Source organism: Pseudomonas fjordensis, assembly GCF_976987115.1.
Genome location: NZ_OZ336860.1, coordinates 3,868,946 through 3,918,922, shown reverse-complemented (window position 1 = coordinate 3,918,922; position 49,977 = coordinate 3,868,946). Strand labels below are relative to the sequence as shown.

General features: G+C 57.6%; 75 protein-coding genes and 1 tRNA gene (2 of these 76 only partly in view). 49 read left to right on the top strand and 27 right to left on the bottom strand.

Features of this window, described 5'->3' with window-relative positions:
- The 3 genes in view from kdsB to murB are tightly spaced (each overlapping or abutting the next) and all read left to right on the top strand, a layout consistent with a single transcriptional unit that may run on beyond the window.
- On the top strand, positions 1-706 hold the 3' portion of the coding sequence (gene kdsB / locus ACWHXD_RS17620; RefSeq protein WP_056783729.1) for a 3-deoxy-manno-octulosonate cytidylyltransferase. 59 nt of this gene lie to the left of the window's left edge; the window shows 706 of its 765 coding nt (coding positions 60-765); its start codon lies beyond the left edge, outside the window; the stop codon is at positions 704-706.
- Entirely contained in the window at positions 706-1,170 is a 465-nt protein-coding gene (locus ACWHXD_RS17615; protein WP_138761644.1) for a low molecular weight protein-tyrosine-phosphatase, read from the top strand. The genes kdsB and ACWHXD_RS17615 overlap by 1 nt, the downstream gene beginning before the upstream one ends.
- Positions 1,167-2,186 (top strand): UDP-N-acetylmuramate dehydrogenase, encoded by a 1,020-nt coding sequence (murB, locus tag ACWHXD_RS17610; protein ID WP_138761643.1) that lies wholly within the window; start codon positions 1,167-1,169, stop codon positions 2,184-2,186. Before ACWHXD_RS17615 ends, murB begins: the two co-directional genes overlap by 4 nt.
- A gap of 71 nt (positions 2,187-2,257) precedes the next feature.
- Here the strand turns inward: murB and ACWHXD_RS17605 are convergent, their stop codons facing one another.
- On the bottom strand, positions 2,258-2,929 hold the full coding sequence (locus ACWHXD_RS17605; RefSeq protein ID WP_003192030.1) for a Bax inhibitor-1/YccA family protein: 672 nt from the start codon (positions 2,927-2,929) through the stop codon (positions 2,258-2,260).
- Between the two features lie 152 nt (positions 2,930-3,081).
- On the opposite strand from ACWHXD_RS17605, the gene ACWHXD_RS17600 reads away from it, so the two are divergent.
- A tRNA-Ser gene (locus tag ACWHXD_RS17600) sits at positions 3,082-3,172 on the top strand.
- Between the two features lie 127 nt (positions 3,173-3,299).
- On the opposite strand, the gene ACWHXD_RS17595 is transcribed toward ACWHXD_RS17600, so the two are convergent.
- The 3 genes from ACWHXD_RS17595 to ACWHXD_RS17585 are packed head-to-tail and all read right to left on the bottom strand — an operon-like array spanning position 3,300 to position 4,847.
- Positions 3,300-4,364 (bottom strand): tyrosine-type recombinase/integrase, encoded by a 1,065-nt coding sequence (locus ACWHXD_RS17595; protein ID WP_499084363.1) that lies wholly within the window; start codon positions 4,362-4,364, stop codon positions 3,300-3,302.
- Positions 4,365-4,368: 4 nt separating this feature from the next.
- Positions 4,369-4,605: a DUF4224 domain-containing protein gene (locus tag ACWHXD_RS17590; protein WP_032872120.1), complete on the bottom strand. Its 237-nt coding sequence runs from the start codon at positions 4,603-4,605 to the stop codon at positions 4,369-4,371.
- Between the two features lie 11 nt (positions 4,606-4,616).
- Positions 4,617-4,847, bottom strand: a complete 231-nt coding sequence (locus tag ACWHXD_RS17585) for a hypothetical protein (protein ID WP_019816723.1) — start codon at positions 4,845-4,847, stop codon at positions 4,617-4,619.
- A 119-nt stretch (positions 4,848-4,966) separates the two neighbouring features.
- Between ACWHXD_RS17585 and ACWHXD_RS17580 the strand changes: the two genes are divergently transcribed.
- A complete protein-coding gene (locus ACWHXD_RS17580) occupies positions 4,967-5,215 on the top strand; it encodes a hypothetical protein (RefSeq protein ID WP_019816724.1) in 249 nt (82 codons plus the stop codon).
- Positions 5,216-5,250: 35 nt separating this feature from the next.
- Here the strand turns inward: ACWHXD_RS17580 and ACWHXD_RS17575 are convergent, their stop codons facing one another.
- On the bottom strand, positions 5,251-6,015 hold the full coding sequence (locus ACWHXD_RS17575) for a hypothetical protein (protein ID WP_019816725.1): 765 nt from the start codon (positions 6,013-6,015) through the stop codon (positions 5,251-5,253).
- Positions 6,016-6,067: 52 nt separating this feature from the next.
- A complete protein-coding gene (locus tag ACWHXD_RS17570; RefSeq protein WP_186931856.1) occupies positions 6,068-6,514 on the bottom strand; it encodes a hypothetical protein in 447 nt (148 codons plus the stop codon).
- A 612-nt stretch (positions 6,515-7,126) separates the two neighbouring features.
- Here ACWHXD_RS17570 and ACWHXD_RS17565 point away from each other — a divergent pair.
- On the top strand, positions 7,127-7,642 hold the full coding sequence (locus ACWHXD_RS17565) for a hypothetical protein (RefSeq protein WP_186931857.1): 516 nt from the start codon (positions 7,127-7,129) through the stop codon (positions 7,640-7,642).
- Between the two features lie 2 nt (positions 7,643-7,644).
- Here the strand turns inward: ACWHXD_RS17565 and ACWHXD_RS17560 are convergent, their stop codons facing one another.
- On the bottom strand, positions 7,645-8,508 hold the full coding sequence (locus ACWHXD_RS17560; RefSeq protein ID WP_186931858.1) for an adenine nucleotide alpha hydrolase family protein: 864 nt from the start codon (positions 8,506-8,508) through the stop codon (positions 7,645-7,647).
- A gap of 98 nt (positions 8,509-8,606) precedes the next feature.
- Between ACWHXD_RS17560 and ACWHXD_RS17555 the strand changes: the two genes are divergently transcribed.
- Positions 8,607-9,167, top strand: a complete 561-nt coding sequence (locus ACWHXD_RS17555; RefSeq protein WP_186931859.1) for a hypothetical protein — start codon at positions 8,607-8,609, stop codon at positions 9,165-9,167.
- A 68-nt stretch (positions 9,168-9,235) separates the two neighbouring features.
- Positions 9,236-9,505: a hypothetical protein gene (locus ACWHXD_RS17550; protein WP_222615147.1), complete on the top strand. Its 270-nt coding sequence runs from the start codon at positions 9,236-9,238 to the stop codon at positions 9,503-9,505.
- A 52-nt stretch (positions 9,506-9,557) separates the two neighbouring features.
- On the opposite strand, the gene yejK is transcribed toward ACWHXD_RS17550, so the two are convergent.
- A complete protein-coding gene (gene yejK / locus ACWHXD_RS17545) occupies positions 9,558-10,565 on the bottom strand; it encodes a nucleoid-associated protein YejK (RefSeq protein WP_186931860.1) in 1,008 nt (335 codons plus the stop codon).
- Positions 10,566-11,113: 548 nt separating this feature from the next.
- Here yejK and ACWHXD_RS17540 point away from each other — a divergent pair.
- A complete protein-coding gene (locus ACWHXD_RS17540) occupies positions 11,114-11,314 on the top strand; it encodes a hypothetical protein (RefSeq protein WP_186931861.1) in 201 nt (66 codons plus the stop codon).
- Positions 11,315-11,382: 68 nt separating this feature from the next.
- On the opposite strand, the gene ACWHXD_RS17535 is transcribed toward ACWHXD_RS17540, so the two are convergent.
- Positions 11,383-11,952 (bottom strand): hypothetical protein, encoded by a 570-nt coding sequence (locus ACWHXD_RS17535; RefSeq protein WP_186931862.1) that lies wholly within the window; start codon positions 11,950-11,952, stop codon positions 11,383-11,385.
- 156 nt (positions 11,953-12,108) lie between these two features.
- On the opposite strand from ACWHXD_RS17535, the gene ACWHXD_RS17530 reads away from it, so the two are divergent.
- Positions 12,109-12,888 (top strand): toll/interleukin-1 receptor domain-containing protein, encoded by a 780-nt coding sequence (locus ACWHXD_RS17530; protein ID WP_186931863.1) that lies wholly within the window; start codon positions 12,109-12,111, stop codon positions 12,886-12,888.
- 102 nt (positions 12,889-12,990) lie between these two features.
- Here the strand turns inward: ACWHXD_RS17530 and ACWHXD_RS17525 are convergent, their stop codons facing one another.
- The 5 genes from ACWHXD_RS17525 to bet all read right to left on the bottom strand — a co-directional run bounded on the left by ACWHXD_RS17525 (position 12,991) and on the right by bet (position 16,688).
- Positions 12,991-13,479, bottom strand: a complete 489-nt coding sequence (locus ACWHXD_RS17525) for a hypothetical protein (RefSeq protein ID WP_186931864.1) — start codon at positions 13,477-13,479, stop codon at positions 12,991-12,993.
- An 81-nt stretch (positions 13,480-13,560) separates the two neighbouring features.
- Positions 13,561-13,914, bottom strand: a complete 354-nt coding sequence (locus ACWHXD_RS17520; RefSeq protein WP_186931865.1) for a hypothetical protein — start codon at positions 13,912-13,914, stop codon at positions 13,561-13,563.
- On the bottom strand, positions 13,898-14,260 hold the full coding sequence (locus ACWHXD_RS17515) for a hypothetical protein (protein WP_186931866.1): 363 nt from the start codon (positions 14,258-14,260) through the stop codon (positions 13,898-13,900). Before ACWHXD_RS17515 ends, ACWHXD_RS17520 begins: the two co-directional genes overlap by 17 nt.
- Entirely contained in the window at positions 14,257-15,885 is a 1,629-nt protein-coding gene (locus tag ACWHXD_RS17510) for a YqaJ viral recombinase family protein (protein WP_499084359.1), read from the bottom strand. The genes ACWHXD_RS17515 and ACWHXD_RS17510 overlap by 4 nt, the downstream gene beginning before the upstream one ends.
- Positions 15,882-16,688 (bottom strand): phage recombination protein Bet, encoded by an 807-nt coding sequence (bet, locus tag ACWHXD_RS17505; protein WP_275623615.1) that lies wholly within the window; start codon positions 16,686-16,688, stop codon positions 15,882-15,884. The genes ACWHXD_RS17510 and bet overlap by 4 nt, the downstream gene beginning before the upstream one ends.
- Positions 16,689-16,823: 135 nt before the next feature.
- On the opposite strand from bet, the gene ykgO reads away from it, so the two are divergent.
- Positions 16,824-16,979, top strand: a complete 156-nt coding sequence (ykgO, locus tag ACWHXD_RS17500; protein WP_019816741.1) for a type B 50S ribosomal protein L36 — start codon at positions 16,824-16,826, stop codon at positions 16,977-16,979.
- Here ykgO and ACWHXD_RS17495 read toward each other — a convergent pair whose 3' ends face one another.
- From ACWHXD_RS17495 to ACWHXD_RS17460, 8 genes are all read right to left on the bottom strand, one after another.
- On the bottom strand, positions 16,980-17,183 hold the full coding sequence (locus ACWHXD_RS17495) for a hypothetical protein (protein WP_125970292.1): 204 nt from the start codon (positions 17,181-17,183) through the stop codon (positions 16,980-16,982).
- A complete protein-coding gene (locus ACWHXD_RS17490) occupies positions 17,180-17,371 on the bottom strand; it encodes a hypothetical protein (RefSeq protein ID WP_499084357.1) in 192 nt (63 codons plus the stop codon). Before ACWHXD_RS17490 ends, ACWHXD_RS17495 begins: the two co-directional genes overlap by 4 nt.
- The gene (locus ACWHXD_RS17485; RefSeq protein WP_499084356.1) at positions 17,368-17,790 is read right to left on the bottom strand and encodes a hypothetical protein; all 423 of its coding nucleotides are present in this window, start codon (positions 17,788-17,790) and stop codon (positions 17,368-17,370) included. Before ACWHXD_RS17485 ends, ACWHXD_RS17490 begins: the two co-directional genes overlap by 4 nt.
- 501 nt (positions 17,791-18,291) lie before the next feature.
- Complete coding sequence (locus ACWHXD_RS17480) at positions 18,292-18,465, bottom strand: hypothetical protein (RefSeq protein WP_499084355.1); 174 nt, start codon at positions 18,463-18,465, stop codon at positions 18,292-18,294.
- A 71-nt stretch (positions 18,466-18,536) separates the two neighbouring features.
- Positions 18,537-18,701, bottom strand: a complete 165-nt coding sequence (locus ACWHXD_RS17475) for a hypothetical protein (protein WP_499084354.1) — start codon at positions 18,699-18,701, stop codon at positions 18,537-18,539.
- 373 nt (positions 18,702-19,074) lie between these two features.
- Positions 19,075-19,962, bottom strand: coding sequence for a hypothetical protein (locus ACWHXD_RS17470; RefSeq protein WP_499084353.1), 888 nt, complete (start codon positions 19,960-19,962; stop codon positions 19,075-19,077).
- A 3-nt stretch (positions 19,963-19,965) separates the two neighbouring features.
- Positions 19,966-20,757 (bottom strand): HipA family kinase, encoded by a 792-nt coding sequence (locus tag ACWHXD_RS17465; RefSeq protein ID WP_498348605.1) that lies wholly within the window; start codon positions 20,755-20,757, stop codon positions 19,966-19,968.
- Positions 20,729-21,319 (bottom strand): helix-turn-helix domain-containing protein, encoded by a 591-nt coding sequence (locus ACWHXD_RS17460; protein ID WP_499084351.1) that lies wholly within the window; start codon positions 21,317-21,319, stop codon positions 20,729-20,731. Before ACWHXD_RS17460 ends, ACWHXD_RS17465 begins: the two co-directional genes overlap by 29 nt.
- Positions 21,320-21,425: 106 nt before the next feature.
- Here ACWHXD_RS17460 and ACWHXD_RS17455 point away from each other — a divergent pair, with 106 nt between their 5' ends.
- The 10 genes from ACWHXD_RS17455 (at position 21,426) to ACWHXD_RS17410 (ending at position 27,378) form a co-directional block, all read left to right on the top strand.
- On the top strand, positions 21,426-21,629 hold the full coding sequence (locus ACWHXD_RS17455) for a transcriptional regulator (RefSeq protein ID WP_082152922.1): 204 nt from the start codon (positions 21,426-21,428) through the stop codon (positions 21,627-21,629).
- A 118-nt stretch (positions 21,630-21,747) separates the two neighbouring features.
- Positions 21,748-22,215: a YmfL family putative regulatory protein gene (locus ACWHXD_RS17450; protein ID WP_032877428.1), complete on the top strand. Its 468-nt coding sequence runs from the start codon at positions 21,748-21,750 to the stop codon at positions 22,213-22,215.
- Positions 22,216-22,276: 61 nt separating this feature from the next.
- Positions 22,277-23,143: a BRO-N domain-containing protein gene (locus ACWHXD_RS17445; protein WP_499084349.1), complete on the top strand. Its 867-nt coding sequence runs from the start codon at positions 22,277-22,279 to the stop codon at positions 23,141-23,143.
- Positions 23,143-23,937 (top strand): LvrA C-terminal domain-related protein, encoded by a 795-nt coding sequence (locus ACWHXD_RS17440; RefSeq protein ID WP_499084347.1) that lies wholly within the window; start codon positions 23,143-23,145, stop codon positions 23,935-23,937. The genes ACWHXD_RS17445 and ACWHXD_RS17440 overlap by 1 nt, the downstream gene beginning before the upstream one ends.
- Positions 23,934-24,647 (top strand): replication protein P, encoded by a 714-nt coding sequence (locus ACWHXD_RS17435; RefSeq protein WP_499084346.1) that lies wholly within the window; start codon positions 23,934-23,936, stop codon positions 24,645-24,647. Before ACWHXD_RS17440 ends, ACWHXD_RS17435 begins: the two co-directional genes overlap by 4 nt.
- On the top strand, positions 24,644-25,087 hold the full coding sequence (locus tag ACWHXD_RS17430; RefSeq protein WP_499084344.1) for a hypothetical protein: 444 nt from the start codon (positions 24,644-24,646) through the stop codon (positions 25,085-25,087). Before ACWHXD_RS17435 ends, ACWHXD_RS17430 begins: the two co-directional genes overlap by 4 nt.
- The gene (locus ACWHXD_RS17425) at positions 25,084-25,560 is read left to right on the top strand and encodes a hypothetical protein (RefSeq protein ID WP_499084341.1); all 477 of its coding nucleotides are present in this window, start codon (positions 25,084-25,086) and stop codon (positions 25,558-25,560) included. Before ACWHXD_RS17430 ends, ACWHXD_RS17425 begins: the two co-directional genes overlap by 4 nt.
- Positions 25,557-26,072, top strand: coding sequence for a hypothetical protein (locus ACWHXD_RS17420; RefSeq protein WP_499084339.1), 516 nt, complete (start codon positions 25,557-25,559; stop codon positions 26,070-26,072). Before ACWHXD_RS17425 ends, ACWHXD_RS17420 begins: the two co-directional genes overlap by 4 nt.
- Positions 26,069-26,704, top strand: a complete 636-nt coding sequence (locus ACWHXD_RS17415; RefSeq protein ID WP_499084337.1) for a recombination protein NinG — start codon at positions 26,069-26,071, stop codon at positions 26,702-26,704. Before ACWHXD_RS17420 ends, ACWHXD_RS17415 begins: the two co-directional genes overlap by 4 nt.
- Positions 26,701-27,378, top strand: a complete 678-nt coding sequence (locus ACWHXD_RS17410) for a bacteriophage antitermination protein Q (RefSeq protein WP_499084335.1) — start codon at positions 26,701-26,703, stop codon at positions 27,376-27,378. The genes ACWHXD_RS17415 and ACWHXD_RS17410 overlap by 4 nt, the downstream gene beginning before the upstream one ends.
- Before the next feature lie 103 nt (positions 27,379-27,481).
- Here the strand turns inward: ACWHXD_RS17410 and ACWHXD_RS17405 are convergent, their stop codons facing one another.
- A complete protein-coding gene (locus ACWHXD_RS17405; protein ID WP_499084333.1) occupies positions 27,482-28,090 on the bottom strand; it encodes a hypothetical protein in 609 nt (202 codons plus the stop codon).
- A 234-nt stretch (positions 28,091-28,324) separates the two neighbouring features.
- Here ACWHXD_RS17405 and ACWHXD_RS17400 point away from each other — a divergent pair, with 234 nt between their 5' ends.
- Both ACWHXD_RS17400 and ACWHXD_RS17395 read left to right on the top strand, forming a co-directional pair.
- Positions 28,325-28,654: a hypothetical protein gene (locus tag ACWHXD_RS17400; RefSeq protein WP_028616733.1), complete on the top strand. Its 330-nt coding sequence runs from the start codon at positions 28,325-28,327 to the stop codon at positions 28,652-28,654.
- The gene (locus ACWHXD_RS17395) at positions 28,651-28,995 is read left to right on the top strand and encodes a hypothetical protein (RefSeq protein ID WP_499084332.1); all 345 of its coding nucleotides are present in this window, start codon (positions 28,651-28,653) and stop codon (positions 28,993-28,995) included. Before ACWHXD_RS17400 ends, ACWHXD_RS17395 begins: the two co-directional genes overlap by 4 nt.
- Before the next feature lie 63 nt (positions 28,996-29,058).
- Here ACWHXD_RS17395 and ACWHXD_RS17390 read toward each other — a convergent pair whose 3' ends face one another.
- On the bottom strand, positions 29,059-29,547 hold the full coding sequence (locus ACWHXD_RS17390; protein ID WP_330208852.1) for a DUF6530 family protein: 489 nt from the start codon (positions 29,545-29,547) through the stop codon (positions 29,059-29,061).
- A 317-nt stretch (positions 29,548-29,864) separates the two neighbouring features.
- Positions 29,865-30,062, bottom strand: a complete 198-nt coding sequence (locus ACWHXD_RS17385; RefSeq protein WP_212551604.1) for a hypothetical protein — start codon at positions 30,060-30,062, stop codon at positions 29,865-29,867.
- Between the two features lie 75 nt (positions 30,063-30,137).
- On the opposite strand from ACWHXD_RS17385, the gene ACWHXD_RS17380 reads away from it, so the two are divergent.
- The 21 genes from ACWHXD_RS17380 (at position 30,138) to ACWHXD_RS17280 (ending at position 46,138) form a co-directional block, all read left to right on the top strand.
- Positions 30,138-30,761, top strand: a complete 624-nt coding sequence (locus tag ACWHXD_RS17380; RefSeq protein WP_499084329.1) for a putative metallopeptidase — start codon at positions 30,138-30,140, stop codon at positions 30,759-30,761.
- Positions 30,762-30,792: 31 nt separating this feature from the next.
- Positions 30,793-31,269: a DUF2280 domain-containing protein gene (locus ACWHXD_RS17375; protein ID WP_499084328.1), complete on the top strand. Its 477-nt coding sequence runs from the start codon at positions 30,793-30,795 to the stop codon at positions 31,267-31,269.
- Positions 31,244-32,563 (top strand): phage terminase large subunit family protein, encoded by a 1,320-nt coding sequence (locus ACWHXD_RS17370; protein WP_499084327.1) that lies wholly within the window; start codon positions 31,244-31,246, stop codon positions 32,561-32,563. The genes ACWHXD_RS17375 and ACWHXD_RS17370 overlap by 26 nt, the downstream gene beginning before the upstream one ends.
- Positions 32,563-34,023, top strand: a complete 1,461-nt coding sequence (locus ACWHXD_RS17365) for a DUF4055 domain-containing protein (protein ID WP_499084324.1) — start codon at positions 32,563-32,565, stop codon at positions 34,021-34,023. Before ACWHXD_RS17370 ends, ACWHXD_RS17365 begins: the two co-directional genes overlap by 1 nt.
- Positions 33,941-35,053, top strand: coding sequence for a minor capsid protein (locus ACWHXD_RS17360; protein WP_499084323.1), 1,113 nt, complete (start codon positions 33,941-33,943; stop codon positions 35,051-35,053). The genes ACWHXD_RS17365 and ACWHXD_RS17360 overlap by 83 nt, the downstream gene beginning before the upstream one ends.
- 8 nt (positions 35,054-35,061) lie before the next feature.
- Positions 35,062-35,547: a DnaT-like ssDNA-binding protein gene (locus ACWHXD_RS17355; RefSeq protein WP_499084322.1), complete on the top strand. Its 486-nt coding sequence runs from the start codon at positions 35,062-35,064 to the stop codon at positions 35,545-35,547.
- Positions 35,548-35,631: 84 nt separating this feature from the next.
- The gene (locus ACWHXD_RS17350) at positions 35,632-36,369 is read left to right on the top strand and encodes a hypothetical protein (protein WP_499084321.1); all 738 of its coding nucleotides are present in this window, start codon (positions 35,632-35,634) and stop codon (positions 36,367-36,369) included.
- 3 nt (positions 36,370-36,372) lie between these two features.
- Positions 36,373-37,350: a major capsid protein gene (locus tag ACWHXD_RS17345; protein ID WP_057024398.1), complete on the top strand. Its 978-nt coding sequence runs from the start codon at positions 36,373-36,375 to the stop codon at positions 37,348-37,350.
- A gap of 56 nt (positions 37,351-37,406) precedes the next feature.
- Positions 37,407-37,712, top strand: a complete 306-nt coding sequence (locus tag ACWHXD_RS17340; protein ID WP_236325965.1) for a HeH/LEM domain-containing protein — start codon at positions 37,407-37,409, stop codon at positions 37,710-37,712.
- A 10-nt stretch (positions 37,713-37,722) separates the two neighbouring features.
- On the top strand, positions 37,723-38,100 hold the full coding sequence (locus tag ACWHXD_RS17335) for a hypothetical protein (protein ID WP_499084318.1): 378 nt from the start codon (positions 37,723-37,725) through the stop codon (positions 38,098-38,100).
- A 2-nt stretch (positions 38,101-38,102) separates the two neighbouring features.
- Complete coding sequence (locus tag ACWHXD_RS17330) at positions 38,103-38,495, top strand: hypothetical protein (RefSeq protein ID WP_499084317.1); 393 nt, start codon at positions 38,103-38,105, stop codon at positions 38,493-38,495.
- A 1-nt stretch (position 38,496) separates the two neighbouring features.
- Positions 38,497-39,081 carry a hypothetical protein gene (locus tag ACWHXD_RS17325; protein ID WP_499084315.1) on the top strand — a complete coding sequence of 195 codons (585 nt, stop codon included), beginning with the start codon at positions 38,497-38,499 and terminating at the stop codon, positions 39,079-39,081.
- Entirely contained in the window at positions 39,078-39,494 is a 417-nt protein-coding gene (locus ACWHXD_RS17320) for a phage tail terminator-like protein (protein ID WP_499084313.1), read from the top strand. The genes ACWHXD_RS17325 and ACWHXD_RS17320 overlap by 4 nt, the downstream gene beginning before the upstream one ends.
- A 73-nt stretch (positions 39,495-39,567) precedes the next feature.
- Positions 39,568-40,224 carry a phage tail protein gene (locus ACWHXD_RS17315; RefSeq protein WP_499084312.1) on the top strand — a complete coding sequence of 219 codons (657 nt, stop codon included), beginning with the start codon at positions 39,568-39,570 and terminating at the stop codon, positions 40,222-40,224.
- A 2-nt stretch (positions 40,225-40,226) separates the two neighbouring features.
- Positions 40,227-40,607, top strand: a complete 381-nt coding sequence (locus ACWHXD_RS17310; protein WP_499084310.1) for a phage tail assembly chaperone — start codon at positions 40,227-40,229, stop codon at positions 40,605-40,607.
- A gap of 17 nt (positions 40,608-40,624) precedes the next feature.
- Positions 40,625-40,927 carry a DUF1799 domain-containing protein gene (locus ACWHXD_RS17305; RefSeq protein ID WP_012724063.1) on the top strand — a complete coding sequence of 101 codons (303 nt, stop codon included), beginning with the start codon at positions 40,625-40,627 and terminating at the stop codon, positions 40,925-40,927.
- Positions 40,928-40,954: 27 nt separating this feature from the next.
- Complete coding sequence (locus ACWHXD_RS17300; protein ID WP_499084307.1) at positions 40,955-43,996, top strand: phage tail tape measure protein; 3,042 nt, start codon at positions 40,955-40,957, stop codon at positions 43,994-43,996.
- Entirely contained in the window at positions 43,996-44,334 is a 339-nt protein-coding gene (locus ACWHXD_RS17295) for a phage tail protein (RefSeq protein WP_499084306.1), read from the top strand. Before ACWHXD_RS17300 ends, ACWHXD_RS17295 begins: the two co-directional genes overlap by 1 nt.
- Before the next feature lie 9 nt (positions 44,335-44,343).
- Positions 44,344-45,096 (top strand): phage minor tail protein L, encoded by a 753-nt coding sequence (locus tag ACWHXD_RS17290; RefSeq protein WP_186558756.1) that lies wholly within the window; start codon positions 44,344-44,346, stop codon positions 45,094-45,096.
- Between the two features lie 2 nt (positions 45,097-45,098).
- The gene (locus ACWHXD_RS17285) at positions 45,099-45,917 is read left to right on the top strand and encodes a C40 family peptidase (RefSeq protein WP_499084304.1); all 819 of its coding nucleotides are present in this window, start codon (positions 45,099-45,101) and stop codon (positions 45,915-45,917) included.
- A complete protein-coding gene (locus ACWHXD_RS17280) occupies positions 45,890-46,138 on the top strand; it encodes a hypothetical protein (RefSeq protein WP_499084302.1) in 249 nt (82 codons plus the stop codon). The genes ACWHXD_RS17285 and ACWHXD_RS17280 overlap by 28 nt, the downstream gene beginning before the upstream one ends.
- 3 nt (positions 46,139-46,141) lie before the next feature.
- On the opposite strand, the gene ACWHXD_RS17275 is transcribed toward ACWHXD_RS17280, so the two are convergent.
- Positions 46,142-46,354, bottom strand: a complete 213-nt coding sequence (locus tag ACWHXD_RS17275; protein ID WP_499084301.1) for a hypothetical protein — start codon at positions 46,352-46,354, stop codon at positions 46,142-46,144.
- Between the two features lie 86 nt (positions 46,355-46,440).
- A complete protein-coding gene (locus ACWHXD_RS17270; protein ID WP_338508727.1) occupies positions 46,441-46,737 on the bottom strand; it encodes a hypothetical protein in 297 nt (98 codons plus the stop codon).
- Positions 46,738-46,957: 220 nt separating this feature from the next.
- Between ACWHXD_RS17270 and ACWHXD_RS17265 the strand changes: the two genes are divergently transcribed.
- From ACWHXD_RS17265 to ACWHXD_RS17245, 5 genes are all read left to right on the top strand, one after another.
- Positions 46,958-47,716 (top strand): hypothetical protein, encoded by a 759-nt coding sequence (locus tag ACWHXD_RS17265; RefSeq protein ID WP_499084299.1) that lies wholly within the window; start codon positions 46,958-46,960, stop codon positions 47,714-47,716.
- Between the two features lie 72 nt (positions 47,717-47,788).
- Complete coding sequence (locus tag ACWHXD_RS17260) at positions 47,789-48,133, top strand: hypothetical protein (protein ID WP_122300171.1); 345 nt, start codon at positions 47,789-47,791, stop codon at positions 48,131-48,133.
- A 54-nt stretch (positions 48,134-48,187) separates the two neighbouring features.
- Positions 48,188-48,775: a tail assembly protein gene (locus ACWHXD_RS17255; protein WP_122300174.1), complete on the top strand. Its 588-nt coding sequence runs from the start codon at positions 48,188-48,190 to the stop codon at positions 48,773-48,775.
- Positions 48,776-48,842: 67 nt separating this feature from the next.
- Positions 48,843-49,244 (top strand): hypothetical protein, encoded by a 402-nt coding sequence (locus ACWHXD_RS17250; protein ID WP_060765031.1) that lies wholly within the window; start codon positions 48,843-48,845, stop codon positions 49,242-49,244.
- A 53-nt stretch (positions 49,245-49,297) separates the two neighbouring features.
- On the top strand, positions 49,298-49,977 hold the beginning of the coding sequence (locus tag ACWHXD_RS17245) for a TipJ family phage tail tip protein (protein ID WP_499084297.1). The gene runs 3,190 nt beyond the window's last position; 680 of the gene's 3,870 nt are visible here — the first part of the coding sequence; the start codon lies at positions 49,298-49,300; its stop codon lies off the right edge, out of view.

Here is a 49,977-nt window from a genome sequence, read left to right as displayed (position 1 = left end):
CAAACCGTTGCAAATGATCGGCGACAAGCCGATGGTCCAGCTGGTGTGGGAGCAAGCGTGCAAAAGTAGCGCCGAGCGCGTGGTAGTGGCCACCGATGACCCTCGTATTATCGAGGCGTGCAAAGGTTTTGGCGCCGAAGCGGTACTGACCCGCGAAGACCATAATTCCGGCACTGACCGCCTGGCCGAAGTGGCGACCAAGCTTGGCCTGGCACCCGACGCCATTGTGGTGAACGTGCAGGGTGACGAGCCGTTGATCCCGCCGAGCATCATTGACCAGGTCGCGGCCAACCTGGCTGCCGACGCCGAAGCGCGCATGGCGACCCTGGCCGAGCCGATCGAAGACCTTGAGACGCTGTTCAACCCGAGCGTGGTGAAGGTGGTCAGCGATATCAACGGCCTGGCCTTGACGTTCAGTCGCTCAGTGCTGCCCTGGGCACGGGATGCCTTCGCCAAGCACCCTGACGTGTTGCCGGAAGGTGTGCCGTATCGCCGCCACATCGGCATTTACGCCTACCGCGCCGGTTTCCTGCATGACTTCGTCAGCTGGGGCCCGTGCTGGCTGGAAAACACCGAGTCCCTTGAGCAACTGCGTGCGCTCTGGCACGGCGTGCGTATCCACGTGGGCGATGCCTTGGAAGCACCGCCAGCCGGTGTCGACACCCAGGAAGACCTCGAACGCGTCCGTCGCCTGCTGGGCGCCTGATGGAAGTTCTGTTTGTATGCCTGGGCAATATCTGCCGCTCGCCAACCGCTGAAGGCATCTTGCGCCATAAATTGCGCGAAGCCGGCTTGGCGGGCCAGGTTGAGGTGGCGTCTGCCGGTACCGGCGAATGGCATGTCGGCAACCCACCGGACCAGCGCAGCCAGCGTGCGGCGCTGGCGCGAGGTTATGATTTGTCGAGCCAGCGTGCACAGCAGGTTTCCCGCGCGGACTTTGCCCGCTATGACCTGATCCTGGCCATGGACAGCAGCAACCTGCGCAACCTCAAGGCCATGCAGCCGGGGCAGGGCAAGGCAGAGCTGGATTTGTTCCTGCGTCGCTTTGCTGGCGAAGTGGACGAAGTGCCAGACCCTTACTATGAAGGTGAGCAAGGTTTCGAACGGGTCCTGGACCTGATTGAACGCGCCTGTGATTTATTGGTGATCGAATTGAAGGGGCGGTTATGACCTTGCAAGTGCTTGCGCAGGTATCGCTCAAGCCATTCAACAGCTTTGGCATCGATGTGAACGCGCAATTGTTCACCGAGGCCCACAGTGATGCTGACGTGCGCGAGGCCCTCGCCTATGCCGCCGCGCACGCGGTGCCGTTGCTGGTGATCGGTGGCGGCAGCAATTTACTGTTGACCCAGGATATTCCGGCGCTGGTGTTGCGTATGGCGACCCAGGGCATTCGCGTGCTGAGCGACGATGGCACGCACGTGGTGGTCGAAGCCGAAGCGGGCGAAGCCTGGCATCCGTTTGTACTGTGGACTCTTGAACACGGCTTCTGCGGCCTGGAAAACCTCAGCCTCATCCCCGGCACGGTCGGTGCGGCGCCGATGCAGAACATCGGTGCCTATGGCGTAGAAATCAAGGATGTCTTCGTCGGCCTCACCGCCCTGGACCGCCAGACGGGCGAGCTGCGGGATTTCAGCCTGGACGAATGCAACTTTGCCTACCGTGACAGCCTGTTCAAGCACGAAGTCGGGCGCTGGCTGATCCTGCGGGTGCGCTTTGCCCTTAGCCGCGCCACTCACCTGAAACTCGACTACGGCCCCGTGCAACAGCGCCTGACCGCGCAGGGCATCACCCACGCCACGCCAAGCGATGTGAGCCGCGCGATCTGCAGCATTCGCCGCGAGAAACTGCCAGACCCGGCGGAGCTGGGCAATGCGGGCAGCTTCTTCAAGAATCCGCTGGTACCTCAAGCCCTGGCTGTAGAGCTGCGAAGCCAGTACCCGGACCTGGTGGCCTACCCTCAGGCCGACGGCCAAATGAAACTCGCCGCCGGCTGGCTGATCGACAAGGCCGGTTGGAAGGGCTTCCGGGAGGGCGATGCGGGCGTGCATAAGCTGCAAGCGCTGGTGCTGGTCAATTACGGCACTGCCACCGGGCGGGAGATTGCCAGCCTGGCGCTAAGCATCCAGCAAGATATCTTCAAGCGCTTCAAGGTCGAGTTGGAGATGGAACCCAATCAGTACTGAGCTTTATCGGGCCTGAAAATGAAAATGCCCCGTATCTCGCGATACGGGGCATTTTTTATGGCGCTGGCTGATCAGTCATCGCGGCTCATGATGCCGAAGATCTGCAACAGGCTGATGAACAGGTTGTAGATCGACACATACAGGCTAATGGTCGCCATGATGTAGTTACGCTCACCGCCGTGGATGATGGCGCTGGTCTGGAACAGGATGCACACCGAGGAAAACAGCACAAAACCCGCGCTGATCGCCAGTTGCAGGCCGCTGATCTGGAAGAACATGCTGGCCACCACGGCCGCCAGCAACACGAAGAAACCTGCGGTGATGAAGCCACCCAGGAAGCTCATGTCCTTACGGCTGATCAGCACGTAGGCCGACAGACCACCAAACACCAGGGCGGTCATGGCAAATGCCGAACTGACCACTTCCGCACCGCCGGCCATGCCCAGGTAACGGTTAAGGATCGGGCCGAGGATAAAGCCCATGAAACCGGTCAAGGCAAACGCCGACACCAGGCCCCAGGCCGAGTCACGCAGCTTGTTGGTCAAAAAGAACAGACCGTAGAAGCCGATCAACACGACAAAGATATTCGGGTAACCGACGCGCATCTGCTGGGCCACGTAAGCCATCACGCCGCTGAATGCGAGGGTAAGGGCGAGCAAGCCGTAGGTGTTGCGCAACACGCGGCTGACTTCAAGCTGCTCAGCCTGCGCGTTGCCATTCACTGCGTAATTCTGTTCGCGCATGGCGACACTCCTTCAGTTTTGAAACGTTCAGTCGCAAAGATCATAACAGACGCCCTGTAACAAGCGATGCAGAGAGTTTGACAGTGTGTTTCATTCGGGTATTATGGCGCCCGCTGACACGGGATGGGCTACTATAATCCTGTGATGCACAAGGGAAATTGGCAGAGTGGTTGAATGCACCGGTCTTGAAAACCGGCGAACGTTAATAGCGTTCCCAGGGTTCGAATCCCTGGTTTCCCGCCAAGATTTACACGAAAGCCTCGCGAAAGCGGGGCTTTTGCGTTTCTGGGGTTTGTCTCAGAAAAACCTCAACAGACTGATCGTTTCCGCATCATTTCCGGCGGTTTCCGCAACCTAGCGCTGATCGCGGTCAGCGTGTCGGCTTCACAATCTCCCCAACACGACGGTAAACCGTCTCGGTTATCCGCTTGTCCGTATGCCCCAGCAGGCGGCTGGCATCGCCCAGGTCCAGAATCTCACTGGCAGCTTTCGGGCGGATGTCACGGAACTGAAACTGTCGAATACTGGATGCAAGAACACCATCGCCTGCCTCTCTGGCGATGGCGATTGCTTTGTCGCGAGCATCGTCAAAGCGTAGCCGGAGCATGTGCTTCGTCACCTGCCTGCCGTCTTCGGTGACTATTAGGTAAGGGTTTCGTACGCCCCGGGAGCGTCTTTGCTCTATCAGCCTTGCAACCAAGGCGCCCAGATCATTGAGTGCGCCGGCAGCGGTTAGGCGAATGCGTAGTTTCTTCGATGTCTTTCCTTGGGACACCTGCAGGAATTCGTTCACGGCGTCCGCCTCCCGCATGGACAGCGTATCCGCCGGGCGCTGAGCAGTCAGGTAGGCCAGGTCCATAGCGTCACGTAGTTCCGAGGCTGCGACTGCATACACGGCGCTCCAGATTTCCTCGCTGGCGTAAAAGTCACGCGGCACCTCTTTGTTCTTGCGCACGCCGGCGGCAGGGTTGTTCTGTGTGAGTCCCCACTCCCGCGCAATGTTGTAGATATGGGATAATAGGGATATCTCCCTATTGGCCCGGACCTTGGCGGTTCGGCCGTCCCGGTACTGCGCGATGATCTGTGGCGAAACTGCGTCAATAGGGGCGTCATTGAAAGCCTTGCGCAGCTGTTTGAGGCTCAGCAGATTATCGCTTTGGGTCTTGGGCTTCTTGCCTGGGATTATCTCTCGTTCATACCGGTCAAACACCTGGGCCAGCAGGGCGTTCTTCTTCGGTACCGGCTTGCAATCAAGCTTTGCCCATTCAGCCTTGGCGATATCCAAATCACCCCCAAGCGGGATTTCCACCCGCTTCCCGTCTTCATTCCTCCCGTCGTAGTAATAGCCAACCCACTCTTTGCCACCCTTCAGCGTGCGTACGCGCCGAATCATTCGCGGCGGCAGGTCCCTGTTTGCCGCCTTTTTCGCTCGCATCTTTTTATCCTACTCGTGACAAGTCCAGCGACCAGGCTTCGGCCGCAACGTTTTCTGCTGAGGGTTTTACGCCTGCCAGCTTCATCCGGGCGTATACCCGGCCCACTACTGGCCGGCGCGCCCGCGTCAGCACGTACTTCCATCCATTCAGGTTGAGCCAGGCGATCTGTCGCGACGGGATCATATAGCCAGTGATTGCCGCGATCTCTTCTTCGGCAAGGGTTTCGCTTTGCATTTCCATCATGTGCACCTCTATGCCTCTGGTTTGTCGAGTGAGCCCGCGGGCCGCGCTGTTTGGATGATGTGGATTGCCAGGCCGAAGCTGATCAGCAACCAGGCGCATGTGCCGGCAAACGCGTAGAGCAGCGCCTCGGTGGTGCCTGTGCCAACAAGGTCAGGCCCGGCCCAGAAGAACCAGCCAAGGGTTCCTACCAAGTACAACAGGGCGCCCAGTACAGTCAGGGTGAGTTTCATAGCGAACATGGGGTGTGTCCTAGCCGCGCGGGGCGGCATATAGGGGATTGGAGTGATAGCTTTCTGCCTATCTTTCAAACAGGACCGAAGCGGTGTACAAAAGGGTTCAACTAAGTTCGTGATGAGGCATGGACGTGTCACACAACTTCGATGCTCCGATAGCGCACGCTTACCGGGGCCACGTGATTTTTCTCAAGTTCGACTGGCGTCGCCCGAACGACCAGAGCCCTGTTGCTGCAAAGATCATTGAACCAGCACCCATCAATGGCTTGGGTGAGGTTGCAGCAAAGTTGGAAGGCCCTTGGCCTGACTATCCGGCAGCACTTGATGACGCGATGGCGGCAGCTGAACGATGGATCGACAGTCAGTTGCCCTGACGACGCTCACCGGCAGGCGTGTAGGGGGATTGGGGTTAGGGTGCTGCGGCGAGGTCGGCCTCTGCCATCTCGCAGAAGAACGAACAAGACGGGATTTTCTCGTTACGACGCACCGGGCCGTCGCCCAGCTCGCGGAGGGAAAACCGCACGTTGGTGGTGCGGTTGCGAAACAGATATGAACCCTCGCCGAGGTCGTCCTGCACCCGACACAGCGCTTCGAACTGCTCCGGGAAATCTTGCCTTATCGCGCGGAAATAGCCTTCACCACCTTTCACGCAGCCAATGCAGTTCGCATTGTCGTAGCCCAGGCGGTACATCAGCGGCAACTTGATACCTGCGCGCAGAACCATTGCCTTGCAATCCTCCTTTCCCAGACCGGCATCAATCAGCGGCGCAATCACCGGCCGGTCTGGGTTTCGGTCGCGGAAGTCCTCAAGGCGTTCAACCTCTTCGGCGGTGTAACCGAACACCATCACGTCTCCCGGCTGCTTCCAGGCATCCAGCAGGCGCCGCTTCAACAACTTGGTGCAGGGCGCGCCGTTCCGTCCCTTCATGAATCGCTCGCGGTGGAATACCTGAAGGATGTCGGCGCCGTACTTTTCATCTCGAAGCACAGTTACAGGGCGCCCGAACCAAGCTTCACAGTCCAGGGCGAATCGGCGGTTGTCTTCGTGCTCATTGGCCAGGAAGGCGTTGATTATCTGCACGTCGTGGGTTGCGCCATATTCGGCCAGAGCTAGCTTGGTAGCCACCGCCGAAGCAGCACCGCAGCTGAACTGGCAAACGATTCGATTGCTCATGGCCTTGGCCCCTTGTAGATGAAGACGTAGGCGAACCAGAGGGTGGCGATCATCAATAATCACCCCAGTTCAAGCCCTGAATGTATTCGCTTGGGATGGTCACGGCCTCGGCCGGTATGGTGCTTTCCACCTCATGGTTGCCGAAGTAGCCGATTGCTGCTTTGGCGCGCTCCATAGATAACTGGGCATGCTTCATCTGCCAGGACTTTCGGGCTTTGTACGAGCGCAGCGCTAGCGCCTTGTCGGTGTAGGCGAAGCGCCGGGCCCACTCGCCACCTTCTTTCAGCACGCGCTTGCGACGTTTCTTGATCGCCTCAGCAGTCCAGCTATATTGAGGACCTTTGACTAGGTCGCAGGTATGGGTATCGCCGATGTAGAAACACTGCGCCGTCTCGCCGATCACCTGATAGGTGATGCAGTGCACCTCCAGGCCTTCCGGGCCAATGGTGTCGATATAGCGGAAGTGGTCCGGCCAGGCTTTGTTGATCTCTTCAGGCATGACTTCGTCCTTGCCGCCATAGCGGCTATCAAATTCATAGAGGGGAGAGGTATCGTTGCCTCCTTAGAAATGGAGGTGAGATGTGGTCGTACACGGAATTGAATACCGTTTTTGCCGTGCCTCAAGCATCGTCGAAGGTCACGATGGCTTGGCTTTAGAGTGCTGGGAAGGTGACAGAACGCAGATGTTCGAGATCTTTCGGAATGACGAAACGTTGCGCTTTGAAGTAAGCCTCTTTGAGCAAAGTGTTCCCCTAGAATTGCTTGAGTACGCAGTAAAAATTGCCCGGGATAGCCTTGGAGACTTTTGCCCGTACCCGTGATGAGGTGTCCTTGCCGCTATAGCGGCTGACTTTGAAGGGGGAGGGGTTACAGGTTTTTCGGGTGGGGTACGGATGTGCTCCTTTCAGGAAGTGGCGCGCCGGACGGGTAGGATTATGCGCCGGTTGTAGGGCATGCCGATGAATATGCCCATGACCTTACCCAAGTGGATCCGCCTAGTCCGGCGGACAGGTCGATAGCTGTTGTCATTGTTCCTTGGCATCGGAGAGCTGATAAACTTGGGGTTTTTACTCTTGAGAGGTCTGCTGTGTCCGGGCATATAAAGAAAGGGATGGAGGAAAAGCTGCTCGGTTTGCTCTATAAGAGATATGTGAGTAAGCACGGTCACGGGGTCCGAAATCTTGATCAGTGCCCGTTTAGTTTCCTGGCTGAAGGCTTGTTTGCGAAAGATATGCCTGAGCTTCGCGTGGAAGATGGGAACCGCACCACCTACCTGTACCTACAACTCATGAAAGAGCTTGAGTCGAAAGGCCATGTACGCAAAGACGCTAGGTCGATGGCGTTTTTCTTCACGGAGGAGGGATACAGGCGTGCTGCTATGGGATGGTGGGACAAGGCGCTCGATTTTTGTAACCGAAACGCTGGACTTGCTGTTGTTGTGGCAATTCTTGCTGCCCTGATATCGCTTGGAAGCTTGGTTGTGGCGATAATTGCTTTGAATTCCGTGCCGGCAAGTACTAGCCAGGCTACTATTAATTCAGCAAGCCCGCGTATGGAACCTAGTCGTCTTGTTGCGATTTATGGTCAAAGAGACCATGCCTCAAGATCTACAGCTGAAGATAGATAGGCTCAGTCGCCGCAGAAACAGTCGATGTCTTGGGAATAGCCAAACGCATCCATCTGGCCTTTGTAGTTCTCGGCATACCAGGCCAAGTGTGAGTATTTCGGACGATCCATTCGGAACACCTGATTGAGCTTCTTTTCCAGGCCGGACCAGAAGATCACGCGTTCTGGCTCGGCCTGGATGGCCTTGAACAGCTTGTCTTCGCCCTTTTTCCAGCACAAATCGCAGTTGCCTAGGTCTGAATCCATGCCGAGGTCAAAGTCTTGCGCGTGCCAGAAGGCCGCCACGTCTTCCTTCATAATGCCCGCGGTATAGGATGGGCAGACGCTGTCCCAGCGGGCGCCGCCCTTTGCGTTAGCTGCCATCATGCGGTGGTAGCGTCCAGGCTCATCCTTTCGAATGCCAATCACGCAATCCCATTCGTCGTAACCCAGCGAGCGCATGTGCTTCTCGCCGATCTTGATTTTCAAGTAAGCGGTGCACGCGTTGTTAGAGAAGTTGGGAAGCCACATCGGTAGCCCTTTTTCCTGTGCTCGGTACTCGGCGAAGTAGTCCAGCATCATGGCGAAGGGCTCGCCGTTGCGGCTTGCGGTTGCGAAGTCCACCAACTTGTACCAGGGGGCGTCATCCGGCTGCCCGTATACTCGGCACCACTCCATCCAGGTAACGTGCACATCCCAGCGCTTGGCCATCTGGTCGATGAAGACCAGCGTTTCCTCGCGATCTTTTCCGGTGTTCTGGAAGCACAGATGTACATCTTGCGGGAGCACACCACTGTGGGCTTCGAGGATCTTGTAGACCATGTGCCCGCTGGTGCGACCGCCACTGATGCCGATCTGTGCCGGGCCGGTGATCAGGTAAGGATTCATAATTGCTCCATGCGCGCGCCTGCCTCGCCGGCTGGCGTGATTCGTTGATATGGGGTATTACAAGTGACAGACATTTGACTGGTTAGGGAGATAGAAAAATGGCAGGAAGCGTTACCGGAGAAACCAGACTATTCACCTACACATTTTTTCACGTAGGGGCCCGTGCCGCGCTGACGTCGGCGGAAGAAAGTGAGGAAGGGCAGAGCTATAACCTATTGAATTCTTTGATACTATCCAGCTTTCTAGTAGAGGCGTATTTCAATCACCTAGGTGATCTACTTGGATATCCTGAGTGGAACGACAAGAAAAACCGCACCACAGTCTGGAACAAGTACCGAAGGCTTCGCGAGAAGGTTGGCTTGCCGGATTCAAGTATCGATGGTGCTTATCCGGACGTTGCCGAGGCGATCAAGTTTCGAAACGAAATGGCTCACGGTAGAACCGAAACACATAAGTTTTCTTTAGAGTTACCTGCGTCTATTGGGGGCGAGAACTCTCGGCAGATCCCTGTTGGCTGGCAAATTGCTTTGACCACTCCTAACGCGCGGAAATGTTTCGATGCCTGCAGGGGCTTGATCTACGAGCTTCATAGCAAGGCAAACTTAGGCAATCATCCATTTACAAAAATGGCATCGAGCCAGATTAGGTTTGGGGTCTAACACGTGCCGTGCTTCCCGTAGCAGGCATTGGCAATGTCTATTCGGCTGGGCTATATCAGGTGACCGGCATGGAGCCGGATCAAGGAACGATGATGTTTGCGAAAATTGTTGTTGGAATACTGATCGGATTTGTAGGTGGTTTTGTTGAGGCTCGAGGGCCATCTTGGAGAAAGAAAACTGAGATTATTTCTGAAGTTCTACTTTTCCTTGTTGGGCTCGGGTTTATCGTTTCATCCTTCATGTTCGGCGCGGTCTATGGCGTCATGGCGATAGCCGAAATTACTGCTGGCTTTTACGCATACGGGAAAGTTTTTCGCTCAGAAAAAGCGAGTCGGTAAATTTATCCAGTCAAGCGCCGCCCCCTTCGAGAGGGCGGCGCTGCGGTTGGTGTCAGGCTGCCGCGCGCTTGAGCTGCTCGGCCAGTTGAGTGGGCAGCCCGCGCAGCGTCAGCGTGTCACCGATTTCGTCAAACTTGATCTTGTCGCCCAGCAGGTGCGCCTCGAAGCTGATCGACAGGCCCTCAGCCCGGCCGGTGAATCGACGGAATTTGTTGAGGGTCTTCTTGTCCGGCGGCAGGGTTTCGGAAATCCCGTAGTCTTTGGCCTTGATGAAGTCGTAGAAGCTCTTCGGTCGGTCTTCGTCGATCAGGCCCGACAGTTCGTCGAGTGTGATGGGCTCGCCCAGCTTGGCCTGGGCCATCGAGTAACTGACCAGGGTGTGCGTCTTCTCGCGGGCCGCATCTTCGACCATGTCCTCGCTTTCAACAAAGTCGCTGAACGCCTTGAGCAAGGTCCGGGTTTCGCTTGGGCCGTCGATCCCTTCCTGGCAGCCGATGAAGTCGCGAAAATAATCGTTGAGTCGCCGGCCCTGCTTGCCCTTGAGGTACGAGATGTACTGCTTCGACTGACGGTTGGCCTGCCATTCGCTGATGTTGATGCGCGCGGCCAGGCGGATGTGATCCAAGTCAAGGCGCTTGATTGTCAGCAGGCTGAGTTCTTCGGTCATGGTCACCGCTTCCGTTTCCTGCACCAGGGCGATGATCAGGTATTCGGTCAGGCCTTGCTGGTAGTGGCAGAAGAGGGCATGCCCGCCGGTGGTCAGGTTCGACCCTTCCATCAACTTGGCTAGGTGCTCGACGGCGATGGTGCTGAACTTGAGGAAGTCACTGACTCCTGCCAGGTACTTACCGAGCCAGCCGCTCAATGGGAAAGCCCCCGATTCAGCATGGAAGAAGCCCCAGCCCTTGCCGGCGGTGGCGTTGTAGCTTTCGTTGAGCTGGCTCATCAGATCGTCGCGGGCCTGGCTTTCGACTTGTTCGGATGCGCCCAGGAACAGAACGGCCGGGGTGCCGTCTGGCTTCTTGTCGATCTTGTGGATGACGCTATGGCGTACAGGCATTTCGTTTACCTCGGGTAAGCGCCGCCCTCCGGTGGCCGGTGGTGGCAATTTGGTTTTGGTGGGCTATAACTTGTGAGCTGGCATTGGGCTAGCAGAAGCACGTGAGGTGTCTATGCGAGTAAGCACTTGGATAGGTTGGTCCGTCGCCTTGATTTTTTCTGGGCCTGCTATGGCGGATCCCGTTGTAACAGTCAAATACAATGAGCGCTGCGGGTTCGCCTCAGCCGGCCAAATCGCACATCTGGTAAACAGCGATGCCAAACGGGCATATAAGGTCGTTGTTAAAGAGATCTTCAATCCATGGGGCGGGGGAAAGCCAACGGAAGCGATAAAGCCCTTCACTCTTCAACCCACGGAGGATCTTTCCTTGCAGTGCAGCTACGGAGACGACCACTATCCATACAAAATGAGATGGGTGGTCGTAAGCGAAACCCCAATCTGAGTATCGTGATTGTTCAGGTAGGCATCATGCTTCAGGGCAATGGCAATTTGGTGTTGGCTGGGGTATTACGGGTGAACGGCATGGAGCCGGATCAAGGAGGAAGGTGATGTTTATCAAAGAGTGCTGTGAAGAGGTAATGCAAAAGATTGACGACGGGTCCAATGCCAACGGCTTTCATAAAACGGGAGAGCGAAGCATGATCGGCAAGGATATTTCGTTCTACACCTGCGAGACATGTTCCTGCCAATGGCGCAGAACCCAGGAGACATTTTCTCCTTTTGAGTCCGTCTGGACGGAAGATCGCTAGCTTAGGCTTTCTGGGCCACTGCAATTTATGACGCTGGATCAGACTGCTTCATGCCCAGCAATGAAGCGTTACCAGGCTGCTTTATCGCCTTGGGCCACATACCATTTCAGCTTAGTGCTTTCTTCCGAGTCGGTCACTGAGCCGCCGTATTGGGCTCCAAGGAAAGTGATCAGCCCTTTGTTGCCGCACCATGGGTATCCACCAGTGAAATCGGTAAAGGTGACACCGTGGCGCTCTGCTGCTACCCGAACCTTGAATTCTTCGAATCTTGCATTGCGTGCCGCGACCTCGGCTTCGTGCAAGGACTTGCAATCTGCAGAGCAGTAGACCACGCGACCATCGAACACCAGATCCATTGCAATATCGGTTTCGGTCTCTTCATCCCAGTAGCTGGCATCACTATCGCACTTGGCGCCGCAATGGTTGCAGCCGAACCACCAGCCTGCGTCGATGTAGGCTTTTGCCGGGATAAAGCGCTGGCCCGCATATTGGTCGGCCCAATGCGCTCGCCGGCATGACACTGCGCTGAAGTCCGTGCCAATCTCATCCGCACTCTGGCGCCTGGCCGCCGCGTTCGAGGTGGCAAATTGAATGTTGGATTCTTCAGGGTCGTTGGTCTCTACGGAGTAGGCCAGCACGTTGCGTGACGCTTGATTGACTTATGGCTTTTTCTCATGGTGTTCCTCAATGCACATGCTTCCATCCGTGATCGGATGCAACGGGGGTGGTGGATTTATTAATGCTGGCTATGAGACATTAGCGTCTCGTAATTATTAGACGTCTAGGGACAGGTCATGAAGGTTTTCATCAGTTGGTCAGGCACTCGCAGTCAAGCAGTCGCCGAATTAATGAATGAATGGATTAAGTGTGTTCTTCAGGCGTCAAATCCCTGGATATCTACCCGAGGGATTGATAAGGGCTCTATCTGGTTTTCAGAAATATCTGACCAATTGAAGGATACGGCTGCTGGTATCGTCTGCCTCACCCAGGAGAATAAAGATAAGCCTTGGATACTTTTTGAAACTGGTGCCTTGGCAAAGGGGCTTAATACCAATCGGGTTTGCACTTTTTTGATCGATCTAGAGCCCAAAGATATTGAAGATCCACTCGCTCAGTTTAACCACACGACTGCTGATTCAGACAGCATGTGGGGTTTAATTAGCTCTCTAAATAGCTGTTTAGACGTACAGCGGCTTAGTGATAAAGTCTTAAGGCAGGTGTTTGATACCTATTGGCCGCAATTTGATGCAAAATTTAAAGATATATTGGAAACTTTTCCTGCTAAAGCAAATATCCCTCCTAGAACTGATAAGAGTATTCTTTCAGAGATTCTAAATAATACTAGAGTGCTTTCTAATCGTATCCGGGAATTAGAAGTTCGAGGTGAGGACGCTGGTGCTAAAAGAGATATGTCGAGGACGCCAATATTCGTATTTAGTGAGCTGGTGTCTAAGGTTTTGAAGTGGCGAGCCGAGGGCGTAAGTGAAGAGGGTTGTGCTGAGCGATTAGCTAGCATGGGTGTTCATCGCGCGGGTATAGAGCATGTAATATCAAACACTATGAAGGGTGATTGATGAGGTGCTCTGTCGAGGTGTCTTTACGCTGTTCCAAATTAGTATTGTTTATCTCGGTAAGGCGCCATATTCGTGACCGGACGCAGCGAGTAGGGTGGGTTGTCAGTCGTTCTCGCCGTCGTCTTCGGCGTTCATTTGGAGCGATTCGGCGAAGCCTGCTTGCCGTAATTTACGCGCCACGTTTTCAGATACAGTCATAACGTGGCGCGGAATTACGAGCAGGTAAGCGGACTTCTCGGCTCCCAGCGAGTGGGCGTGCGCGATCAGTCGCCAGATAGTGGCTCGATCCTTTGTCTCGCCCAGGTCGGCGGTGAGCGCCGCCAGTCGTTCGCGCATCCTTTCGCGGAAGTAGTGGCGGATGATGTCGGACGGCCCTTTGACTTTCGGCGGCGCCGGCGGCAGATCCTCGGCCTGACCATTCAGCACTAGCAGCTGCACCGCCTCGCTGACTTCCTCTATCTCATGCCGGCGCATCAACTCGCCGAGCATCTGCCGGGTACCGTACGGGACTGTGTGCCGCAATTCGTGCTCGCCCAGTTCCTGCCGTTTCTCGGCAAGTTTGGCTGTACGTTCCTTCTGTTCGGCAGCCATGGCCTACCTCTTCTATTCCGCTGGCCGGCAGGGCGAGCCAGGTTTGACGTTTGCGTTGCTGTGGTCTAGATACGCGACGCATCAGCCAGCCTTTGGGAAGTCGAGCGAGTGATCAGCAATCAGGCGCCGACAAAGCGTCTCGCTGATGCCGACGTGCTTGCTGGCCTTGTACCGGGTCATGCCTGATTTCTTGCATTCCAAAAGCTGGGCGCAGATCACCACTTCGTCGTCCGCCGTGATAACTCGGCCGCGCTTCGTTTTCGGGGCAATTCGCGCGTAGCCGTAAGGCCGCATCGGTTCGTGCGAAATCCTCGGGCTGTCTTTGCCTACACCTGGCCGGATGAATTGAGCTGTTCCGCCAGATGCGAAGAAGGCAGCTTTCGCCGCCTCCAGGTTCGCTTGTTCCTGATTGTGTACTTCAAGTGTCGGATGCATTCCGGGCACCTCTTGAGCGATTGTCGATATTGATGTGATTGATCTCGGCGATCTCGCGCAGTGCGGCACGGGTGATACCTAAGGCAGAACAGATCTCTGCCTGGTGGGTGCGTGATTCGGCTAGCGCTTTGACCTGAGTGACCAACGAGGCCCTGGCCCGCCGTCGCGCTTCCATCGTCTTGGCTGTGCAGGTTGAGAACTCGACACCATGCTCTGCGGCGATCCGGTTAAGTGCGCGAGTGGACCTGCCGAGGGCCTTAGACGCGGCAAGAATGCCCGCGTCGACGTAACGGGGCAGGGCGGCGGCTACCTCTGGATCAGCAGCCTTGTGGGCGTCCCATCTCATGCTGCCGCCTTGCTGAGTGTCACTCCGGCCATGCTGAAGGCTGAACCCTGGACTGCGACCATTGCGTCGAGCGCTTCCCAGTTCACCAAAAGCAGCGTGATCGGTGCCTGACCATATGCCACCGCTTTGATCAGTGCCTCGAAGTCCGTCACGTTGGCCTGCAGCGCTACCTGCTCGACCGCGTGGCTCGTTACTGGCTTAGCAGCTTGGGCTACGGGGACCGCTGCCTGGACCGGAGCAGTGCGGACAGGCTCTGGTGTTGCCACCTTCTCCATGACCGGCTCTGGCTTGATGGTCGCCAGGTGCTGGGCTTCCTGCTCTTCAGCAATGCGCTTCGCGTCGGCCTTTTCCTTCTCCGCCTTCTGGTGTTCGGAGATTCGGAATTTGATCAGCGTCACCAGGTCATCGTTGGCTTTGGTGACCAGCTGCTGCACGTCGCTGAACAGGAAAGCGTGATCAACGGCGAGCTCCGCCAGGCTGGTCAGGTTCAAGCGAATACTGTCCGCTGCCTGACTTGCATCGATCTTCGCCCGGGCCAGCTCGGTATCTACTGCGTCCTGGAGGCTGGCGATGGTGCGCTTGTTCTTCATGGCGCCGGCGAAATCAGAAACGACATGAGGCAGTGTGACTTTGCCCAGCGTCTTGTTGATTGCGGCGATGTGATCCGCCAGCGCCAGTTCGGCTTTTTGCTTGATGTTGGTCTTCACCAGAAGCTCTTGAGCCTTCACCAACTTGTCGACCTTCAGGCGGGTCTCGCGGGCATGCGCACCGATGCGATCCAGCGACGAAAACAGCTCGTCGATACTTTGGGTCTGCGACAGGGCTTGCTTCTTGGCGACAGCGACAGCTTCCTCGACATCGCCACACCATTTGACCGCCTTCTTTGCGTCGGCGAAGTCCTGGTCCGTAGAGAGCGTAGTTTTCACCGAGTCGATGACAGCCAGCGCCGAGTCTTCGAACACCTTCAGGTTGCTGGCGGTAACCATGCCGGTCAGCTCGATGTGCAGGGCTGGCAGCTCGTCAGGTGCCTTGCCGACGACGATTGAAGGCGCGTCGGCCATCTCGAAGTTGGCCAGGTCTGCCTCGAACTGTTTCCAGCCTTCGATCAACTGGGCCGCGCGCCCGGCGACGGGCCGGTACTCCATGTGCACGAAGTTTTCCGACGTGCCATCCGAGCAAACAAAGATCACTCGCTCGGCGCCGCTCACCAGCAGTTGCTGCTCAAGCTGCCAGTAGTAGTGCGGGGCCAGGTCGCCGGCCCTCACCTGAGCCACGACCGACTCATTCCAAAGCTTGTGCTCGAACAGCGTCTCGCCGAGCATTGTGGCGCCGTCCATGGAGGCGAGCAGATTGCCCTCGGTAGCGACGATCGGATAAAGCTCTTCGCCGATCAATGCCTCGGTCAGTGGGCGCGCCAGGGCTTCGGTTGCGTGTCCCTTGTCGAAGACAAGCTGCTGAGAAGGTGTGACGTCCGGCGTGATGCCCGTCTTCTTGGCGATCAGCAGGTCGGTGCGGGATTGATACTTAGAGGCGCCCATCATTGCCGGAGCTTCGGAGGCGGTGCGGAACTTGGCGCGGAGGGCAAGCCACTCGGCAGAGCCTTGAGCTACGTTGTGAATTTTCATGCTGCGTCTCCATCGAGGGCTTTGAGGTTGGTGATGGTTTCGATCTGGTCATCGCGCAACGAGTACTTGCTGATGACGTTGGAAATAATGTGTTCTGGACTAGTGCGACCGGCGTCGATCAGTGGCTGCCACTTCTCGATGTTTTCAGCCAGCAGCTCGTCGGGATAGGCAGGCTTGGCGTCCGGTTCCGGTGGGGGCTGCCGCGCCGGCGAAACGTCTTTGGCGGCGTCCTCGAATGTCTTTCCTTCCATCTCGTCAGCCGTTGGCGCAGATCCGACTTCGGGGAATGCTTTGCGCAGAGCCTGGGCCTCGGCGCATTTGGCGAGCTGGGCAAATGCTCGACGCTTCCACATGGCGTTGGGCGCCGCGGTGTCCTTGCTTGATGTTGCGTAGTTTTCAAGCCAGCGCTCATTGGCCGTGTATTCGGCAACCAAGCCGTTGCTCATCTGCCGCTTGACGGTCACGCGGCACCATTCGGGATAAGTGACCTCTACACCGCTCAGCTTCGCAGTTACTGGCGGGCCGTATTCCGGCTCGCTGATTCCGGCGTACTGGCCGGTGCGTGCCGCCTGGATGCGGTAAAGGCCGATGCCGGGCATCACCGTGTCCTGCATCTTTTTCGTCTTGGAGTTCCAGATCGGAACGATGTGCACCGGCTTCAACATCGGGTCCAGGAGTGCGGCCTGGCAGTAGGCCAGGACCATCACAACCGAGTTCTTTTCAGCGCCGGGGTAGAGGCTGCTGCTCAGCACTTCAACGAGCGCGGCCTCCGACATTGGAGGTGTGTTGTCGTCCTGCTTCATTACTGCGGACATGGGGAATCCTTGCCGCGATGCTCGCAGCGATAAAAGGGGAAGGGGAAATAAGAGTTGATAAACGTTCTTATTCGTATTTAAGATACGTAATAACATTTCAACTCAACGCAAGGAGCCTCACCTATGAAAGTGCTGTCCTCACTCAAAGAAGCGAAAAACCGTCACCGCGACTGCCAGATCGTTATGCGCCGTGGCCGGATCTACGTGATCTGTAAATCCAATCCGAAATTCAAAGCGCGGCAGGGCAGTGCGAAGAACAAGAACAAAGGCAAAGGCTGATCAGTTCGATTGCTGATCCTGCTGCTGAACCCTGTATCGCAGGACCTGGAGCACTCGACCGCCATAGCCAGGTTCTGCGTATTGCTCAACCGGTGCGCCGAAGAAGCCGCGCCGTTCGGCAAGGCTGTAGGCCTCGCGCAGGTTGTGAGCGCTGATGTCTTCGAGCTGCTCGTCGATAAGCGATTTAACCGGTGCAGTACTCATTGAACCTCCTTACGCCGCCGGCTGACATCCAGGAGGCGTGCGCTATACCAATGAAATTCTTCTGCGTTGATGGCGCCTGAGGTGTAGTGGCGCACGATCAAAGCCTCAGCCAAGATCTCGTCGATGGCGGGCTTATCCGGGGTTTCAAGCGCAAACAGCGCTTTATCGATCTCAACGTAGGGGCTCACAGTTCGTTGTCCTCGGCCTGGGCGATAAGAGCGTCATCAACCAAAGGCTGAAGTAGGCGTTCGGCAATCTCGCCGAGCTTCCCAAGTTGGTGGTCACTCCGGCCAAGCAGCTCCAGTGCTTCCGATTTCACCCTCGAACCCGCCATCCCTGCGATCAGTAAGTAGCCCAGGGCTGGAGCGTCGACGCCGCAGTCGGCAAGTAGGTTGTTGGCGTACTCATCGACAGCCAGTGCAAACTGGTAGGCCGTAACGCCTTGCTGCGGGTGCAGGTGGCGCTTGAACACCACGCTGCCACCTCTGGCCAGCTCTTCGGCTGCGTTGTACAGCCATTCGCTGCGAGCCAATTGCTGAGAGGTTTCGCTCACCGGAGGCTGCATTTGTTCGTCGTGCTGAAACTGAGGTTTGCGTAGTGCTGACATGGTCGCCTCCAAAGTGGCGGGTTTTTCACCTGTATTCGTCAACACTCATGCCTCCCGTTGGTTGCCGATGGGCGCGGGGGAGGAGTGCTGACGGGTAGAGGCGGGGAAGTGGTGTGCCTGTTTTTGCAGGGGCAGGCACCCTGTTTCCTCGCTTTCCACAGTCGAGGGAAAACCATATGCTTCAGCTTCCACAGTCGAGATAAGGAATATCGTTATGGCGCAGTACTTGGTGCGTGTTGAGCTGTTCGGGGCGAGCGCAAATGGGTATGAAGATCTTCACGAAAGAATGGAAGCTTTAGGCCTGAAGAGGACGGTGACATTCACCGGTGGAGTTATCCACGAAATGCCAACTGGCACGTACTTTGGCCCCAGCGGTCTTGATGTCACGTCGCTCAGGGATCGAGTAAGAGCAACTGCGGCCCCTGTCTCGCCCCACAAGGATCCAGCTATATTTGCCTGCCAGATCAAAGACCAAGAGTGGTCTGCGTTTTTGTATCCTGCTTAGCGCCTAGAGCCGCCCGAGCAGCCTGCTGCATTCCTGCCCTTGGGCATCCGGTCCACCCATTGCTTTAGGTTGCCCATCGCGATTGCGAAGGCCTCATCAAAACTGATGCCTTCGTCGGTCGCGATTTCTTGCACAATTTCCTGCACCTGCTCTATCTGAGCTTCGTTCATGGATGCTCTCCGCTTTTATGGTTGGTTTCCCAATGCCCACCACTCTGGATGGGCATCAGCGAAAAGGTCCGTCATGCAGAAACTGACCGCGCCATTTGCATTAGACGCTTGCGCTTATCTGTAGCCATCGCCGCATCACCATGCCAGCCGATACGCTTACACCAGATCACCCAGTGCTTTTCCCGCTTCGCCTGAACGATGTATTCGTCGCGCAGGCATGCTTGTTCGTTCGTCATCGTCTTGCCCTCCGTTGATTTCCAATGCCGCCTCATAGAAGCGGCATCAGTAAATCTGTGGGTGTTTCCAGCAAACCAGCCTGCCGACAAGTCGAGAAGGGGAGCGTTGCTGCGTTGCGTTACCTCACCCAGGCTTATTGCCGAGCTGTTGCTGGGGCGTAGGGTGAGTGATGCTTATCGATGTTAAAGAGCGGTCAGGCCCTGAGGCCCTGGCGAGTCCCTGCTGGGTGACTCGATGGATTCAATCTACAACCCAAAATTGTAATCTGCAACTATAAATTGTAATTCTAGGCAATGAAAATTGTAGCCCCTTAGGAATCAGGGGCTTATAGGTGCTCTTGGATGGAGGGGTGAGCGTTACGGGGAGGCCTGACTAGGCAGCACGCTCATAATCAATGATGGCAGCGGCGGCCTCTTCGGCGCCGTAAAAAATGTGTGGCTCAATGCCGTCTTCAAGACTCTGGCGCTGGAGGTCCTCAAGACTTTGCTCGTATTCAGCTATGAGCGAGGGATCAAACCTGTCTAGCTCCTTTGGCGTCCAGATGAATAGCGTGCATTTATTCTGCGGGGCGTCGGCGACCTTATGCTTAACGAAATGCAGATCCCACAGTCGACTCTTGGCGCCGTCTACGTGGCGACTTATTTGCTTCGATGGTTTTATCTTGGCCAGGCTGGCTGCCATGCGATTGCCAGCAAAGAACAGGCTGCCACGCGATCCCTGAATTGCTTGGGTATGCAAAGGCAAGTTAAAGCGATCCCTCAGGCGGGGGAGAATGCCCAACACTCGATCCTGTATGTCAGATCGTAGCTGTCCAAGATTTGCCTCGTAGGCTACCGGATCGTCAGACTCTTCGTCCTCTTCCATTAGAGCCGAGGCATGAACGGTGGAAAGGCTTGAGGTAAGGCTGGATGCTTGCTGGAGGATATGGGTCATGTTGTTGCCCAACCCCCTGCGGGTCTTTCCGATGACTACTCCGTGAATGCCGCATGAGAACTGCCCTTCGAAGCCGCCTTCGGCAAACTCCAGGGCGCGGGACAACGCAAGCCCCATCATTCGTTGCATTCCGACCGCCGAGGTGCCATATAGGCATTTCAAGGCCTTCTCACTAATAGTGAGGCAGCCGTTGACCTCGTCGCCAGAAGCTGCGACCACTGCAATAGTTAGACGCTCGCCGGACTGAACGATGGGCTCCAGGTAAACAGGGGCCCAATCCGCCTCATATTCAGGAAAGCTGGGAAATTCAGAGAGATCTGGGAGCATCCTTTAGACCGCCATGGTTTTCTGTTTGAAGCCGAGAGCCCCATCCATTAGAGCGCTCATATGTTTTACGCGTGACTCGAGGAAGTCCACCACTTTGTCGACATGGGCCTGGTCGACTTGGCAGTAATGCGGCTGACTCGCCGCAGCATGGTTCCTGAAGTTAGCAGTATATGCTGGCGCAGATCGATCTTTCAGCTTTTTGGACGCCTGGTGTCTTTCAAACTCAGACACCTCTCCGATGACCATTCCCAGAAGATGGTTCCGGATATTTTCGCTCGCTTGGAGGCTTGGTGCTGACAGCGCCTCCTCGTGGTCGATAAGCCAAATTGCTCCATCGCCACCGATAAGGAGGTTGCGCAAATTCCTGTCGGTGTTAGCGAGGAGTTCGTCGAAGACAATGGCGGCATGCAGGTGTGACCACTTATTGAGTAAATGTGAGACCTTGTCGAAATTGATCACACGGCTCATAGGCACCGCATTGGTGTCCACGCTAGCCAATACGATGCACTTACCCTGTCCTCGCCCAACGTCTTTTCCGCGGGCAACCGCAAGAGCAGTTAAGGGAATAGGTAGGCCAAAATATCTCCCGATGCTCGCGCTCATGGTTTCGGCGAACAATCGCTCGGCAGGCAATACCTTTATGTATGCATGGAGGTCTCTACGGTAGCCTTTCAGCCCGCTGATGGTGCCGTAGAAGAGAGGGTGCTGACCCTTCACGTCTGGGTCAACAACAGCCGCGCCCTGGAGATAAAGTGCGAGTGGAATGTCAATCGGTTCCGGTTTTGCGTTTTGCATGTGTAGGGCCGCTTTCCTTGGCTACTGACTTCTTAAGGCCATGACCGATCATCTTCACCATATCTCCCGAATCACCGCCAGCGTCCGCATTTTTAAACGCGGATTCTGCGAGTGCATCCAATTCATCAGGAAGATTTGGCACGTCTTCCCCGGAGGAAGCGTTTCTTTCAATCATGACTTTTGCCATGGCTGTAAGAAGTGACACATCACTCTCTCCGAGCTCCCCTCTCTGAAGCGCGCGGGATACTACATCGCGGAGGATTTTATCCACTCCGCCGGACGAGCTGATCCTCAGGTTTTTGGCCGCAGCGCCTTTGATTGCGGAGCCCGTCAGAGGAGTGAAGTGTGGAGTGCTAAATGAGCTCGATTCGCCCATCAAGTGGGAGATTGAAACCTTCAGCGCGGCTGCAATTCCTTCAAGTTTCTTCGGGCGGGGAACATTTTTGTCTGCCTCCCAAGCCTGGACGGACTGAGGCTTAACTCCCAATAGACGAGCGAGTTCCGACTGGTTCAGCCCGACAGCCTCTCGCGCAGCAGCGATTCTTTTTCCGATTGTGCTCATAGAGACACTTTACAACTAGTCGTTGTAGCTAGCATTGCAATTCTCAGTTGTAGTTTTCTGGCAAAGGTTGTAACTTTGCGTTGTAAGTCAAATTTTAGAGGTGCCTATGAACCAGAACGCAGCCGTGCGTGCAGCTGAAGCAGCAGGAAGCCAGTCCGCCCTTGCTCGCGTTCTTGGCTGTACGCCTCAAAACGTTCAGAAGTGGTGCGCAACAGGTCGCATCCCAGCTGAGCGGGTTATTCCAGTAGAGCAAGCCACCGGCATTCCACGCCATGAGCTTCGTCCAGATATTTACCCGATCGCCGCTTAACGCATTTCTTCCGCCCTTAAAAGGTCCCGAATTTTGCTCATACCAGATATGAGCGCCCCCAGGCCATTCCAGCGACGAAGCAATCTTGACCGCAACCGACCCAAGGAAAAACTAGGACATGAAAACGCCCGTACTAGAGACCCGCCGCCAAGTAATGGCTGCCGTGTCCAACGCTTTCCCTGGCGGGATGGATTGCGCAGCTGCTCGCCTTGGCATCAAGGACAAGCGCCTGGAGAACCAGATCTATGAAACCGCCGGGTGCAAGCCGCTCAGCGATGTCGAGATCCACGTACTGGAATGCGAGACCAAGACCGAACATCTGCCGGACTACATTTGCGCGATGTACGGCGGTGTGTTCGTGAAGATCCCTGAAGCGGGGGAGTTGGACAACGTCGATCTGTATCAGCGCTCGCTGGCTGCGTCCGCACAGCGTGGAGCTCTTGACCAGATGGTGGCTTCGGCCCTGGAAGACGGCGAAATCGACGCAAGCGAAGCCAAAAAGATCCGCGCCCTACACGCCAAGTACATGTCGGCCAGCCTTGAGGCTATCGGGGCGGTAATTGAGTTGCACAAAGCCCGCGCATAAATCGCAGGCACAAAAAAGCCAGGTTCACGGCCTGGCTCATTGCTACATCAGCGAGGTAATCATGAATACACAAACGAATCTCGTCAATACCCCTATCAATCACGCGCCACGTTTTTCGCAATCAGATAACGTGGCGCGGATTAAGCCTGTGACTCCTTTCGACTTCCACGGCTTCCCTGTCCGCGTAATTGACGACGGCCACGGCGAGCCCTGGTTCATCGCCAAGGACATCGCTGAAGCCCTCGGCTACTCGAATACGTCAAAGGCGATCAATGTTCACTGCAAAGCGGTAAGTACCTGCCATACCGAAATGGGAGGTCAGGTCCGTGCAGTCCAAATCATCCCTGAACGCGATCTGTACCGCCTAGTGATGAAGTCCAAGCTTCCGGCTGCTGAGCAGTTTGAAGAGTGGGTGGTGGGCCAGGTCCTGCCGACCATTCGAAAGACCGGTTCTTACACCGCCCAGGTGACGAACAACTCCAAGGTCATTGGCGAGCTGGCAATCCTTGAGTGCTTCGATCGCCTACTGAAGCCTGCACCCTCCAGCAAAATGATGATGCTTGCGCAGATCGCCGCCAACAACGGCCTGGATGCCAAGTTCCTCCCAGGCTATGCCGTTGACGCCGCCCCTGATGCCACTGGCGGCTCTTCGATGCCTACCAAGGCAATCACCGCCCTGATCAAAGATCACGCCATCGCCAGCACCGCTCGCGCCTTCAACCTTGCACTTGAGGCCCACGGCTTCCTCAAGGTCCTGCAGCGCAAAAACTCCAAGCAGGAAGTGGTGGACTTCTGGTCCGTGACCGAGAAGGGCATGGCCTACGGCAAGAACCTCACCAGCCCTCAATGCCCCCGCGAGACGCAGCCTCACTGGTACTTGGATCGCTTCCTTGAATTGGCCGGCCTTGTCGGCAAAGGATCCAAGTAATGGCCGGAGATTGGATCAAAATGCGCATCGACCTTCAGACGCATCCGAAAGTTTTCCGCATGGTGTCCGCATTGAAAGCGGACAGGTTGCGGATCATTGGCGGACTGCACATCGCTTGGAGCATCTTCGACACCCATTGTGATGATGGTGTGCTGGTGGGCTACACCGTCGACGCGATGGATGCGGTGGTGGGCTGGCCAGGCTTTACCCAGGCCATGATTGACGTGGAATGGGCGGGTATCCAAGACGACGGAAGCCTCGTAATGCCTCGCTTTGAAGAGCATAACGGGGCCAGCGCTAAGCGCCGCGCCAACGATAACGAGCGAAAGCGCAACGACAGAAAGGCAAAGAATGTCCGCAACGTGTCCGCTAGTGATGCGGACAAATTGCGGACCAGAGAAGAGAAGAGAAGAGAAGATAAAGAACAAAAGCCTTATGGCGATGATGAGGTCGATCACGCTGAGTTGTTCGCGCAGTTCTGGGCCCTGTATCCACGCAAGGTGGGCAAGGAGGCTGCACGCAAGGCGTGGGACAAGATCAAGCCGACCAACCAGCTTTTCGATTCATTGGTTCAGGCCCTGGGCGCGCAGTGCCTCACGACAGACTGGCTCAAGGATGACGGCCGGTTCATCCCACACCCATCGACGTGGATCAACGGCAAGCGCTGGGAAGACGAAGTGCCAGATCCGGCGCCGGCCGGTAGCAATGTCCACCAGTTCCCGCCGAGGCCTCAGTTTGGCGAGCCGGACTTCAACAGCAACGCGTGGGCTGACGCCCTCGTGGTCCGCCCATGAAGCCGGTCAACCTGATCATGGCGACGATGGGCAACCTACCCGCTGAAAGCCATGTCCAGCCGCTCGACATCACGCCGCAAACTGTCGAAGTGGTGAACGATCTGTTTCGACGGCTGCGTGGGATTTTTCCTGCATGGCGCCAGGCATGGCCGTCCACTGAAGCGCTCGACGCAGCCAAGGCCGAATGGATCAAGGAGTTCGCTGATGAGGGCATTCGCACCCTCGAGCAGATCGAGTTCGGCATCCAGAAGTGCCGCAAGCTCAAGAAACCGTTCGCACCGAGCGTGGGCGAGTTCATCGCCATGTGCGTGCCGGGCCCTGAAGACTTCGGCATGCCTTCGGTCGCTGGGGCATGGATGGAAGCTCTGATGGAGACCTACAGCCACGAAGGCGTGAAGGTCGCGGCCATCGCCACAGGCTTGTTCGACCTGCGCACCGCCAAGCAGGAAGACAAGGGGCTTCGCGCCCGCTTCGACCGCAACTACGAAATCATCCTTCGCCGCGCTCAGGCAGGGCAACAACTCGACGGCCGAATCGCCACCGGCATAGGTCATGACAGCCAAAAAACCGAACTGGAGCAGGCCGAGGAGTTCGCCAGCCGGCGCCAGGCACGCCTGCTCGACATACAGGGCATCCCTGCCACGGGTGCCGGAGCGCGCGCGCAGTTGATGGCCAGGTTCGGCAAGAAGACAACGGAGCAACGGACATGAGCATCGACAAACAGAAACTGCAAAAGCTGCTGTGGGCCGAGGCTGCATCTTTCCGTGCCGACTGCGCCGACTGGAAGCGCAACACAGAGGCGCTCCAAGACTTCCTGGGGGAGAAGACCGTTGAGGAAGTGGCGCTGGAGCTGCTGGAAGAGAACGAGTTGGCCCGCATGCGTATCAAGGAATTGGATCTGCTGTTTGGTCGATACATCCTCGCCATGCGCTCAGCCCTCATCGAGGAAGAACATGGCAAAGGCCCGGCCGCCGCAATGGAGTGGATTTACAACTCGCTGGCTGGTCCGGGTGAGCTGCCCCCAGAAGGCGAGACGGACAGCCAGGCCTACTTCGATCGGGAGATTGTCGCGGTGGATGATGGAATGCAGGGGATTATGGCGTTCCACGAATCCCGCCGCACCGCTGTGGGCAAGGGAGGGCAGCCATGAGCCCGATCATCACTCACCAAATGCAACCGTGCCCGTACAGCTGCGTGTCGACCTGCCTGGCAATGATCGTTGGGCGTCCGGCGAAGGAAGTCATCGAAGAGATGCACCAGCCTTATCACGATGGCGATCTGACGTTGCGGCAGATGCTGGAGCGCCTGGGCGTTGAATACACGGCTTTCTTCAGCTTGGACTGCCCGCCGCTGGCCGATGAGGGTGTGTACCTGTGCACGTCACCGTCGCTCAACATCGAGGGTGGCAATCACCAGATCCTGATCGAGGTCACCGACGAGAACTACGTCGTCCTTGACCCGGTTCAAGGGCGCGAGGATTGCAAGTACTACGTGGCGCGCGGGAGGGGGGAGGGGATTCCGTTGGCGATTGACCTCGGCGGCTTCATCGTCGACGCATTCATCTCGCGCGCCCATCTTTTGGAGCAGCGTTCCTGCCCAGAGCTTGCGGAGATTGCAGCATGACCAGGCCTGCCAAACCTCGCCCAATGCCCGTGTACCTGGTGCTGCGCCGCCTGGTAGATCCCGCCACCGGCAAGGAGGTGGCAGCGTTCGTGCCGTCCTCCGACGCAGACCGGTCGATCCTCCGCGAGCGTGACTTCCGGATCAACACGAAAATCCGCGCCGACCTCAAGCAGCCGCGCAACCCAAGGTTCAATGGATTGGTCCACGGCCTGGGCCGGGTGCTGAGCCAGAACATCGATCGGTTCTCCGGAAAGCAGTCCCACGATGCGATCAAGGCCCTGCAGCTGGAGTCGGGCGTTTACTGCGATGAGGAGTTGTTCGACATCCCTGGCCTGGGCCAGCTCACCCGCAAGACACCCCGCAGCCTTTCCTACGACTCGATGGGGGAGGAGACATTCCAAGACTTTTGGCGCCAGTGCTGCGCGTACCTGGTGCTGCATGACTGGCCGACGCTCACGGAAGAGCGTCTGACCGAAATGGCAGAGTTCGAAGCATTCAAGGAGGCCGCATGAGGCGCACCCCAATACAACGCAAAACCCCGCTCACGTCCGGTAGGCCACGCCGCAAACGCTGCCCTGAGTGCCGAGTGATGTTCACGCCTGCCCGCGGCTCGCAGGCGGTGTGCGGCGAGATCGAGTGCGCCATCTCCTACGGCAAGTCAGAGAAGGGCCAGGCGAGCGCCAAGAAGGCCCTGGCGGATGTTGGTCGCCGCGACATCAAGGTCCGCAAGGAGAAGCTGAAGAGTAGGGCGGACCACCTGCGCGAAGCTCAGGCCGCGGTGAACCAGTATGTGCGCCTACGTGACGCGCACCTGCCTTGCATCAGCTGCGACTCGACGCCGAACGACAACGACCTCATGACCGGCAGCCGCTGGGACGCGGGACATTACCGTTCCGTCGGCGCCTGCCCGGAGCTGCGCTTCGAGCCGCTGAACATCCACCGGCAGTGTGTGAAGTGCAACCGCAACCTTTCCGGCAACGCAGTGGAGTACCGCATTCGCCTGGTGCAGCGCATCGGCGCGGAGAAGGTCGCCTGGCTGGAAGGCCTGCACCCGGCCTGCAAGTACACAGTAGATGAGATCAAGGCCATCAAGGCCAAGTACCGGGCAATGACCAAAGAACTGAAACAAGGGGAAGCCGCATGAAGCTGATCAACGCAAGGCAGGTGTGGACCGAGGCTCAGCACGAATCGAATGCGTCGATCAGTGCCGTGGCCATCGACAAAGCGCAATCGGCACCGACCAAGAAAGGGCAGCGCATGCGCCGCGCCGAGGCCGTATTCGCTGCGCTGGGGGATGACAAGGAAGAGCGCATTCAGGTGGTGCGCCAGAAGATCAGCATCAGCGAGACGCGCCGGACGCCTCTTGGACGGTCCACCGCCCGCGCCGCTCACCTCGCGACCATCGGCAAAGTGTTACGCGCCATCGACACGCTGCCTTTCCAGGTTCAGCAGTTCGGCCACTATCTCTACCATCCAGCGATGAACATGAAGCACCTGTTGAACGCGGTGCTGCTGATTACCGCCAAAGCGGCGCTGCCTGACCTGACTTCGGCCAAGCGCGTTAAGGCGCAGTACCTGGTTACCCTGGCCCTACAATCGTACAAGGGAGAGGTCGCCGGATCGGCGGAGTGGGGGCCGGCCCGTGTTGCCGCTGAGATGCTGACATTCTTTGGCGTCACCATCGATCCGAAGAACTGGACGCGTGACTGGCTCGACCTGTGGGAATCCCTGAAAGAAGTGATCAAGGAAGTGGATATTCAGGCTCAACAACCACTATGGCAGGTGATCCACTCGGAAAAAGAACAAGAGGCGGCATAATAATATTGACATGACGGGGTTTGGCGCGTACTTTTCCCATAGTGCACAAGTAACGCGAAACGCACACGAAACCCTGAACCCGGCCAAGCGCCGGGTTTTTTATTCACAGAATGCCCAGATGAAACTTCAGTTGCGCGAACACGGGCGATACGCCGAGCTCCTCAACCGCCTGCTGTGGGCTTCCTCGCTCGTCTATCGCATCACCTAATTCACCCATCCATTCGGAAAAAGCGCACACGATAATTGCAGAGGTTAGGTGAATTCTTACTTTTCCTGATTGCTTGAAATAGTCGGCGTGACCGGTTCCTAGCTCCTCTAACTTGCGAGCGAACTGAAGACGCCAGTGCGCTTCATGACTTACGCATTCCTGAGCTAGTAATGGGTCGCCGATCCGCGCTTTCGTATCCTTAAATTCCTCTATCAATCGTGCAGCCGTTAGCCAATTGAGGCGACTCTTGGGTGGGATGTTCCATTTTGAGTCGCCTCCCATGAGCGCCATGAAAGATCTTTCGAGGGTCATGATTGCGTGGTCAAAAAGGCGGGTATTCTCACGCTGTGCTTCAGTGCTTTTCTGTTCGATGGAATGGAGCAGATCGTTTTGCTTGATGGCTTTATAAGCGGCCCGGGCGCTTATCGCACTGGTTATGGCGGAAATCGCAGCGGCGATTGCTGCCCCTGAGTTGATTAGAATTCCCCATCCAATTTCGTTCATTTTTCATCCTTAAAAGATTGGTAGTCGCTCAGCGTGCTTGAACTCCGAAGTTAGTGTCAACTTCCTACCGTGCCTCGGCTATAGCCCGCGGGCGCACTGAAAGATCAGTGACTCATTCATGGCCTCGACATTGATCGGGGCCTTTTCGTTTTCGGCCCCGCCACACCCTTCGCTCTAAGCAGGGAGTGCCGCCGGGGCTGACCTATTTCAAACATGCCCCACGGAGTCGAGCGCATGGATCTATTGCATCGCCTGCTCGACAGAATCGAGTGGGTTATCGCGGGCCTCATTGGGGCCATCGTCGCCAGTTGGTGGCACAAGGAAGACCTGACCGACTGGCGCGCCTGGGGCAAGTTTCTTTTCACCGGCATTGTCTGCGCCCTTTACCTGACCGGTATGGTGAGCGCCTACCTGAATGTCACCGAGCCGAGCATCGTGGCCGGGATTGGTTTTCTCCTGGGCACCTTCGGCGGCTCGCTTCTGCTGGCAATCAACCGAGCCATCAAAGCCGCCGACCTTTGGGCGCTCATTCGCCAGCGGTTCGGGGGAGGCAATCCACCATGAATCTTGAACTGATCAACTCCATCGCCTGCGGCCTTATTGCGCTGTGGGCAGCCTGGTGCGTACTGAGCGGTAAGGTGAGGGACGGCATCCTCGGGAAGCTGATTTACTCGGCCATCGCCATTAGCGGCTTCGTCGTTATGGCGCGAAGCCAAAACATCTTCTTCGGCCCGACCAGTGCCGGCTTGACGTTGCATGTGTCCCTGGCCCTCGCCGGAGCCCGGCATGTCTTCATGGTCACGTACTGGCAGCGGGTGAAGGTGTGGCTGTGCCGGACCCTGAACTGCGAGCACTGCCTGCACTGTGACAAGGCTCCCGGCGGTGTCGAGCGCCGGGGTAAGTAATCCGCGCCACGTTTTCGAATGCGCCAAATCGTGGCGCGAGGCTGATTGAGCTACAGAAGCGTCTTAAAACTTTCCTTGAGTTTTGAGTCTGCTTAGAAGCTGGTAGAGCGTGTCAAAGCGTGCCTTCAGGTCGTCTTCGTACTTTTCCACGAAGTTATCAAAGCGGTCTTGCTCACTGGAGGTCACAGACTCTTGCTTAACCAGAAAGCCGTTCTTCTGATCAACGAAAAGGTTGCGTTCTATTTCCACGCTTTGGTTTTCTCGGTCCAATAAAACCTTGGCTAAAAAAAGCGTTGAATCAATGACTCGGTGGAGTGGTAACTCCTCTGATTGGGGAGACCATTGTTTGTCATGGCGCATAATTTTCAGAGAGAGATCTGTGTCACCCCACTGAGACAAACCAACGGAGAGGTATTTTGCATCAGTATTTTTTTTGTGCATGCCATCGAAGTGCCAATAGGGCATCGCGTATACGGGCTTGTGCGCAAGGCTATGTGACAGCGGGGGTTTGACCTTGTATTCAGTCTTGGCGTCGAACTCTTGAATGGGCATGCAGTGCTGGTCCTTTGCGTGTTTTACGTGAGCTTCTGAGACGTGAGAATTGAGCAGCCTACAACCAAGTGACCAGGACGTTAGTGAAGCGCATTCGCGCGAGAGATTCCTTGATCGTGTGCGTCCCTACGATCTGACCACCTTTTTCGCCAAGCTTCAGCTCCATCAGTAGCTCATGAGCATCTATGCGCTCAGGGGATTCTCCGTGCACTGTCTGCGGGGAATTCATGTACTCGTAGGTCAGTTCGTATTTATGCATCGTTCTTCTATACCAGTTGCGGAGTGGGTGTGCCGCAGGTGAGTACGGCACGGGTGGGTCATTTGACTTTAACTGCTTCCTGAATTTGATCGGCATACTGGGATAGGCGATTCATTTCACCTTCAAGATCTGCCCCTTCTGTACTAACGCGAGCAACAATCAAGTCGATTGCCGCTTCAACCGCTACAAGTCGTTTTCCTTCCGCACCCGATTGGGCGTATGCCGTTGCGCGGAAGGTATTGTTGAGCTCTGCCATTTTTCATTCCTTGTAATGAGGAGGGGGATCCACCAATACCGGCAACGAGCCACTATTTCAAGCTCAAGGTGATCCATGGACAGACCATACCCTCCATCCGTCCTGCTTGAGCTGTCTGATCTTTCCGACTTCGCTATCCGCCTCACTCCAGCGCCAGAGGTGTGGGAGTGGGCCCAGATCGAGATCCTTGCCGACACCGGCAGCATTCACAACGAAGACCATGCACACCTACTGGATGCAGACATCCGGATCATGTGGGCATCGTCGAGCTTCGAGAAGCAGGGCAGGACAGTCTTGGGGCAGGCCGAGCAAGTAGCGTTCCGCGCCGGCGGCTGGCAGAAGGCCCGGATGGAGCAACAGATGCGTGATTGGTTCGGCGATGTGCCGGCATTCATCATCACCTTGGCTGCCGACTACTGCGCCCAGTGCAGCGACCTCGAGTTCTGCGCGCTCCTGGAACACGAGCTGTATCACCTGGCTCACGCGACCGACAAGTATGGTCAACCAGCATTCACCCAAGACGGTGCACCGAAGATCAAGCTGCAGGGCCACGACGTTGAAGAGTTCGTCGGTGTCGTCCGCCGCTACGGCGCAAGCCCTGACGTTCAAGCGTTGGTGGATGCAGCAAACAGTCCTGCTGAGGTGGGGAAATTGAACATATCGAGGGCCTGCGGAACCTGTCTGCTGAGATCGGCCTGATTCTTGACAGGCTCTAGACGGATGAGAATTTATGGCAGCCCTGAAAAATGAGGTGAAGAGCTTCATCGTTCAGGCGCTGGCGTGCTTTGACACCCCATCCCAGGTGGTGGAAGCCGTCAAGAACGAATACGGGGTTGTGGTGAGCCGCCAGCAGGTGGAGACGCACGACCCAACCAAGTCCGCGGGCAAGGGGCTGGCGGTGAAGTGGGTGACGCTTTTCCACGACACCAGGAAGCGGTTCCGAGAAGAGACCGCAGAGATCCCGATTGCCAGCCGCGCGTTCCGGCTTCGTGGCCTGGGGCGAATGGCTGAGAAGGCCGAGAACATGCGCAACCTGGCGCTCACCGCTCAGTTGTACGAGCAGGCCGCCAAAGAGGTGGGCGACGTCTACGTGAACCGCCGCCTTGAACCTGAAAAGCCTTTGGGCTCCCACGCTGACCAGCAGCACGCAGTTGCTGAGTACACCCTGGAGCCTGATGAGAATGTCCCCGCTACCCCGTACCTTTGACCCGCCGGTGAAGCTAACGCCGAAGCAGGCGAACATTTACTGCTGGGGTTTCCAGCCTGAGGCCCGTTTCCGCGATGCGGTTTGTGGTCGCCGGTTCGGCAAGACGTTCCTGGGTAAGGCGGAGATGCGTCGTGCTGCCCGCTTGGCTGCGGAGTGGGGCGTAAGCGTCGAGGATGAAATTTGGTACGGCGCACCGACCTTCAAGCAGGCCAAGCGAGTGTTCTGGCGCCGGCTGAAGCAAGCGATCCCCGAGGCATGGCGTGCGCACCGCCCTAATGAGACGGAATGCTCGATCACGCTCAAGTCCGGCCACGTCATGCGCGTGGTGGGGCTCGACAACTACGACAACCTGCGGGGCTCTGGTCTGTTCTTCGTCCTGGTGGATGAATGGGCGGACTGTCCGTGGGAGGCATGGGAAGAGGTCCTGCGCCCGATGCTCTCGACCTGCCAATACTCGATACCGGGCATCGGCATGCGAAAAGGTGGCCACGCATTGCGCATCGGCACGCCTAAGGGCTTCAACCATTGCTACGACACGTTCCTCGATGGTCGGCCAGGCCATGAGCCCGACCACAAGAGTTGGCTCTACACCTCCCTCGACGGCGGCAACGTTCCGGCTGAAGAGCTGGAAGCTGCCCGCCGCAAGATGGACCCTCGGACCTTCCGGCAAGAGTACGAAGCCAGCTTTGAGAACTACCAGGGGGTCGTCTACTACACGTTCAATCGTGAGGCGAACCGAACCAGCGAGACGATCAAGCGCGGTGAGGCGCTGCACATCGGCATGGACTTCAACGTCATGAAGATGGCCGCCGTGGTGCATGTCATCCGTGACGATCTGCCATTGGCCCTCAGCGAGTTCTCCGAGGTGCGCGACACACCGGAGATGATCGAGAAGATCAAGCTCCGCTTCCCCGATCACAGCATTGCTATCTACCCGGACGCCAGCGGCCAGAACACAAGCAGCAAGAGCGCGAGCGAGTCTGATCTGTCACTGCTCAGGAAGGCCGGTTTCACCGTAGTGGTGGATTCGACCAACCCAGCGGTGAAGGACCGGGTCAACGCCATGTGCGCGATGTTCGCCAACACGTACGGCGAGCACCGGTACCGGGTCAACGTCGATCAATGCCCGAAATACACGCAGTGCCTGGAACGGCAGATCTACACAGACAAGGGTGAGCCCGACAAGAAGGCCGGTTATGACCACCTGGTGGACGCCCCCGGCTACTTCATTGCCAAGCGGTACCCGATCAAAACACCCACAGGCGGAACACGCCGAATTGGAGGCTTGGCCTGATGCCAGTGCAATCGACAAACCCCGACTACGACGCGCACATCGCCGAGTGGGAGATGATGGACGACGCGCTCGAGGGCGAGTGCGCCGTAAAGAGCAATGAGCGCAACCTGCCTAAGCCGAGCGGCATGGTCGAAGCCGAAAAGCTGGATAGCGCGGGTAACAAGTACCTCTACGAGAACTACACGAACCGGGCCCAGTACGAGCACTGGGTGCGCGACTCGCTGCGGTCGATGATGGGGTTAGTCTCGCGACTGATCCCGGAGATCGAGCTGCCCACCGGCCTGAAGGGGCTGGTGGACAACGCCACCTCTGACGGCTTCGGCCTGAAGCAGTTGTTCTTTCGTATGGTGCGCCAGGCGATCTCCCACGGCCGGGTGCCGCTGGTTGTGAACATCGACGAAAGCGGCGAGCCGTACTTCTCGACGTACGCCACCCGCAACGCCATCAACTGGGACACTGCGGATCAAGGCGGCCGGCAGGACCTGGTCCTTTCAGTGTTCCGCGAGTTCCGCAAGAAGGGCGGCGACCGATACAGCCATGACTGCGACACGGTGTTCCGTGAGTTCTTCATGCAAGGCAACGTCTGCTACACGTCGGTGCGCAACGAAGGCGGTGAGCTGGTCGAAGACGAGAAGCCCCTGGGCACTACCGGCACAGACAATCGTTTGGTCAAAGGCCTGTCGTACTTGCCGGTGATCTACTGCGGTTCGACCGACAACTCGCCAGAAGTGGACGAGGTGCCGCTGCTGACCATGGCGCGGGCCGCGCTGAAGTCCTACCAGTTGAGCGCTGACTACTTCACCTCACTGCACCAGACCAGCCACCCGCAGCCATGGGTTTCTGGCCTGGATGAGGCGGTGGAGCTGAGCGTTACCGGCCCATCGGCGGCATGGGATCTTGGGCCTTCCGGTTCCTGCGGCTACCTGGAGTTCCAGGGCGCCGGCATCGAAGCCGTGCGCAAGGCCATGGATGACCAGAAGAACGCAGCGCTTGAGGCTGGCGCCAAGGTCATGGACGTCGGCGGTACCGAGTCAGGCGAGGCGCGGAAGACGCGCCAGAACGACCAGCACGCCACGCTGCACAGCATCGTCATCACAGTGGCCGAGGCGGTGGAGCAGGGGCTGCGTTACGCCGCCGAGTGGAAGGGATACGACCCTAAGCAGGTCAAGTTCAAGGTGAACCCTGAGTTCGTGACCCCGGTGGTCGACGCCCAGGTGCTCGCCGAGCTGCTGAAAGGCGTGATGGCCGGCACGATCAGCGCCGACACCTACTGGCAGTACCTCACCACCGGCAAGCTGCCGGAGCGCCCATACGAAGACGAGGCCGAACTGATCAGCGATGAGCGCGAGTCGGCCGGCATCAACCTGGACAAAGACGATGCCATCGACAAACCTGGTGCAGGCCGACAGCCAACTGCTGGAGCAGACGACCCGGCATTCGGTAATGCTGGAGCGGCTTAAGGCTGGCGAAGTCAAGAAGTTCGAAAAGTACCTGCGCCAGATCGATACGCTGGTGCGGGAGCAGTTGACTCGCAAGGAGCTGACCACCTACAGCCGTGACCGCCTTGAGCAGTTCCTGGCCCGGGTGGACGGCAAACTGCTGGACATCTACAAGGCCTATGGCGAAGTGGTCCAGGCCGATCTGGTCGATATCGCGCTGTATGAGTCGGCCTTCGAGGCCAACAGCCTTAGCAATGCGCTGTCCATCGATGCAGTGGTGCCCAGTAACACGGTGATCCGGGCGGCGGTGTTCTCGTACCCGCTGCAGGTGAAAGGCATCGACGGCGGGAAGCTGCTGAAGAGCTTTGTCAGCGGCTGGACGCGGACCGAGACGATGCGCGTCACTAACACTATCCGGCTCGGCTTTGGCCAAGGCCAGACCAATGCACAGATCATCCAGGCGATTCGCGGCACCGCTGCACAGAACTTCACGGATGGCGTCTTGGCGGTGAGCAACCGCAACGCTGCGGCCGTGGTGCAGACGGCAATTCAGCATGTGGCCACGACGGCGCGGATGGAGACGCTGAAGGCCAACAGTGACGTGGTGCTGGGCTATCGCTGGGTGTCGACGCTCGATCGCAAGACCTCGCAGCAATGCAAGGGCCTGGATGGGATGCGTTTCGACCTGGGCAAAGGTCCGCTGCCACCGGCGCACATCAACTGCCGGTCAACCACGGTGCCGACCACCAGGCTTTCGGAGATGTTCGCTAAGGACGCCACACGCGCCTCGGTGGGCGATAACGGTGGGGCCCAGGTCGACGCAGGCCTGAATTATTACGAGTGGCTGGCAACGCAGCCGGCGAGTTTTCAGGATCATGCCCTTGGTCCGGTCCGGGGCAAGTTGTTCCGCGATGGCGGGCTGACGCCGGAGAAGTTCGCCAAGCTACAGCTCGACAAGTCGTTCAAACCGCTGACCCTGGCGCAGCTGAAGGAGGCCGAACCTGACATGTTCATCCGAGCAGGCGTTACACTCGGCGCTCCACCAGGTTGAGATAATCGATGCAGATCATCGTTGAGGACGGAAAGGGCAGGCCAGACGCGAATAGCTTCGTGCCGCTGGAGAAGCTGACCTTCTACCGCGACTACTACGGATTTCGAATACCTGAAGCTGAGGCTGAACAGGTCGAACTGCTGTTGCGCGCTGCGGCCGACATCAATGGTCGCCGGTGGAAAGGGCACAAGGCCAGTCTTGAACAGGCAATGGTCTGGCCCCGGCGTGACTGCAAAATCGAATACCAAACGCTTTCCGAGACATTCGTGCCCTTTGAGCTTGAATGGGGCCAGGTACGGCTGGCCGTCGAGTTATACGCTGTCGAACAGGGCTTCCAGATTGAGGAGCCGACGCATTGCACTGAACCCAATGGCCGGCGCACGCGGCTCAACCGCGATACGCCAGGCTTTCGCATGCGGCCGCCGCCATACGCGCCGAGCAGGACGCAGTTCGCCGATTACCTGGTCATGCGCGGGCTCTCGATAGTCCGATAAAACACAGAATTCACACCAAACCGCCCAATGGGCGGTTTTTTATTGCCTGCAAAGCGGGCCGACCAAACCCAAGGGGTGCACCAAGTGGCAGACGAAAACCAGATTGATCTCGAAGACCCGGCAGTTCAGGCCGCCATTGCTGCAGCCGTTGAGGCTGCAACCCTGGGCCTCAAGAACAAAAACACCGAGCTGCTTGGCTCCCTCCGGACCACCAAAACCGAGCTGGACGGCTTCAAGTCCCAGTTCGAAGGGCTGGACATCGCCGCCGTGAAAGGGCTGCTGACCAAGGTTGGACAGGATGAAGAGACCAAGCTGATTGCCGAGGGCAAGCTGGACGAGGTCATCACCCGCCGTACCGAGCGCCTGCGCACCGATTACGAAACCAAGCTGGCCACCGAGAAGGCCCGCGCCGACAAGGCCCAGGAATTCGCTGCCAAGTACAGCGACAAGGTGCTGGCCGATTCCATCCGCGCCGCTGCCATCAAGGCCGGCGCGCTCCCCGAGGCCGCCGAGGACATCATCCTGCGCGCCCGGGGCACTTTCAAACTCAGTGAGGACGGCGAGGCGATTGCCACCGACCGTGACGGCGAGGTCGTTTACGGGAAGGACGGGAAAACTCCGCTGTCGCCGCTCGAATGGGCGGAATCTCTGCGTGAAACAGCAACACACCTGTGGCCAAGGGCTCAGGGTGCCGGGCAGACCGGCGACAACGGTGGCAAGGCCACGAAAAAGTGGGGTGAGTACACGGAAACCGAGCGCGCCGCGATCGCCCGTGACAACCCTGAGCTCTTCAAGAAAATCCAGGCCACCAAAGGAACCTAATCCATGGCAACTACCCAACTGACCGACATCTTCGTCGGTGACTACTACGCCTCCCTGGCGCCGGTTAATAGCCCGGAAAAGACCGCTGTATACGAGTCGGGCATCGTGACTCGCTCCCCTGTGCTGGACGCGATCGCCTCCGGCAGCCAGGGCACCGCCGAGATCAGCTACTGGCAGGATCTCAACGCCGATGAAGCGCCGAACATCAGCAACGACGACCCGAACGACCAGGGCGAAGTCGGCAAAGTCACCCAGGACAGCATGCGTGCCCGAGTCCTGTACCTCAACAAAGGTTACGGCGTGGCTGACCTGACGGCTGAACTGGCCAACAGCGAGCCTCAGCAGCAGATCCGCAACCGTTTCGGCACCTACTGGACCCGCCAGTGGCAGCGTTACACCCTGGGCGCGGCTCGCGGCATCATCGCCTCGAACATCGCGAACAACGGTGGTGACATGGTCATCGACGCCGGTGCGACCATCAGTGCGAATGCTTTCCAGGATGCAGCGTTTACCGCCGGCGATGCCGCTGACCAGTTCGGCGCGATCGGCGTGCACTCGGTGGTGATGAACCAGATGGTCAAGCAGGACCTCATCGAGTACCTGCGTGACTCTGACGGCAAGATCATCCTGGCCACCTACCTCGGCAAGCCAGTGTTCATGGACGATGCTCTGGTGTACGGCGCAGGCAAGTACCTTTCCGTGTTCTTCGGCCAGGGCGCTTTCGGTTACGGCGAAGGCACGCCGAAGGTGCCGGTAGAGCTGGAACGCAAGCCTGGCGGCGGTAACGGTGGTGGTGCCGAAGTGCTGTGGGAGCGGAAGACCTACATTCTCCAGCCCGCAGGCTTCAGCTGGAAAGGCTCCGAGGCTCAGAACCTCAGCCCAACCGCGACTCAGTACGCAGCTGCTGCAAACTGGCAGCGCGTGTTCAGCCGCAAGCAAGTTCCCTTCGCTGCTGTCATCAGCGGTACCACCACGCCGTAATCCGGCCCACACAACCTGGCGTCTTTATCGGCGCCGGGGAGCTTTTGAGGTGACTCATGAAAGTGATCTACACGGACAAGCCGGGCAAAGAGCGCGGCGTGTGCTACCGCCTGCTGAGCGAATTCTTCGGTGTCATCGGCTCCGCTACCGAGGTGGTGGTCGATGGCGATGCCCCGGACATCTACGACGCCTACCAAGCGGCCGGCATCAAGGTGTCTGACGGCAAGGAGCCGGAGAGCAAAGAAACCGACCCTCTGAAAATGAAGGTCCCCGAGCTGAAAGAATGGCTGACCGAGAAGGGCATTGCCTTCGATCCGTCCGCCAAGAAAGAAGACCTGCAGGCCCTGGTGCCAGCGGAATAAGGACAAGCACATGACCGATTACATCACCGTCGCCGATGTTGACGCCCAGCTCGGTCCCAACTGGGCCGGCACCGGTGATCCGGTCCTTGCTGTGACCATGGCCAATGCCTGGCTCACGGCCAAGATTAAGCGGGTTGTTCCCGATCCGGTCCCGGCCGAGATCAAAGCAGCCGGCGCCCAGGTTGCCAAAGAGGCAGCGGCTGACAAGCTGTACACAGCAACGCAGAAGGAAGTGCAGAGCAAGACGGTATCGGCTCAGTCCGGTACGTCCGTGAGCAAGACCTACGTGGCGGGCTCTACCGATCAGTCGGCGGGCGTCAACTTCGCCCTGGCCCTGCTGGAGCCTTGGATCAAGCGCTCCGGCGTGATGATGCTGAAAAGGATCTGATCATGGGCATGCGCGAACAGATCCAGGCCGAACTGGCTGAAGCGTTCGACGACCCCGATGGCCTGGCCGACGCAGTCAAACAGGTGACAGGCGTGCGCAAGGTTGCAGGCGAGTATGACCCTGACTTGGGCGGCGAAACGGCCGAGTCCACCGTCACGTACGTGGGCCGCGGCGTTCTGGGCAGCTACCTGTCGAAGGAAATCGACGGTTCCCTCATCCACACCACCGACAAAAAGCTGCTGGTGCTGCAAAACGAACTGTTCGTGTCTGAGGCCGGTGTGCCGACAGCAGTACCGGCTGCCCCGGCCATTGGCGATATCGTCAACGGGCTGCGGGTGATGAACGTGTCTGCGGACCCCGCTGATGCAACGTGGACGGCGCAACTGAGGAAATGACATGGCGACCCAATCCGGCAGCTTTGCCCTGAGCCTGGCCGAGTTCGCCGCGCAGACCAGCGAAGCCATCGATGCCAGTGTGCGCGAGATCATCATCGAGGTCGGCAGCAGCCTGATCCGGATGTCTCCCGTGGGTAACCCGGAGATATGGGCACAGAACGCTGTGGCGACGCAGTACAACAAGGCCGTCGACGATCACAACAGCGCGCTGCGCAGTGCCCCGGCGAACCTCACGAAGGGCGGGCGGCTGAAGAAGGGTCGCAAGCTAAACGACGGCATTGACATCAAGGCGCCTGAAGGCTATGTCGGCGGCCGGTTCCGGGCGAACTGGCACATATCGCTTGGCGTGGTCGAGAGCGTCACCTTTGAAGAGGTTGACCCCAGCGGGGCTGAGACGACCGCGGCGCTGGTCGCAGCAATGAGCGACTTCACCGCCGGCCAGATGGCCTACATCATCAACAACTTGCCCTATGCGATCCCGCTAGAGTTCGGCCATTCCACCCAGGCCCCCGGCGGCATGGTTCGGGTCACCGTGGCTCGCTTTCAGCAGATAGTGCTGGAGGCCATCAGGAACAACCAGGTATGAGTCACGCAATTATCGCTTCGATCTACGAGGCCAAGCTAATCGCCTGGAACGCTGCCAGGCCGGAGAAGCTGAAGATCGTGTTCGAGAACACGGCCTACACGCCGGTGGCAGGCGAGACGTATCTGCGTGCTTTCACGATTCCGGGCGATACCGCGAGCAACACGCTTGGCGGCGATCACCGGCTGTTCACCGGAGTGTTCCAGGTCAGCATCATCGCGCCGGCCGGTACCGGCAAGGCCAAAACGAATCCAATCGCAACAGAACTGACAGATCTGTTCCCGCTATATGGCAGGGACACGAAGGGCGCGGTCACCGTGGTGACGATGTCGCCACTTGACCCAGGGCCTGGCATTACAGGCGATTCGACCTACACCGTCCCGATCTCGTTCTTGTACCGAGCCGACACCAACTGATCCCGCCCATTGGGCAAACCCAGAGACCCGCCATTGAGCGGGTTTTTTCACATCTGCAAAGAGGAAATACCCCATGGGCTACAAACTCCCGAACGGCGGCACCTTCCAGCACGCCGCAACCTACGCGACCGCACTGGCGTTCACTGCCATCAGCAACGCCGCTGAGGCCGTTGCTACTGTTGTCGGCGGCACCATCGCTGCCGGCGATATTGTTCTGCTCACTTCCGGCTGGAGCAAGCTGGATAGCAAGGTGGTGCGCGTAAAGGCAGCCACGGCAACGGCGATTACCCTGGAAGGCATCGACACTACCGACACGCAGGTCTATCCGGTCGCGGGCGGCTCCGGCACGATGCGCAAGGTGCTGACCTGGGTGCAGATCCCGCAAATCTCCGACGTGGCATTCTCCGGCGGCGAACAGAACTACCTGGATGTGGTGTTCCTCGAGGATGACCAGGGGAAGCAGATCCCCACCGACAAATCGGCAGCAAGTATGGTGCTCACCATCGCCGATGACCCGGCCCAGGCGTTCAACGGGGTACTGCTGAAGGCGGACGCTGGCACGCAGATCGAGGCGGCGCGCCTGAACCTGCCCGGTAACGACACCCTGCTGTACGGCACCTACACGTCGTTCTCCAAACAGCCGGCAGTGTCCCGTAACAACCTGCTGACCCGTACCATCAGCCTAGCGCTGCAGGCTGAGCCGACCCGCTACCTGACTGCGGTGGTGTAACCATGGCAAAGATCCGGATTGCGCAGAGCGCCACGTTCACCGCACCCGTGCTGATTCCAATCGTCGGCAGCGCGCCTGAGAAGGTTGAGTTCACCTTCAAGTACCGGGATCGCGCCGAGCTTGCCGCTCTATTCGATGAGTGGAACGAGAAGCGGAAGACGGCGCAGGCAGCATTGGGGGATAAGCCTTCTTGGTCGGAAATTGTGGCCGTGGATACCGAGCAACAAACCCAGCAGATCAAGGATCTGGTAGTGGGCTGGGGCTTCGATGACGAATACAACGAAGACAACATCGTCGCGTTCGTGAAGTCCTGCCAGGGTGCCGCCGAGGCTGTCGTTAAGGCCCATGAGGGCGCATACAGCCAGGCTCGCCTGGGAAACTGATCGAGGCTGCGCGTGCGATGTACTCGCCGAGCGTGCCTGATGCGATTATCGGCATGTTCGGCCTTGCCCCTGGCGACCTGGTTGAAGAAGTGGAGGTCTGGCCCTGCAACTGGCCAGCCTTCCTCCTGTTTAACCGAATGTCCACTCAGTGGCGAGCAGGCGCTGGCGGCGCGATCGGTCTCGACTATAGCTGCATCCGCGACGTGGCCGGCTTCCTCGGCATCAAGAAAAAGAAACTCGCTGAAATCTTCCCTGATCTTCAGGTGCTGGAAGGCGAAGCCCTTCGCGTTATGGCGGAGGAAAGGGAAAACAGCCCGTAACCACGGGCACTTATTCAAGGTGAGTCGATGAACATTGCAGAACTCGGCGTCAAGATCGACTCGGCCGATGCAATCCAGGCTAAAACGAACCTGGATGAGATGGCGAAGGCCGGCGGCCGTGCCGAGCAGTCCGCCGTTTCGCTGATGAACGAAATGCAGACCCTGGAGAAGTCGCTATCCACCAGCGCCAAAACCACACATGACCTGGCGAAGCAGCGTGACGCGCTCGCCAAGCTGACCAAGACCGGCGCCTATGGCGAGGCCGAGGCCGCGAAGATCTCGGCTCAGCTGGATAAGCAACAGATCGCCCTGGCCAAGTCTGCGATGGACGAGCAGAAGGCGCTGAACAGCCTGCTGGGGGCAATTGATCCGGCTCGTGCTGCACTGGCAAAGCTGGATACCCAGATCGAGCAACTAGGGAAGCATCTGGACGAAGGACGGATTAGCCAGGAAGAGTACAACTCTGCTCTGGGTAAAATTGACAAGGATTACGCCAAGCTCGAAAAGACCACAACCGGCTTCGACAAGCTGCGCCTCGGTACCCGCCAGGCACAGGAAAACGTTGTTCAGCTCGGTAACGCGCTGTCTTCGGGGGACTGGGGGAGCGGCGTTCGCGCCGTGGCTCAGCTGGGTGCTGGCGCTGGTGCAGGGGCCGCTGGACTCCTTGCCATACTGGCTCCGCTTGCCCTAGCCACTGCCGCTGTGGGCGGCCTGGCGTACGCTTATCACAAAGGCAGCGAAGAACAGGACAGCTACAACAAGTCGCTGATCCTCACTGGAAACTATGCCGGTATCAGTGCTGGACAACTGGGCGACCTGGCGCGTCAGGTTAGTGCGACAGTCGGTACCACAGGCCAGGCCGCCGCGGTCCTCGCTATGCTGGCGGACAACGGCAAGATCGCTGGTCATAGCTTCGCGGGCATTACCCTGGCCGCTGTGTCGATGCAAGAGGCTACCGGCAAGGCTGTAAGCGAGACGGTCTCCGAGTTCACCAAACTGGCCGACGACCCGGTAAAAGCATCTGCCGCGCTCAATGAGCAGTATCACTACCTGACCGCTTCGGTTTACTCGCAAATTGCAGCGCTGGAGCAACAAGGCAACCACGCCGGCGCCGTGAAGCTGGCAACTGAGACTTACGCCGACGCTATCAACGAGCGTACGCCGAAAATTTTGGAGAACTTAAGCTTCTGGGAGAAGGGATACAACGCTGTTGCTCGCGCTGCTGACAACCTCAAGAACGTCGGTCGACCGGACATTGGTGCAGACATAGAGCAGGCCCGCCGCGACCTGGCCGATGCTCAGAAGGGCAATATCGGCCTTTTCCAAAACCAGAAAGAGATGATCGAAGTTCGGCAAAATCGCCTGAACATGCTGGAGGATGAGAAGGCGGCCCAGGCCGATATCGCCAAGTGGGAGGGTGAGCAGGCCAAGGCTCAGGGTGATGCCGTATCGTCAATGACGAAAATTGACGCCTTGACCAAGTCTGCGTGGACAAATGAGCAAAAGCGCACGGAGGCGATCAAGGAGTACAAGCGGCAACTCGAAAACATCCGAAAGGTTGCGCCGAACGACCCGCGATTGAACCAAGCAGCGATCGACAAGAACCTGGCGAATATCAATGAGCAGTTCAAGGACCCGAGAGCGCCTGGCACTCAGGTAGATCTGACCGGCTTCAATGGCGCGAAGAACAATCTGGCTTCTATTGCCGCCGACTACAAAAACTACCAGAAGGAACTGGATGCGGCGCAAAAGGCCGGGCTGATATCTGAGGCTGACTACCTTCTGCGGCGCCAAGCCCTGATCGGCAACGAGCGTGACCAGGTGACGGCAGCCTATGAAGCCGAGATCAGCGCGTTAGAAGCTGCCAAGGGCAAGAAGACCACGACCGCAGCGCAAGGCATCCAGCTGGACCAGAAGATAGCTGACGCACGCGCAGGTATGGTCAAGGCGCAGAAGCATGCTGACAGCCAACTTGAAGTGCTGGCGACCAATGAGAGCGGGCGGCTTGCCAAGCAGGGGCGGGCGATCAGCTCGTACGTGCAGGCACTGGGGCAACAACAGCGGGCCCTGGAACTTGCTGGCCAGCGTGCGGTGCTCGGCGTTGGTCAGGGTGACCGGCAGAACGCGCTCAATGGTGAACTGAACAGCCAGCAAGACCGGTTTGCTCAGCAGTCGCTGGAGCTGGCCAATCAGAAGTCGGACCCGTCGCGGAACATGTCGGAGGAAGAGTTCAAACGGAAGTCGCAGGCGCTCGCCGACGCGAACAAGGCCGCTACCGACCAGATCCGGCAGAACTACGCGGATGTGGAGGCAGCCCAGGGCGACTGGACGAAGGGTGCTACCTCGGCCTGGGCCAACTACCTGGATTCCGCACAAAACATCGCAGGGCAGACCAAAAGCCTGTTCGGCAATGCGTTCAGCTCTATGGAGGACTCAATCGTCAACTTCGCTATGACTGGGAAACTCTCGTTTGCAGACTTCACCAAGTCAATTCTGGCGGACATGGCGCGCATTGCTACTCGGCAAGCAGCCTCTGGGCTTCTCGGCTCACTTGTAGGGCTCGGTATATCTGCCGCTGGCTCGTACTTTGGCGGCGGGGCTACCACGTCAGCAGGCTCGACAGCGGCAGGGTACAGCCCTGATGTATTGGCGGGTTGGTCTGGCGTTACCCAGGCCAATGGCGGCGCTTGGTCGGGCGGCGTACAGATGTTCGCCGATGGCGGCGCCTTCACCAACTCCATAGTTAGCAAGCCCACGGCGTTCGGCATGGCCAACGGCAAAACCGGTGTAATGGGTGAGGCCGGGGAAGAGGCGATCATGCCGCTGACCCGGACGTCGAGCGGCAAGCTGGGCGTAATGGCAATGGGAGGTGGCGGTGCCGGTTCAACGCAGATCAACGTCGAAGTGCACATCGACGGTGACGGCAACGCATCGTCCACCGCTGACGCGCCTGGCTACGACTTGTTCGGCAAGGAGCTGGCGACCTTCGTAGAGCAGAAGTATCAAGAACTGCGCTCGAAGGACATGCGCCAGGGCGGCGTCATCAACAAAGCAATAAAGGGGCGCTGATGGCTATCGAACGATTCACCTGGGCGACGGAGAAGGGCGCGGAGGGCGATATTGCCCAGCGCGTCCGCTCCAAGAAATTCGGCGACGGTTACGAGCAGTCGGTCGAGGATGGGATCAACAACCGGACGCAATCCTGGCCGGTGACCTTCACTGGCTTGAAGCCGCGCATCAAAGACATCATGGCGTTCCTGGATCGGCACAAAGGGGCGCGGGGTTTCCTATGGGGGCCGCCCCTGGGTGATCTTGGACTCTACAAGTGCAACGGCTACAAGCCAGTGCACCGCGGCGGCCAGGTCTACGCCATCACCGCCACCTTCGAACAAACCTTTCATCCCTGAGACCCACCCATGGCATTGATCACGGACATCCAGAAACTGGAGCCCGGCGGCGAGATTCGCCTGTTCGAAATTGACGGAACCGAGTACGGAGCCGATTACCTCCGCTTCCACGGTCACGCCATCCCGCACACGCCAGAGGAATTGCTGGCGTATGAAGGCTCGGAAGAGGATCTGCCCGCCAAATCGATTATCTGGCAGGGCCAGGAGTACGCAGCCTGGCCGGTGCAGATAGAAGGCATAAGCTCCAGCAGCGACGGCACGGCCTCTCGACCGACATTCGCCGCCGGCAATATCAATGGCCGAGTGACTGCCCTGTGCCTGGCCTTCGAGGACCTGCTGAAGTTCAAGCTGACGGTGCGCGAGACGCTGGCGCAGTACCTGGATGCTGCGAACTTCCCCGACGGTAACCCAACTGCAGATCCGACTCAGGAGGCGCTGGAGATCTGGTATATCGACCAGAAAACCAGTGAGGACGGCGAGGCGGTGGTGTGGGAACTGTCTTCCCCGGGCGAGATCGACAACCACGGCCTACCCGGCCGGCAGATGACGACTTTCTGCCATTGGGCAATGACCAACGGTTACCGTGGCCCAGACTGCGGATACACCGGCGCCGCCATGTTCGACGACGAGGACAATCCCACGGATGACCCGTCGCTTGACCAGTGCAAGGGCTGTCTGTCGTCCTGCAAGCTGCGCTTCGGCGAGAACAACGAACTTTCCTTCGGTGGATTCCCTGCCGTTTCCCTCATAGCCCGGAGCTGATCATGCGCAAGCACATCATTGCGGCGATCCAGGCGCACGCGGAGGGGGAATATCCGCGCGAGTGCTGCGGCCTGCTGCTGGCCATCGGACGAGCACAGAAGTATTTCCCATGCCGGAACATCGCCACGGAGCCGAACGAAGAGTTCCGGCTCGACCACGAGGACTACGCCGCGGCGGAAGATCTGGGCGAAGTGATCGGCATCGTTCACTCGCATCCGGACGCGACCAGTCGGCCGTCACCGCACGACCTGGCCATGTGCGAAGCCACGGCCTTGCCCTGGCACATTCTGAGTTGGCCCGAGGGCGACCTGCGCACGATCATGCCAACCGGCAGTACGCCGCTGCTCAGACGCCCGTTCGTGCACGGCGCATGGGATTGCTGGCAGGTCTGCGCAGATTGGTATCAGCGCGAGTGGGGTCTTCAGTTTGAAGCCTTCCAGCGTATCGATGGGTGGTGGGAACGCTCGGAAAACGCCAGTCTCTACGAAGAGCAATACGAGGGTGCTGGCTTCGTGCGCGTAGACAGTCCTCAGCGCGGCGACATGATCGTTATGCAGGTCGGGCGCACGGTTCACCCGAACCATGCCGGGATTTACCTGGGTACCGATCCGGCGTTACCAGAGGAAGAGTCGGGCGCCTTCGGGCCTGGCCCCTTCTTGCTGCACCACCTGTACGGCAGGCCGTCCGAGATCATCGTCTACGGCGGACCATGGCATGACCGAACGCGCCTGATCCTCAGGCACAAAGACGCAAAAACAACCAACATGACGCGGCAGAGCCGCAAGGGTGAGCTATGCAAGCCAGCCAGCGCTACACACTGAATATTCGAGATTTATTTATCAGCTCAAGCGAGGGCCTTTGCGGCGCCGAGGTGGTTGTCGCCATTCTAGACGGCGATACCGAAGTCGACCGATTGAGCTTCAAGGGCAAAGTTGGGCCGGGTGGTGATGGATATAGTCGAAGCTATAGCGGAAAGCCTGACCTGAAAGCTGCTGTAGTCGCCGGAGTTGGCCGGATCACGTTCACAGAGATCCGGCCGTAATTCTCACCCGCGAGGCTCCTCCTCAACTATGAACTCATCAGAGCCGGGCAGATGAGTGACGTAGGCCGCATAGTATCCGTCGCCAAGTGTTAATGCCTTGGCTTGTGCCGCATCTTTGCTCGGAAATGCTCCAGCAAAGCTTACAGGGTTCTTCTGAACCACTGCCCAACTGAAGAACCATCCTTCCTTGCGTGGATCTTTTTGTTGATCGCTCACATTGACCTCCAGGTCACAAACGCGCCGATATTGGCGCTATCCCAGTCCTTGGGCTTGCGGGCGTAGGACTGCGAAATCCTTGATATTCAAATTGAAATCATTGATGCAAGCGCCAAGATATCCTTCAGTCGCTCGGGAGTGGCGTCCGACTTATTGGCGGGGAGATCCTGTGCTAGCGCCACGGTAAGCGCGTGTAGCCAAGCTCTAGAGTTTTGAGAGACTGGCTTATCTGTTGGCAAATGCTCATCGGCGATATCCCACTTTTGCGCTGGCCAGTCGATAAGCGAGGCAACGAGGCCGTCTCTCAGATCTTGAAACTGCGAATAGCTGCCGTTTGGCATCTGGCTAAGGGCTGCTTTTAATTTCGTCAGGCGATGCGGCATTACCACTCCTTGTCGATTCGCAACGGCACAACGCTACTACGCCAAGCCCTGGCCCAGCTACTGGCATTCCATCCACGCTGGATGCCTGGCCAGGATTTAGTGTCAAATTGACATCTCAAGGGTGGTGCCACAAAATCAACTACGAATCGCCATCTGCGCTCTGCGCCTTTTTTGGTAGAAGTGCTTAAATCCAAATTTCAAAACTAAGGATAGTTGTAAAATGGTTGACGCAGTAGCCAGTATAGTGACTACCTCATCTAATATTGCTACAAGTGAAGCAGTTAGTGCAGTCCAATTTCTCACAAATTCGCTAGGCGATGCCGACAGTTTTAACAAAGTGTGGGGCGTGCTGATAGCTGCATCAGCCGCGATTATTGCTGCGGCACTTGGTTCATTTGCAACAGCTATGGTTCAGCTTGTTAGCGCAAATCAACAAAGGAAACATGAAAAAAGAGTCGCGGATGAAGAGTCTTTAGAAAATTCGAGAATTGCACAAAATAAGCTTTTAATGACAGATGCGACATCGCAGCGGAAAGCCAGCGCAAAAGTTGCGCAAATGCGGCAGGTTTGGATTAATGAATTACGCACGGATACTGCGGCTTATATGGCGCTCTGGCAAGATATAGCCTATCGGTGGGAAGCGATTATTTCTGACCCTCGGAATAGAGCAATTAGTTCAATAACTGTAGAGGCATTGAATGAGCCTATTGCCAACATGCGAAGGAATGCGCACGAATTAGAAATGAGAATTATGTTGCGGCTGAACAAAGATGAAGAAAAGCATAAGGAGCTGGTAGTATTAATGAGCGATCTGGAAACTACTGTGGGCCTGTTTAGCAGAGATCGAAGTAACGAGCCTGGGAATATTATTAGAGTGAAAGTATATAAGGTGTTGCAGTCGCTTATTGACAAGCAGCAAGAAATATTGAAGGACGAATGGAAGGTTGTTAAAAAGGAGTTAGGGGTCATTCCTAACTAGCTGGGTGAAGGTGTATTTTTGGTGCTTGGCTATTCTAGTGCTACAGTCCCGCCAAACCAACGAGGGAACGACATGCGGATTTTGATAGCGGCGGCAGCGGTGGTGATGCTGGCGGGGTGCACAACGCCTGCCGACTTGAAAGGAGGCAAGGCAACTATCAGCGCCACGTCGAGCAAGGCGCCAAAGCAGTACTCCCTTTGCGTTATGCCCAAATGGCAAGATGCGCGTTCGGGTGCAACCATGACCGAAACAGAGAACGGATACAGGCTCATCGTGGCCACCGATTCGACAGCTGAAGAGCTTCTAGAGGTCAACCGATCTGCTAGCGGTAGCACCGTCGCACTGTATCAGCGTCTGTCCTGGGCTCCAGGATATGGGCGAGCATCCATTGAGAAGGCTGTTCGCGACTGCCTTTAACGAACAATTACATCAAGCCGCCTACGGGCGGTTTTTTTACGTCTGGAGTTTCTAATGGCCGCTCTCGCAATGGAATATCAGCCACTCACTACCGTCCTGCTTTTTGGCCAGCTACGTCAGTTTGGCAGGTCCTTCAAATTGTCAGTTAGAACGCCGGCTGAGGCTATCAAGGCGCTCTGCGTTCAGATTCCTGGCTTCGAGCGCTTTTTGTCGAATGCGAAGTCGAGGGGTATTGAGTTCGCTGTTTTCAGGGGAAAGAAGAATATCGGTGCTGGGGAGCTCAGCTATAGCGGTGAGGGTGAGATCCGAATTGCCCCAGTCATAACAGGGAGCAAGCGAGGTGGGATTCTTCAAACGATTGTTGGCGTGGTGCTGCTGGCTATCTCCTACGTGTTCCCGGTCACCGCGCCTTATCTCGCGCCGGCAGGCATCGGCCTTGTCGCCGGCGGGGTAATCCAAATGCTCAGCCCCCAGGCTGGAGGACTCAAGACCAGCGCCGCGCCCGAGAACACTCCCGGCTACGCATTCGGCAGCGCCAAGAACACCACGGCGTCGGGCAACCCGGTTCCGCTGTGCTACGGCAAGCGCCGTGTCGGCGGGGCAATCATCAGTGCTGCCATATATGCCGAAGACCAGATGTAATAGGCGTTCGGCTTGTAACGGTTATCTTTAATGTTAAAGTCGCGCAAATTTTTTGCGAGGGAACGTTATGCGGGGTTTGATCGGAGCGTTGCTTCTTGTGGCTATCGGAGGGTGCTCCACATCACCAATATCTGCCGATATTGCAGACCCAGTGCCGTCTACAAGGATGTATGCGTTTAAGGAGAAGGGAGCGGCTCAGTTGGTGGTGACTAGAGACTCTGGCATCTACGGATCTGAGGTTCGTTTTATTTTGCATATTGATGGAAAGCCTTCCGCTGAGTTTCACCCCGGAGAGGTCGCCAGGTTTGGGTTGGCCCCTGGTAAGCATATTCTTGGTGTTTCGAAATACATGCTTTTCGGTACTTCAAGAATCATCGAATCAGAAATAGATGTGAAGCCGGGAGATCTGGTCCGCCGAAGAATTTCTCAGCACGGCAGTAGTTTTTCCTTTACCCCGACCGCTTACTAATCACCATTTGAATACCCGCCAATGAGCGGGTTTTTTTTCGCCTGGAGGAAAGCATGGGCGCAGCACGCAACATCGACATCCACGGCGCCAAGGGCGGCGAAGAGAAGCCAAAAACGCCGACAGAGGCCCCGGACAGTCTGCGCTCGGTTGCCATTGCCAAAATGCTGATCGCCGTGGGCGAGGGTGAATTCGAAGGCACGCCGACAGCCCGCGATATCTACCTCGACAACACTCCGCTGCAAGACCCCCAGGGCAACATGAACTTCCCGAACGTGAAGTGGGAGTGGCGCACTGGCGCAGTGGACCAGACCTATATCCAGGGGATCCCATCGGTCGAGAACGAGACCACTATCAGCACCGAGCTGCGGAGCGGCACCCAATGGGTTAGGGCGATCAACAACACCCAGCTTTCCGCTGTGCGTGTGCGGTTTGCCTGGCCGGCGCTTCAGTCCGTGGACGCCGGGGGCAACATCAACGGGTACCGGATTGAATACAAGGTTGAGCTGGCCACTGATGGGGGCGCCTATCAGCTGGTGCTGAGCGAGGCTGTCGATGGCAAGACCACCAGCGTGTACGAGCGCACCCGCCGTATCGATTTACCCAAAGCCACGACCGGCTGGTTGATGCGCATCACCCGCATCACACCAAACCAGAACAACAACAAAATCTCGGACACCATGCAGATCGCCGGATTTACCGAGGTGATCGACGCGAAGATCCGCTACCCAAACAC

Bases quoted from the DNA above. Each gene is read 5' to 3' on its own strand.
- ACWHXD_RS17615 (WP_138761644.1), top strand. From the start codon at position 706: ATGGAAGTTCTGTTTGTATGCCTGGGCAATATCTGCCGCTCGCCAACC.
- murB (WP_138761643.1), top strand. From the start codon at position 1,167: ATGACCTTGCAAGTGCTTGCGCAGGTATCGCTCAAGCCATTCAACAGC.
- ACWHXD_RS17605 (WP_003192030.1), bottom strand. From the start codon at position 2,929: ATGCGCGAACAGAATTACGCAGTGAATGGCAACGCGCAGGCTGAGCAG.
- ACWHXD_RS17595 (WP_499084363.1), bottom strand. From the start codon at position 4,364: ATGCGAGCGAAAAAGGCGGCAAACAGGGACCTGCCGCCGCGAATGATT.
- ACWHXD_RS17590 (WP_032872120.1), bottom strand. From the start codon at position 4,605: ATGGAAATGCAAAGCGAAACCCTTGCCGAAGAAGAGATCGCGGCAATC.
- ACWHXD_RS17585 (WP_019816723.1), bottom strand. From the start codon at position 4,847: ATGTTCGCTATGAAACTCACCCTGACTGTACTGGGCGCCCTGTTGTAC.
- ACWHXD_RS17580 (WP_019816724.1), top strand. From the start codon at position 4,967: ATGGACGTGTCACACAACTTCGATGCTCCGATAGCGCACGCTTACCGG.
- ACWHXD_RS17575 (WP_019816725.1), bottom strand. From the start codon at position 6,015: ATGAGCAATCGAATCGTTTGCCAGTTCAGCTGCGGTGCTGCTTCGGCG.
- ACWHXD_RS17570 (WP_186931856.1), bottom strand. From the start codon at position 6,514: ATGCCTGAAGAGATCAACAAAGCCTGGCCGGACCACTTCCGCTATATC.
- ACWHXD_RS17565 (WP_186931857.1), top strand. From the start codon at position 7,127: ATGGAGGAAAAGCTGCTCGGTTTGCTCTATAAGAGATATGTGAGTAAG.
- ACWHXD_RS17560 (WP_186931858.1), bottom strand. From the start codon at position 8,508: ATGAATCCTTACCTGATCACCGGCCCGGCACAGATCGGCATCAGTGGC.
- ACWHXD_RS17555 (WP_186931859.1), top strand. From the start codon at position 8,607: ATGGCAGGAAGCGTTACCGGAGAAACCAGACTATTCACCTACACATTT.
- ACWHXD_RS17550 (WP_222615147.1), top strand. From the start codon at position 9,236: ATGGAGCCGGATCAAGGAACGATGATGTTTGCGAAAATTGTTGTTGGA.
- yejK (WP_186931860.1), bottom strand. From the start codon at position 10,565: ATGCCTGTACGCCATAGCGTCATCCACAAGATCGACAAGAAGCCAGAC.
- ACWHXD_RS17540 (WP_186931861.1), top strand. From the start codon at position 11,114: ATGTTTATCAAAGAGTGCTGTGAAGAGGTAATGCAAAAGATTGACGAC.
- ACWHXD_RS17530 (WP_186931863.1), top strand. From the start codon at position 12,109: ATGAAGGTTTTCATCAGTTGGTCAGGCACTCGCAGTCAAGCAGTCGCC.
- ACWHXD_RS17525 (WP_186931864.1), bottom strand. From the start codon at position 13,479: ATGGCTGCCGAACAGAAGGAACGTACAGCCAAACTTGCCGAGAAACGG.
- ACWHXD_RS17520 (WP_186931865.1), bottom strand. From the start codon at position 13,914: ATGCATCCGACACTTGAAGTACACAATCAGGAACAAGCGAACCTGGAG.
- ACWHXD_RS17515 (WP_186931866.1), bottom strand. From the start codon at position 14,260: ATGAGATGGGACGCCCACAAGGCTGCTGATCCAGAGGTAGCCGCCGCC.
- ACWHXD_RS17510 (WP_499084359.1), bottom strand. From the start codon at position 15,885: ATGAAAATTCACAACGTAGCTCAAGGCTCTGCCGAGTGGCTTGCCCTC.
- bet (WP_275623615.1), bottom strand. From the start codon at position 16,688: ATGAAGCAGGACGACAACACACCTCCAATGTCGGAGGCCGCGCTCGTT.
- ykgO (WP_019816741.1), top strand. From the start codon at position 16,824: ATGAAAGTGCTGTCCTCACTCAAAGAAGCGAAAAACCGTCACCGCGAC.
- ACWHXD_RS17495 (WP_125970292.1), bottom strand. From the start codon at position 17,183: ATGAGTACTGCACCGGTTAAATCGCTTATCGACGAGCAGCTCGAAGAC.
- ACWHXD_RS17485 (WP_499084356.1), bottom strand. From the start codon at position 17,790: ATGTCAGCACTACGCAAACCTCAGTTTCAGCACGACGAACAAATGCAG.
- ACWHXD_RS17480 (WP_499084355.1), bottom strand. From the start codon at position 18,465: ATGAACGAAGCTCAGATAGAGCAGGTGCAGGAAATTGTGCAAGAAATC.
- ACWHXD_RS17475 (WP_499084354.1), bottom strand. From the start codon at position 18,701: ATGACGAACGAACAAGCATGCCTGCGCGACGAATACATCGTTCAGGCG.
- ACWHXD_RS17470 (WP_499084353.1), bottom strand. From the start codon at position 19,962: ATGCTCCCAGATCTCTCTGAATTTCCCAGCTTTCCTGAATATGAGGCG.
- ACWHXD_RS17465 (WP_498348605.1), bottom strand. From the start codon at position 20,757: ATGCAAAACGCAAAACCGGAACCGATTGACATTCCACTCGCACTTTAT.
- ACWHXD_RS17460 (WP_499084351.1), bottom strand. From the start codon at position 21,319: ATGAGCACAATCGGAAAAAGAATCGCTGCTGCGCGAGAGGCTGTCGGG.
- ACWHXD_RS17455 (WP_082152922.1), top strand. From the start codon at position 21,426: ATGAACCAGAACGCAGCCGTGCGTGCAGCTGAAGCAGCAGGAAGCCAG.
- ACWHXD_RS17450 (WP_032877428.1), top strand. From the start codon at position 21,748: ATGAAAACGCCCGTACTAGAGACCCGCCGCCAAGTAATGGCTGCCGTG.
- ACWHXD_RS17445 (WP_499084349.1), top strand. From the start codon at position 22,277: ATGAATACACAAACGAATCTCGTCAATACCCCTATCAATCACGCGCCA.
- ACWHXD_RS17440 (WP_499084347.1), top strand. From the start codon at position 23,143: ATGGCCGGAGATTGGATCAAAATGCGCATCGACCTTCAGACGCATCCG.
- ACWHXD_RS17435 (WP_499084346.1), top strand. From the start codon at position 23,934: ATGAAGCCGGTCAACCTGATCATGGCGACGATGGGCAACCTACCCGCT.
- ACWHXD_RS17430 (WP_499084344.1), top strand. From the start codon at position 24,644: ATGAGCATCGACAAACAGAAACTGCAAAAGCTGCTGTGGGCCGAGGCT.
- ACWHXD_RS17425 (WP_499084341.1), top strand. From the start codon at position 25,084: ATGAGCCCGATCATCACTCACCAAATGCAACCGTGCCCGTACAGCTGC.
- ACWHXD_RS17420 (WP_499084339.1), top strand. From the start codon at position 25,557: ATGACCAGGCCTGCCAAACCTCGCCCAATGCCCGTGTACCTGGTGCTG.
- ACWHXD_RS17415 (WP_499084337.1), top strand. From the start codon at position 26,069: ATGAGGCGCACCCCAATACAACGCAAAACCCCGCTCACGTCCGGTAGG.
- ACWHXD_RS17410 (WP_499084335.1), top strand. From the start codon at position 26,701: ATGAAGCTGATCAACGCAAGGCAGGTGTGGACCGAGGCTCAGCACGAA.
- ACWHXD_RS17405 (WP_499084333.1), bottom strand. From the start codon at position 28,090: ATGAACGAAATTGGATGGGGAATTCTAATCAACTCAGGGGCAGCAATC.
- ACWHXD_RS17400 (WP_028616733.1), top strand. From the start codon at position 28,325: ATGGATCTATTGCATCGCCTGCTCGACAGAATCGAGTGGGTTATCGCG.
- ACWHXD_RS17395 (WP_499084332.1), top strand. From the start codon at position 28,651: ATGAATCTTGAACTGATCAACTCCATCGCCTGCGGCCTTATTGCGCTG.
- ACWHXD_RS17390 (WP_330208852.1), bottom strand. From the start codon at position 29,547: ATGCCCATTCAAGAGTTCGACGCCAAGACTGAATACAAGGTCAAACCC.
- ACWHXD_RS17385 (WP_212551604.1), bottom strand. From the start codon at position 30,062: ATGGCAGAGCTCAACAATACCTTCCGCGCAACGGCATACGCCCAATCG.
- ACWHXD_RS17380 (WP_499084329.1), top strand. From the start codon at position 30,138: ATGGACAGACCATACCCTCCATCCGTCCTGCTTGAGCTGTCTGATCTT.
- ACWHXD_RS17375 (WP_499084328.1), top strand. From the start codon at position 30,793: ATGGCAGCCCTGAAAAATGAGGTGAAGAGCTTCATCGTTCAGGCGCTG.
- ACWHXD_RS17370 (WP_499084327.1), top strand. From the start codon at position 31,244: ATGTCCCCGCTACCCCGTACCTTTGACCCGCCGGTGAAGCTAACGCCG.
- ACWHXD_RS17365 (WP_499084324.1), top strand. From the start codon at position 32,563: ATGCCAGTGCAATCGACAAACCCCGACTACGACGCGCACATCGCCGAG.
- ACWHXD_RS17360 (WP_499084323.1), top strand. From the start codon at position 33,941: ATGCCATCGACAAACCTGGTGCAGGCCGACAGCCAACTGCTGGAGCAG.
- ACWHXD_RS17355 (WP_499084322.1), top strand. From the start codon at position 35,062: ATGCAGATCATCGTTGAGGACGGAAAGGGCAGGCCAGACGCGAATAGC.
- ACWHXD_RS17345 (WP_057024398.1), top strand. From the start codon at position 36,373: ATGGCAACTACCCAACTGACCGACATCTTCGTCGGTGACTACTACGCC.
- ACWHXD_RS17340 (WP_236325965.1), top strand. From the start codon at position 37,407: ATGAAAGTGATCTACACGGACAAGCCGGGCAAAGAGCGCGGCGTGTGC.
- ACWHXD_RS17335 (WP_499084318.1), top strand. From the start codon at position 37,723: ATGACCGATTACATCACCGTCGCCGATGTTGACGCCCAGCTCGGTCCC.
- ACWHXD_RS17330 (WP_499084317.1), top strand. From the start codon at position 38,103: ATGGGCATGCGCGAACAGATCCAGGCCGAACTGGCTGAAGCGTTCGAC.
- ACWHXD_RS17325 (WP_499084315.1), top strand. From the start codon at position 38,497: ATGGCGACCCAATCCGGCAGCTTTGCCCTGAGCCTGGCCGAGTTCGCC.
- ACWHXD_RS17320 (WP_499084313.1), top strand. From the start codon at position 39,078: ATGAGTCACGCAATTATCGCTTCGATCTACGAGGCCAAGCTAATCGCC.
- ACWHXD_RS17315 (WP_499084312.1), top strand. From the start codon at position 39,568: ATGGGCTACAAACTCCCGAACGGCGGCACCTTCCAGCACGCCGCAACC.
- ACWHXD_RS17310 (WP_499084310.1), top strand. From the start codon at position 40,227: ATGGCAAAGATCCGGATTGCGCAGAGCGCCACGTTCACCGCACCCGTG.
- ACWHXD_RS17305 (WP_012724063.1), top strand. From the start codon at position 40,625: ATGTACTCGCCGAGCGTGCCTGATGCGATTATCGGCATGTTCGGCCTT.
- ACWHXD_RS17300 (WP_499084307.1), top strand. From the start codon at position 40,955: ATGAACATTGCAGAACTCGGCGTCAAGATCGACTCGGCCGATGCAATC.
- ACWHXD_RS17295 (WP_499084306.1), top strand. From the start codon at position 43,996: ATGGCTATCGAACGATTCACCTGGGCGACGGAGAAGGGCGCGGAGGGC.
- ACWHXD_RS17290 (WP_186558756.1), top strand. From the start codon at position 44,344: ATGGCATTGATCACGGACATCCAGAAACTGGAGCCCGGCGGCGAGATT.
- ACWHXD_RS17285 (WP_499084304.1), top strand. From the start codon at position 45,099: ATGCGCAAGCACATCATTGCGGCGATCCAGGCGCACGCGGAGGGGGAA.
- ACWHXD_RS17280 (WP_499084302.1), top strand. From the start codon at position 45,890: ATGCAAGCCAGCCAGCGCTACACACTGAATATTCGAGATTTATTTATC.
- ACWHXD_RS17270 (WP_338508727.1), bottom strand. From the start codon at position 46,737: ATGCCGCATCGCCTGACGAAATTAAAAGCAGCCCTTAGCCAGATGCCA.
- ACWHXD_RS17265 (WP_499084299.1), top strand. From the start codon at position 46,958: ATGGTTGACGCAGTAGCCAGTATAGTGACTACCTCATCTAATATTGCT.
- ACWHXD_RS17260 (WP_122300171.1), top strand. From the start codon at position 47,789: ATGCGGATTTTGATAGCGGCGGCAGCGGTGGTGATGCTGGCGGGGTGC.
- ACWHXD_RS17255 (WP_122300174.1), top strand. From the start codon at position 48,188: ATGGCCGCTCTCGCAATGGAATATCAGCCACTCACTACCGTCCTGCTT.
- ACWHXD_RS17250 (WP_060765031.1), top strand. From the start codon at position 48,843: ATGCGGGGTTTGATCGGAGCGTTGCTTCTTGTGGCTATCGGAGGGTGC.